Source organism: Rhodococcus sp. SJ-2, from assembly GCF_053750035.1.
Genome location: NZ_CM132340.1, coordinates 5,265,202 through 5,322,021 on the forward strand (window position 1 = coordinate 5,265,202; position 56,820 = coordinate 5,322,021).

Sequence of the window (56,820 nt, forward strand, 5' to 3'; positions counted from 1 at the left end):
AGGCCTGATGCGTTCGCGGTGTGCAAGCACCATCGCACCGACCGTTGCGGTGATCAGGAGCGCGCCGGTGAGTTCGAAGGCCCACACGTAGTCGAGGAAGAGCAGTTCGGCGAGCGCTTCGACGTTGCCCGCCCCGTTCGCGTCGTCGAGACCGACCATTGCTGTGGTCGCAGCGTTACCGAGACCGCCGATGAGCAGGATCCCGAATCCGAGTCCGACCACGATGGCGAGTACGCGTTGCGCCCGCAGGGTTTCCACGAGTGAGTCGGATGAGTCGATACCGACCAGCATGAGTACGAACAGGAACAGCATCATGACGGCACCGGTGTAGACGACCACCTGGACTACGCCGAGGAACAACGCGCCCTGGGCGATGTAGAAGATCGCGAGCACGATCATGGTCATGGCGAGGAAGATCGCGGAGTAGACCGCTTTCGCTGCGCCGACCACACCGAGCGCCCCAATCACAGCGACCGTGCCGAGGATCCAGAACTGCACCGCCTCCCCGGTCGACGTCGCGTCGGCCGCGAGCGCAGCGGCGGTCACGATGCCTGCTCCACGTCACCGTCGGCTCTGCTTCGGGAGGCGTCGGGCGCAGGCACGGTGCCGCGGTAGTAGTCGTCGTGGGTTGCTCCCTGCGCCATCGGGTGCGGTAGGGCCTGCATTCCGGGTTCGAGGGGCGCGAGCAACCTGTCTTTGGTGTAGATGAGGTCGGTGCGGTTGTCATCGACCATCTCGTAGTCGTTGGTCATGGTCAATGCACGGGTGGGGCACGCTTCGATGCACAGTCCGCAGCCGATGCAGCGGAGGTAGTTGATCTGGTAGTCGAGCCCGTATCGTTCGCCCGGCGAGTAGCGTTCGGTCTCGGTGTTGTCGGCGCCTTCGACGAAAATCGCGTCGGCGGGACAGGCCCATGCGCACAACTCACAGCCGATGCACTTCTCCAGTCCGTCGGCGTAGCGGTTGAGTTGGTGCCTGCCGTGGAAGCGGGGCGCGGTGGGTGTCTTGACCTCGGGATAGAACTCGGTGTTGGGCTTTTTGAACATCGTCGACAGGGTCACGCCGAAACCCGCCAGCGGGCCCAGGAATTCAGACATCGCTCGACTCCTTGGATGTGGATGGTGCAGCGCGGACCGGGATCGGCGGCACCGGGAATCCTCCGGCCATCGGGTCGAAAGCGGACCCGGCCGGTGGGGCGGTGGTGTGCCGTGTTCTGTCGCGGCGGCGGGAACGGATCGTCAAGTAGACGAACAGCGCTACGGTGAGGAGCGCACCTGCGACGACGAGGGTGGCCGATTCCGGTACGACATCGTCGGCGGCGAGTTGCCGCACGACGGCGACGACCATCACCCAGATCACGGCGACGGGGATGAGCAGTTTCCATCCCAGCGCCATGAATTGGTCGTATCGCAAGCGTGGGAGGGTACTGCGCAACCACACGAAGACGAACAGCACACCCCACACCTTGAGGACGAACCACAGCACCGGCCACCAGCCGGAATTCGCCCATGCGCCCATGTTGAACGGCCACGGTGCGTGCCAACCGCCCAGGAACATCGTGGTCGCCAGCGCCGAGACGGTGATCATGTTCACGTACTCCGCGAGCATGAACATCGCGAAGCGCAGCGATGAGTATTCGGTGTGGAAACCTCCGACGAGTTCGCCTTCGGCCTCGGGGAGATCGAACGGTGCACGGTTGGTTTCGCCGACCATCGACACCGAATAGATCAGGAACGACGGAATCAGCAGCACGATGTACCACAGACCGTCCTGTGCGGCGACGATACCCGAGGTCGACATCGTGCCGGACAGCAGAAACACAGCCGCGAAGGTCAGGCCCATCGCAATCTCGTAGGAGATCACCTGCGCCGTCGAACGCAGCCCACCGAGGAGCGGGTATGTGGACCCGGACGCCCAGCCTGCGAGGACGATGCCGTAGACCCCGATCGAGGTGACAGCCAGGATGTAGAGGACGGCGACCGGAAGATCGGTCAACTGCAACGGTGTGAGGTGTCCGAACACCGACACCGAGGGACCGAACGGGATCACTGCGAAGGCCATGAACGCGGGTGCGGTCGCGATGACCGGTGCCAGCAAGTAGATCGGCTTGTCGACGCCGGTGGGTGTGATGCCTTCCTTGAGGCCGAGTTTGATGCCGTCCGCGACGGTTTGGAGCAGACCTTTCGGGCCGACCCGGTCGGGCCCCACCCTCATCTGCATCCAGGCCATGACTTTGCGTTCGGCGAGGATCAGCACGAGCGTTGTGAGAACGAGGAACGCGAAGATCGCGATCGCCTTGGCGATCACGAGCCACCACGGATCGATGCCGAACATCGACAGGTCGACATCGTGCGCGCTGATGGTCGGGGATGCTCCGACGGTCATTGTCGTGCCCCCTCACCGACGGCTGCTGCGGCGCGGATCCGCACGATCGCTCCCGCGTCGACGGCGAGTCGTTCGTGTACTTCCGACCCGGCAGTGCGGAGGGGAATCCACACGACGCGGTCAGGGAGGGCCTCGATCACCAACGGAAGGGTGATCTCGCCGCGCTCCGTCGACACCGTCAGTGGGTCGCCCTCACGCACACCCACCTCGGCAGCGGTCGCGGCGGACATGCGCGCGACGGGTGGCCGCGCGGTCCCGGCAAGGTGCGGTTCGCCGTCCTGCATGCGTCCGGCGTCGAGGAGCATCCGCCACGTCGACAGAACCGCCTCACCCAGAACAGGTTTCGGTTCCTCTACCGGCGTTGCCGGAGAGAGTTCGATGTGGGCACTGCGCCGTTGCCCCAATTCGACGAGTTCGGCTCGGGCCGATGCCTCATCGCGAATGCCGAGCGGGACGCCCATCGCCTCGGCAAGTGCGTCGAGGATGCGGAGGTCGGAGAGTGCCCCGGTGTCGGGTAGCGCGACCGGGAACAGCCGCTCACGTCCTTCCCAGTCGAGGAAGGTTCCGGCTTTCTCGACGACGGGGGCGACGGGGAAAACGACGTCGGCCCGGTCAGTGATGTCGCTGCGCCGGATGTCGAGGCTCACCACGAACGCCGCGGAGTCGAGTGCGGTGCGGACAGCGTGCGGATCGGGTAGGTCGGTGACGTCGACACCTGCGACCACCAACGCGGAGAGGTCCCCGGCTGCCGCGGCGGCGAGGATGCCCGCAGTGTCGCGACCGGGCACCTCGGGTATCGGGTGTGTGTCGGGGCCTGTGCCCCAAACCGATTCGACTTCGCGCCGCGCTTCGGCATCGGTGACTGCGCGCCCCCCGGGAAGGAGCGTCGGGAAAGCGCCTGCTTCGAGCGCGCCTCGGTCGCCCGCGCGACGGGGTACCCACGCCAGCCGCGCCCCGGTGACGTCGGCGAGGCGCACGATCTCGCTCAGTGCGCCGGGCGCTGCGGCGAGCCGCTCCCCTACCAGAATGATCGCGCCATCCTCCCGCAGCTGCCCGTCGAGTTCCGGACGCCCACCGGAGCGCAGGTCGTCGAACACTCGGGCCTCGTCGCCGGGGACACATGCGAGAAGGGTGCCGGACATCTTCTCCAGCCCTCGGCTCGCATACGACGCCACCGACCACACCGCCGTGCCCCGCTTGCGGACGGCCTTGCGCAGCCGCAGGAAGATCAGGGGTGATTCCTCTTCCGGTTCGAGGCCGGCGAGGAGCACGACCGGGGCCTTCTCGAGGTCGCTGTAGGTCACGGACATTCGTGTTCCTGCGATCCTGCTCCCGAGGAATGCGGTCTCCTCTCCGGTGTGTGCGCGTGCCCGGAAGTCGATGTCGTTGGTCCCGAGCGCAGTGCGTGCGAACTTGGCGTATGCGTAGGACTCTTCCCAGGTGAGGCGTCCGCCGGTCAGCACGCCCGCATTGCCACGGGCGGCAGTAAGCCCCCTGGCCGCAACGGTGAGCGCGGCAGGCCACGACGCCGGAACCAGCACCCCTGCGGAGTCGCGGATCATCGGACCGGTGAGACGGTCCGGTTCGGTGGCGTAGGTGAACGCCCACCGACCCTTGTCGCAGTTCCATTCCTCGTTGACCTCCGGGTCGTCGCCGGCGAGACGGCGCATCACGGATCCGCGACGGTGGTCGGTGCGTTGCGCGCAGCCTCCGGCGCAGTGTTCGCACACGCTCGGGGTCGAGACGAGATCGAACGGCCGGGCCCGGAATCGGTACGCACTGCCGGTGAGCGCTCCGACGGGGCAGACCTGCACGGTGTTGCCGGAGAAGTACGATTCGAATGGTTCCTCGGTGTAGATGCCGACTTGCTGCAGGGCACCTCGCTCGAGCATGTCGATGAAGCGGTCGCCGGCGATCTGATCGGAGAACCGGGTGCACCGGGCGCAGAGCACACATCGTTCCCGGTCGAGGAGAACCTGCGACGAGATGGCGATCGGTTTGGGATAGGTGCGTTTGACGTCGTCGAAGCGGGTCTGAGGTCGGCCGTTGGACATCGCCTGGTTCTGGAGCGGGCATTCACCACCCTTGTCGCAAACCGGGCAGTCTAGAGGGTGGTTGATCAGCAGGAGTTCCATCACCCCCTGCTGCGCTTTGTCGGCCACGGGCGATGTGGCCTGAGTCCGCACGATCATCCCGTCGGTGACGACGGTGGTGCACGAGGCGAGCGGCTTGCGCTGTCCTTCGACTTCGACGAGACACTGTCGGCACGCCCCGACCGGGTCGAGAAGCGGGTGGTCGCAGAACCGGGGTATCTGGATACCGATGAGCTCGGCGGCCCTGATGACCAGAGTCCCCTTGGGGACTGTGATCTCGCTTCCGTCGATGGTGGCGGTGACGAGGTCGACGGGGGTCGTGCCGTCGGCTCCCGTCTCGGCTGCGGCGGTCATCGGCCTTCTCCTCCGATCGCGTGCACACCGGGCAGCGTTGCCAGGTGGGGGTCGAACGGGCATCCTCCGTGTTCGAAATGTGCGACGTATTCGTCGCGGAAGTAGGCGAGGGAGGACGTGATCGGGCTGGTGGCGCCGTCACCGAGCGCACAGAAGGCCCGGCCGAGGATGTTGTCGGCGATGTCGAGTAGTTTCTCGAGGTCGGCTTCGGTGCCGCGTCCGTGTTCGAGCCGGTGCAGGATCTGTTCGAGCCAGTACGTCCCCTCGCGGCACGGGGTGCACTTGCCACACGACTCGTGCGCGTAGAACTCCGTCCACCTCAACACGGTGCGTACGACGCACGTGGTGTCGTCGAAAATCTGCAGTGCGCGGGTGCCGAGCATCGACCCGGCAGCCCCCACACTCTCGTAATCGAGTGGGACGTCGAGGTGTTCGTCGGTGAAAATCGGGGTGGACGAGCCCCCGGGTGTCCAGAACTTGAGACGGTGCCCGTGACGCACGCCGCCGGCGAGGTCGAGTAGTTCGCGCAGGGTGATACCGAGCGGGGCCTCGTACTGGCCGGGGTTGTCGACGTGGCCCGACAGCGAGAACATGGCGAAGCCAGGGGATTTCTCGGTACCCATCGAGCGATACCACTCGACGCCGTTGCGGATGATCGGTGGCACGTTCGCGATGGATTCGACATTGTTGACCACGGTCGGGCATGCGTACAGACCCGCGACGGCGGGGAACGGCGGTCGCAGACGTGGCTGTCCGCGGCGGCCTTCGAGGGAGTCGAGCAGGGCGGTTTCCTCCCCGCAGATGTACGCGCCGGCACCCGCATGTACAACCAGTTCGAGGTCGAATCCGGATCCGAGAATGTCGCGGCCGATATATCCGGCGTCGTAGGCTTCGGCGACGGCGGCCTGCAGTCGGCGCAGCACCGGTACCGCCTCACCGCGTAGATAGATGAAGGCGTGCTCAGCGCGGATCGCGTACGCCGAGATGATGACACCTTCGATGAGCGCGTGCGGGGTCGCGAGCATCAGGGGTATGTCCTTGCAGGTGCCCGGTTCCGATTCGTCCGCGTTGACGACGAGGTAGTGCGGCTTTCCGTCGCCCTGAGGAATGAACGACCACTTGGTGCCGGTCGAGAATCCGGCCCCACCGCGTCCACGCAGACCGGATTGTTTGACGTCGTCGATGATCTCGTCGGGATCCTTGTGCAGCGCGATCTGCAGTGCCTCGTACCCGCTGTGGCGCCGGTACGTCTCGAGAGTCCAGGACCGGTCCTCGTCCCAGTATTCGGTGAGCACGGGAGTCAGGGTGGAGTCGAGTGGCTCATCGTGCACGACGGGGTCGTCGGTGACGGGGGGCGCCTTCATGTTCTTGTCTCGAGCGACGCGCAGACCGACGACCGACGGCTTACCAGCACTCCCTCCGGCTTCGAGCGCCCCTGGGCGAGTATCCGGGAACCCTGCAAGGAGACGCGCCGTGTCGCGGAAGGTCCGCAACGGCGCGCCGCGCGTGGGCTCGGGGGGCGCCCCGGCCAGCAGATCGTCGACGAGCGCCGTTGCGGAGTCGACGGTGCGATTGTCGAACAGTTCCCAGTTGACGGTCATCACCGGCGCGTAGTCGCATGCGGCATTGCATTCGATGTGTTCGAGCGTGATCGCGCCGTCGGATGTGGTGCCGCCGTGGTCCACACCGAGGCGATCGCAGAGCGTGGCGTAGATGTCGTCGCCGCCCATGGTCGCGCACAACGCGTTGGTGCACACACCGACGTGGTAGGTACCGGTCGGAGATCGGCGGTACATCGTGTAGAACGTGGCGACGGCGGCTACCTCGGCCCCGGTCAATCCGAGATGTCCGGCACAGAACTCGATACCCGCCGGGGAGACGTAACCGTCTTCGGACTGCACGAGGTGCAGCAGCGGCAGCAGCGCCGACCTGCTCTGCGGGTATCGGGCGATGATCTGCAGGGCGTCGCTGTCGAGGCGGACGCGGACATCGTCGGGATAGCTACGGCGATCTCCGGGCCGTACGAGCAGGACGTCTTCCTCCGGGCGCGGGCCGAGCGGAACGAACACCGGTTCGGCCGCCGCCGGCACGATGTGCTCAGTGCTGCTCATCTGTCCACTCCCCCCATCACCGGGTCGATGCTGGCGACCGCTGCAATCACGTCGGAGATCATGCCGCCCTCGCACATCGCGGCGACCGCCTGCAGATTCGTGAACGACGGGTCGCGGTAGTGCACTCGATAGGGGCGGGTACCGCCGTCGCTGACCATGTGCACTCCGAGTTCGCCACGGGGCGACTCGACCGCAACGTAGACCTGACCGGCGGGCACCCGGATGCCTTCGGTGACGAGTTTGAAATGATGGATGAGATCTTCCATCGAGGTGCCCATGATGGTGCGGATGTATTCGAGCGAGTTGCCGAGACCGTCGGGGCCGAGCGCCAGTTGCGCCGGCCACGCGATCTTCCTGTCCTGGACCATCACCGGCCCTGGCCGCAGCCGATCGAGACACTGTTCGACGATCTTGAGGGACTCCCACATCTCCCCTACCCGGATCAGGTAGCGACCGTAGCAGTCGTTTCCGGTGTGGGTGACGACATCGAATTCGTAATTCTCGTATCCGCAGTACGGTTGTGCCCGGCGCAGATCGTGCGGGAGTCCTGTGGCGCGCAGAACGGGGCCGGTGACCCCGAGCGCCATGCACCCGGTGAGGTCGAGGTATCCGATCCCCTCGGTCCGCGCCTTCCAGATCGGATTGTCGTTGAGTAGTAGCTCCATGTCGCGCAATCGGATCGGCATGAGTTTCAGCAGGTCGCGGATTTTGGGTACGGCCTCGGAGGGGAGGTCCTGCACGAGACCACCGGGCCTGATGTAGGCGTGGTTCATGCGAAGGCCGGTGACGATCTCGAACACTTCGAGGACGAGTTCGCGTTCACGGAACCCGAACAACATCGGTGTGGTGGCACCGAGTTCCATGCCACCGGTGGCGAGGGCTACCAGGTGAGACGAGATGCGGTTGAGTTCCATGAGCATCACACGGATGATCGACGCGCGTTCGGGGATCAGGTCGGTGATGCCGAGGAGCTTCTCGACACCGAGGCAGTAGGCGCTCTCGTTGAAGAACGGCGACAGGTAATCCATGCGGGTCACGAACGTGACGCCTTGCGTCCAGTTGCGGAACTCGAGATTCTTCTCGATTCCGGTGTGGAGATAGCCGATTCCGCATCTGGCTTCGGTCACCATCTCGCCGTCGATCTCGAGTATCAGACGCAGTACGCCGTGGGTGGACGGGTGCTGCGGGCCCATGTTGACCACGATGTGGTCTTCTCCTGCGGCGCGTGCTGCAGCACTGATCTCGTCCCAGTCCTGGCCCACCGCGTCGTAGACGGTTGTTCCCGTATCCGACTCCATCGCAGCGTCGTTCGTCAACTGTAGGCCCTCCGCTCGTCCGGTGGCGGGATCTGTGCGCCCTTGTACTCGACGGGGATTCCGCCGAGGGGATAGTCCTTGCGTTGCGGGTGTCCGTTCCAGTCGTCGGGCATCTGGATCCGGGTGAGGGCCGGATGACCGTCGAAGACCAGACCGAAGAAGTCGTAGGCCTCACGTTCGTGCCAGTCAGTTGTCGGGTAGACGGCGTGGAGGGACGGAATGTGAGGATCGGTGTCGGGCGCGGTGACCTCGACGAGGATGCGACGGTTGTGGGTGATCGACATCAGGGGATACACCGCGTGTAGCTCACGGCCGGTGTCCTCGGGGTAGTGCACGCCGCTGACGCCGAGGCACAGTTCGAAGCGTAGTGCGGGATGGTCGCGTAGGGTGCGCGCGACCGGTGGGAGGTGCTCGCGGCGCACGTGCACGGTCATCTCTCCCCGGAACACGACGATCTTCTCCACGGCGGCCACGAATCCGTCGGGCTCCACGTCGTCGAGGGCATCCTCGATGGTGTCGGCGAGATCGTCGAGGTAACCGCCGAACGGCCTCGGGCTGCTGCCCGGCAGAGAGATACGGCGCACGAGCCGGCCGTATCCGCTGGTATCCCCGCTCCCGCGGATACCGAACATCCCGCGGCGCTGCGCGATGACCTCCGGCGCAGCCGAATCCGGTGGGTTGAGGTCGGTCATCGGCGCGGCACCTTCAGCTCGATGAGCGGACGCTGCGCGAGCACGGCCTGTTCTGCCGCGCGCACCGCTTCTTCACGGTTGACTCCGAGCGGCATGTGCTGGATCTTGTCGTGCAGCGCGAGAATCGCGTTGATCAGCATCTCGGGGCGCGGTGGACATCCCGGCAGGTAGATGTCGACCGGCACCACATGGTCGACGCCCTGCACAATCGCGTAGTTGTTGAACATGCCTCCTGATGATGCGCACACGCCCATCGACAGAACCCATTTCGGTTCGACCATCTGGTCGTAGACCTGGCGGAGAGCCGGTGCCATCTTCTGGCTGACACGTCCGGCGACGATCATCACGTCGGCCTGACGCGGTGATGCACGGAAGGCCTCCATACCGAATCGGGCGATGTCGAAGCGTCCCCCCGCGGTCGACATCATCTCGATGGCGCAGCATGCGAGACCGAACGAGGCGGGCCACAACGACCCTTTACGGGCGAAGCCGGCGAGGACTTCGACCGTGCTGAGCAGAAATCCGCTCGGGACCTTCTCTTCGAGACCCATATCCGACTCGTACCACCTTCGACAAGATTGTGGATCTTATTCGGGCGCAATCGATTTACGGAGTGATTCTTCGGAGGTCGTCCGTCAATCCCATGTCAGGCCACCCCGCCTCCACTCGTAGGCATATGCAACGAACACGTTGAACATGAACAGGGCCATGGCGAGCAGGCCGAACATCCCGAGTGCATCGAAGTGGATCGCCCAGGGGTACAGGAACACGATTTCGATGTCGAAGATGATGAACAGCATGGCCGTCAGGTAGTACTTGACCGGAAATCGGCCGCCTCCGGTGGGCTGCGGTGTCGGATCGATGCCGCATTCGTAGGCGTCGAGCTTCGCCCGGTTGTAGCGACTCGGACCGGCGATGCTCGCTACCACCACGGAGAAGAGCGCGAATGCGAGCGCAACTGCGCCGAGCACCAGAATCGGCACGTAGACGTTCATCGGCACCTCCGGTTCCGAACGTCGAACCCCGGTCGTGTGGCCGTCGGACATTCGGACATCCTGTGAGCCACGGCACACACACTAGTGCTGATGACGCGGGACTTGTCCAGGATTCGACACGCATTCTTCGGCGCGGCGTGTCCGCCTGTTCGAGCCCCTCATGAGGAGTAGTCTCTGCGCCCCGACAAGGGCGGATCGGATCAGCGTGCGGGTGCCGGATCGGCGCCGGGTAGCAGGAGCCTGACGACCTCGCGGCCGAGCTTCATCGGGTCGATCGGGTGCGCCACGACGGCCTCGGCCCGCGACCACGATGCGAGCCAGGTGTCGTCGGGACGCCCGATGATCACAACGACCGGCGGGCACGGGTCGATTTCGTCCTTGAGTTGCTTCGCAATTCCCAGACCACCGGCGGGCGCGGTCTCACCGTCCAGAATCACCAGATCGATCCCGCCCGCGTCGAGGTGCGAGAGGACGACGGGGGCGGTGGCGACTTCGATGTACTCGAGGGGTGGAAGGTCCGGGTGCAGCATCGTGCCCAATGCGGCCTGTACGCGGCTGCGCACAGTGGCGTCGTCGCTGTACACGAGGATCTTCAGAGTTGCGGGACGGCTCTCGGCATCACTCACGGGCCCGATGCTAGATCGTCACCGACGTCACCGGACCGTTCGGTCGGACCCGTACGGCGTGTCGTGCCGAACCGGTCGGTCTGCTCAGTTGTATACCGACCAGAATTCGAGCATGGGTTCTCGCGCCAGTTCCGTTCCGCCTTCGGTGATGAGCAGGACCCTGTCGTCGAACCGGTAGGTCACTCCGGCGTTGGTGACTTCGAATCCGTCCGCGACCACGATCGGGTCGTCGATCTCGATGCCGGATCCGTCCTCGACCCTGATCCCCTTGTAGTAGAGGCGGTCGACGCCGGTCCTGCACACGACGATGAGCGAGTCCGCGGTGCGTGCGATACCGAGCGCCTCGTTGTCCGCGTTGCACCGCGGACCCACCTCGTCGACGAATCCCTGCGCGTCCGCGTCGGCCACCGTGACGGCTCCCCGCGGGGATCTCGCGCTGGTGGTCCGTGCCGTGGTGACGTATGCGGTCGTGAGTGGGGTGCTGGTGGTCGACACAAGTGTCGTCGTGGGGGCGCGCGTTGTCGTGGGTTCCTGGGCAACCGTCACTGTGCTGACGCCCGTCGATGGACCGGCAATCGTCTGCGGATCGTCCGAATCGCTTCGCGTACCGACCCACGCGATCACGACACCGACGGCGACGAGCGCGGCGACCGCGCCCGCGATCAGTCCTCGACGACGGTTGCGCGCGGAAGCAATGGACGACCGCTCGGGAACGTTCGGACCCGCCCCTGGGTTCGTGGACTGTCGGGCGCCGACACGACTCGCGACTACACCCGGGTCCCGGTCCGTTGCAGCGTCATGATCCGACGCGAACATGTGCCGCGCAGCGATCAGAGCACCCTGCGCCACCACGATCTTGGGATCGTCGAGGGTCGCGACCCGAGCTATCCGCGACAGTTCCTGGTGCACAAGCGGAATCCGCGACGATCCGCCGGTCAGGTAGAGGGCGTGCAGGGAACCGGGCGCGATACCGGCATCGGCGAGCGTGTCTCGGACGAGGTCCACCGCCGACTCGACCTGCGGCGTGATCAGCGAATCGAACTCCGGCCGGGTCAGCGACAGAGTCGTCCGGGCTCTGGATCCGACGACCGCTATCGTAGCCGAGGGTGTCTCGGAGAGCACTTCCTTGGCGCCGCGAGCGGCCTCGTCGAGAGCACGGATCGCCTCGATGCTTCCGGGCGCCCCGTCGGCGAATTCGGCGCGTGTTGTGGCGTCGCGGTCGGCCACGTGGTCGAGAGCCCAGCGTCGGATGAGTGCGTCGAAGTTCTTGCCTCCTAGAGCGTTGTCGCCCCGCGCGGCCACGACGTCGAACGCCCCGGAGTCTGCGATCCGCAGTACCGCGACGTCAGCGGTTCCCCCGCCGAAGTCGAACACGGCGATCGAAGTACCAGGCGGCAGCCGAGCGGTGCGGGTGTAGTAGTAGGCCGCCGCGCGGGGTTCCGACACGGTGGTGATCGTGGACGGTTCGATTCCCCCACGCGAGGCCGCGTCGACCAGCACCGCGACGGTGGCATGCGACCACGCTTCGGGGTGGGTGAGTACGACACGCTCGGGCGGCACGTCGTTGTGCAGTACCGCCGCCCGACGCATCACGCTGCGCAACACTGCCGCGATCATCTGTGGCGGCGTCAGGTCCACATGGCCGGTCCGGATGAACGGCTGCAAGATCAGGCGTTTGGGCGCGGGCACGAAACCCTCCGGGTGGACAGCTGCCGCATTCTGGGCGGCGTCGCCGGTGAGAATCTCGCTGTCCGCGCGTACGAACACCGCCGAGGGCAACAGGTTGGACCGATGGGTGAGCGACACCGGATGGATCGAACCGTCGCCTGTCCGGGTGTGTGCGGCGGCTGTGTTCGACGTCCCGAAATCGATCGCGAGCCACCATCGTTCATCACTCATGATTCAGGAGACTAGTACTACACCCCGCACGGAACTTTCCTCCCGTTGCCCGGGTTGCCGTGGGTCGTGAGGCAACGGTGACCCGCGCGATCGGGGGAAAGCCTCGAAGCGTCGGTAGCAGTGGCCCGGTACTTCACGTGGTCAGACAGGGACCCGCACCGGTACCGCACTCGCCGTCGTCGATTCGTTGCCGAGCTCCCCGTTTCCGTTCTCTCCCCAGCAGAACACCTGCTCGTCCACGGTGGTCGCGCAGGTGTGAACAGCCCCGGTGGTGAGGGTCGTTGCCGCCGCGGGCAGTGTCACCGAGGTCGCTTCGGTCGACACACTGCCGGGCGCGCTGGTGTGCTGACCCCAGTCCGTCGTACCCCAGCACGAGACGGCACCGTCGTCAGTCACCGCGCAGGTGTGCCGCAGGGAAGCCGCGAGCGCGACGGCCCCGGACAGCGAAGCCTGCACGGGTTCGGATCGCGAGTCGGTGGTGCCGTCCCCGAGCTGGCCCCAGCCGTTCTCACCCCAGCAGTACGTCCGGTCGTCCTCGAGGGCAGCGCAGGTATGCCCGCGCCCTGCCACGACGAAGGTTGCCGCGGCGGGAAGCTTCACCTGCAGTGGATCAGCGATCGCGACGTCGGAATCGTTGGTGTATCCGCGTCCCAGCTGGCCGGAGGTGTTCGCGCCCCAACAGAAGACATCTCCGACGACAGTGGAGGCGCAGGTGTGGTTTCCTCCGGCAGCCAGCGACGTCATCGTGGGCAGGTCGATACGCCGAGGCGATTCGATCAGCTCGGTTCCCTCCTCACCGGCCTGTCCGTTGGTGTTGCGTCCCCAGCAATAGCCTTCACCGCCGTCCGTCAGGGCGCACGTGTGGTCCTCGCCGGCGCTCAGCGCGGTCACAGAGGCAGGCATGTCGATCCGCACCGGCTCGGTGCTGGGGTCGGTGGTACCCACGCCGAGCTGACCGAAAGTGTTGTAGCCCCAACAGTAGGTCGTGCCGTCGTCGAGGGCAGCGCAGGCATGCTCACGGCCCGTTCCGAGCGCGGATGCGGGAGAGGGAAGCTCGACCGGCACCGGTGAATATCGCGAATCGGTGGTTCCGTCTCCGAGTTGACCGGAGGCGTTGAGTCCCCAGCAACTGACATCACCACGAGAATCTGCGCACGTGAACCACCCGCCTGCGGAGACCGTGAACACGTCGTTCTGCGCAGGCGTGGACGCAGACCCTCCGCTCGCCACGGCGCCTTCACCGTCGTCGGAATCAGGCCAATAGACCGCGACACCGACGGCGGCCGCGATCACCGCCACCACCGCACCGAGCGCCGTGAGAGCTCGGCCTGAGATGCGGTTACGGTTCGATGTTTCCGCCCGCCGGGGCGCACGCACCGGCACGGTGGGGGCAGCCGCAGGCCTGCCGGAGCGGCCGGTGGCGGCGAGCGCTCCACGCGCGACCACGGTTTTCGGGTCGTCGAGGGTCGCAACGGGGCCGACCTGCCCGAGTAGGCTGTGCACCAACGGGATCCGCGAGGAACCACCAGTGAGATAGATCGCCTGCAACTGATCATGCGGGACGCGCCCCTGGGTCAGTGCGGCGCGGACGAGCGCGGTAGCCTGCTCGATCTGGGGGGCGATCAGGTCTTCGAACTCCCCACGGGTCAGGAGCAGGTTCTCGCGCCACGGTCCGCCTGCGGCCGACACCGTCGCGGACGGTGCGTCGGAAAGCACTTCCTTGGCGCGGCGCGCGGACTCCTCCAGGGCCCTTCGCGCCTGCAACTGATCGGGGCCGGAGCCGCGCAGGTACTCGGCGAGTTCAGGGTTGAGATCAGCGAGCTGGGACTCTGCCCAGTTGCGGACGAGTGCGTCGAAGTTCTTACCGCCGAGTCCATTGTCGCCGATGGCGGTGACGACCTCGAATTCGGCATCCGGGGTACTTCGCAGGATCGCTACGTCGACGGTGCCGCCGCCGAAGTCGAACACGGCGATCGCGGATCCTGCCGGGACGGGAGTGCTGCGGGAGTAGAAGTGCGCGGCGGCGCGTGGTTCGGACACCGTCACCACCGTCGATGGATCGATGCCTGCCTGCGCGGCGGCGTCGGTGAGCACAGCAACCACGTCCGCCGACCATCCTTCGGGGTGCGTGAGTACGACGCGGGAGGGCGGGACGCTGTTGCTGTGACGCAGTGCGCGGTGGTAGACAGTGCCGATCACTGCTGCGAACAGCGCTGCGCGGGGAACGGGCGTGCCACGAACCGAGACGGCAGGCAGACTCACGAGTCGTTTCGGTGACGGAACGAACGCTCCCGGGTCCGAATCAGCAGCATTGACCGCGGCATCGCCGACGAGGATGTCGCCGAGCGACCGCACCGGCACCGACCGGACGAAGACGGACGACACCATGAGATTGCTTTGATGCGTCAACGAGAGCGTGTGGATGCCGGTTCGCGCATCGGTCACGGCCGCAGCTGTGTTGGACGTACCGAAATCGATCGCCAGCGACCATTGTCCGATGCTCATGGCTCACGAGAGTAGGCGAGGGCACGCGACCATACGACCCAGCGGCGCCCGGGCGCGAAACACTGACCGAGCGTTGCTGCGTCACGGCGACTCTCCCCGGCCGCTGCGGTGTGGCTAGGCGACGGAGTGTTTGCCACGCTCCCGTACTGCGACGGCTCCCCGCGGGTGCGTTCGGCGCAGGTTCCGGACTCGCTCGCCAGCGGTGTGCAGCCGACCTGCTGCCGGCCCCGGCGTGATCATCAGGTGCGCCACGATGACGCACACACCCGTGAGCGCACCGTAGAGAACACCGGCCACAACCGATCCGGTGACCATGACCACCGTTGTTCCGACAATGAGTGCTGCGGACAGAACGAGAATGGCCAACGCTCTGCCCTGTGACGACCGGTCCCCCGACTCGGCGCGATGTTCGCCCATGATTTCCTCCCGTTTCCCACCCCGGAGCGGACTCGATCGCATCTCGTCGACAGAACCGAGCCTGACCGACGCGCGACCGCGGTATCCGAATGGACCGAAAGTTCCGCTCTTCACCCGCTACGCCCGGGCCGGCATCGTAGCGGGTAACAAAACACTACCAAATGTGATGAAAATCTCGCAACTGGCCTGTGGTGCGTCACCAAGCTGTTGCATCGGGGGGAAGACCGACCCTATTCGTCGCCGTCCGCGGACGTCCCGCCCTCCGGCGCATCGTTGCCCGACCAGGTGGCCCACAGCCGCGCATATTGCCCTCCTGCCGCAATCAATTCTTCGTGGGTTCCCGACTCGCAGACGAGACCGTGCTCGAGCACGACGACCCGGTCCGCGGTGACCGCCTGGGTGAGCCGGTGCGCCACCACCAACGAGGTCCGGCCGAGCACCGTGACGGCCGCCGAACTCTCGAGATCCCTGGCCCCGGCACTTCCGGCTTCGGCGGTCGCCTCGTCGAGAATCACGATCGCGGGGTCGGCAAGAAGGACGCGGGCGAGCGCGAGTTGCTGAGCTTGTGCGGCAGTGAGCCGATGACCGCCCTCGCCCACCACCGTGTCGATGCCGCCGGGCAGTGCGCGGACCCAGCCGGACGCACCCACCTCGGCGAGCGCAGCCTCGACCGCCCGATCGTCGGCGTGCGGCACGGCAAGTCGCAGGTCGTCGCGCAGTGTGCCTGCGAAGGTGTGTACCTCCTGGGTCACGATCACGAGACGATCGCGGAGCGTTGCTGCGAACTCGGCGAGCGGCACGCCGCCCAGCAACACCTCACCGGAGTCCGGGGTCATGCTGCCTGCCGCAATCGCCGCGAGCGTGCTCTTGCCCGACCCGGTCGGGCCGACCAGCGCGATCCGCTCACCAGGGGCAATCGTCAGGTCGATGCCGTGAAGTACCTCGTGTCCGTCGTAACCGTGGCGGATACCGCTCAGTCGCAGGCCCGAATCGGAGGGTACGCGAGGGTCGGCCACCGGAGGCGTGTCCTGGATCGAGACGACGCCGACCAGCCGCGCCAGACTCGCACCGGCCGACTGCACTTCGTCGAAGGTGAACAGGATCGCACCGAGAGGATTGAACAACTGGTGGAAAAGGAGCGCCGCGGCGGTGACCTGGCCGACCGAGACCGAGCCGTCGTCGACGAGGACGAAGCCCGCGGCCAGGATGCACGCCAGGCTCACGTACTCGGCGCGATTTCCGCGGCTCGCAAAGCGCGCGAAGATCGAGAACACATCGATGCCGAGCAGCCGCGCGCGGTCGGATGCCTGGTCCACGAGGTCTCGGTGTACAGCTTCGGCCCCGTAAGCTCGAACGGTGCGCTGACCCTGGATACTGCTGATCAGAGCCTGGGATCGCGCTCCCATCGCGACACGCTGCGCGGCGTATCGAGGAGCGGACCGGGGCAGGTACCACCGCAGCGCCAACGTGTACATCGGGACTGCGATCGCGCCGGCCAGTCCCAGGCGCCAGTCGATTCCGACCATCGTCGTCAGGCTCACCACGACGAGGAACAGCGCGGAGATCACCGGCGGAACGGCCTCGGAGACCGCCTTGTCGATCACGGCGACGTCGTCGCCGACACGCGCGAGTACGTCGCCCTTGCCTGCCTGCTCGACTGTGCGCATCGGTAGCCCCAGTGCGCGTATCACCGCCGCTTCGCGCAGGCGCGCAAGCACAGTGGATCCCAGCACCGCGACGAAATATCCGGCAAGGCCGGTGAATACGCCCGCTGCGATCGCCGCAACCGCGATGATCGCGACGATCCCGCCGAGTGCGGACATCGGCGCCGACTCTCGAACGCGGTCGACGAGTACCCCGAACATGTAGACGGGTAGCACGGTGGCTGCGGCGCCCAGCGCGGCCGTGACGACCGCCGCTGCAGCGACGGCTGATTTCCGGCGAACCGCCCGGCCGAGCCAGGCCCACGATTCGCGGGCGGTAGCGACCGGAAGTAGGCGGCGGTCGGCGTCGGGGATCATCTCGGTCATCGAATCACCGCCGCCTGGTAGACCGCGTCGGTTTCGGCGAGTCGGTGATGAGTCTCGGTGACAACGGCGCGACCGTCGTCGATCACGACGACACGGTCGGCGGCGGCGAGAAGCGCGGGGCTCGAGGTGAGGACGATCGTGGTACGCGGGTCGGTTCCGTGCCGGAGTTGGAGGAGGCCCTCCGCGATGTTCAGTTCGGTGACCGAGTCCACCGCGGTGGTGGGGTCGTGCAGGACAAGCACCGGCGGGTCGGCGACGAGCGCCCGCGCCAGTGCGATGCGCTGCCGCTGACCGCCGGACAGCGTCGTGCCGTCGTCGCCGACCGGGTGATCGAGACCAGCGGGATGCAGGTCCACGACGTCGCGGGCAGCGGATGCGTCGAGCGCGCGTTCGAGGTCGATCGACGCGGAAGGACCGCGTCCCGCGGTGATGTTGGACCCCAGGGTGCCCGCGAACAGGAAGGTATCGTGCGGTTCGGCAAGGATCAGGGTGCGGGCGAGCTCGATCGGAAGATCGCGGGCGAGCACCGATCCGACAGTGAACGTGCCGGTGTAGTCGTCAGCAGGGACCTGCGAGGACAGCAGCGCGAACACTGCGTCGGCGTCCTCCGGCCGGTATGCCACGATTCCGACGAACTCGCCGCGTTCGACGGTGAGGTCGAGTCCCTCTAGCGTCCGGTACCGGAGATCGGTGAGTTCGAGCACCGGGCCCCGCTCACTGTGGGTCACGTCGTTGTTGCCGGGGTGCAGCAGCGGCACGCTGTCGAGCACGCGCGCCACGCGGTCGGCCGACCCTCGTGACGCTGCGACGATCGCTGGGACCCGAGCCAAGGTGGTGAGCGGCTCTATCAGGAATTGAGCAAGACCCACGACCGTGATCACCTCGGCGAGGCCGATCCGGCCGCTGAGTGCCAGCCACCCCGCCCAGCCTGCGACCGCTACTGCGAGCAATGCGCTCGAGGTGGTAGAGACACCCGCGAACAGCGAGCGGACCTTCGCCGCGCTGAGCGTGGCGGTCAGAGCGTCGGCGCTGACAGCACGGAACCGCTCCCCCGCTACGGTCTCACCACCGATGCCGCGTAGCGGACGCAGTCCGGTGACGAGGTCTGTCGCGACGGCCGACGCGGTTCCGATGCGGGCCTGCTGCTCGGCCGTGCGGTGTGCGATGACAGGTGCGGCGAAGTGCAGTGCAGCCAGGAGCGCGGCCGTGCCGACCAGAACGCCGAGCCCGAGCGGCACATCGATCACGAACAGGATCACTGCCGTCGCGATCACCGCGACCGCGCTCGCAACAGCCCGGGCGACGAGGTCGAGGATCCATGTTGTGCGATCGGCGTCCGAGGTGGCGACGGAAAGCAGTTCTCCCGCGCGCATCTCGGTGCGGACACCGCGCGGGCGCAGGAGTGTGTCGGTGACCTCGACGCGGAGCCGGTGGCCTTCACCTTCCATCGCTGCAACGACGAGGCGCGCACCGAGCCGCCACGAGTAGGTGAGGGCAGTGAACAGCAGTGCGAGTGCGACCAACCAGGCCACCATCGCGGTCCGGTCGCCCGGGGCAATGGCGTTCGCGACGATCGCGCCGATGGCGACCGGGACGAGTGCCTCGAACAACTGGTGCAGTCCGCACAGCACCACGGCAACGGTCATGCGTGCGCGGTGTCGACGCAGTATCCGCCACATCAGCGCGTTTCCGCGCAACATCTGGTGCCGCTTGTCCACCGAATCTCCTGTCTGTGCCGGGTTCACCCTAGGTGAGGACGTTGCCGAGGACTCGTCCGCCACCTGAAGTTTCAGAATTTTTGAAAGTCATAGCTAGGTAAGGCTAGGCTGACCCGACAGTTCGGTGGGACGTCCCCTCGCCCCGCCCCGTCGAAAGGTATCCATGCACAACAGACTCGGCCGTGCCCTGCGCCGGCCCCAGCTCATCGCGATGGTCGCGGCCGGTGCACTCCTGCTCGGGGCATGCTCGAGCGACGACAGCGGATCCGACACCGCCGCGTCCGGCGAACCCGATACCGCCGCGTCCGGCGACTTCGAACCGGTGACCATCGAACACGCTCTCGGCACAGCCGAGATCACCGAGGCCCCCGAACGCATCGTTACCCTCGGTATGGGATCGGCGGAGACCGTGCTCGCACTCGGCACAGTTCCTGTGGCGATCGAGGAGTATCCGTGGGGCAGCGACGAGACCGGCTACCTGCCGTGGATCCACGAAGAGATCACCGAGCGCGGCGAAGAACTGCCTGTCCAGTTCACCGGTGGAACCGAGGTCGACATCGAAGCGATCGCCGCTGCGGAACCCGATCTGATTCTCGCTCCGTGGTCCGGGGTCACCCAGGATCAGTACGACATGCTCGACGGTATCGCGCCGACCGTCGCCTACCCGGAACTGCCGTGGACCATCACGTGGCAAGAGCAGATCGAGACGATCGGCACCGCAATGGGCAAGCACGATGAGGCCCTCGATCTCATCGCCGAGATCGACGACACTTTCGCGAAGGCACGCGCCGAGCATCCCGAATACCAGGACGTGAGCTTCTCCTACATCTACAACACCGGCCCCGCCACCCTCGGCGTCTTCCTCGCGAACGAGCAGCGTGTCGCGATGGTCCGCGGACTCGGGCTCACCGTCGACCCGGTTGTCGACACACTCGAGGAGACCGAGGGCACCGACTCATCGGTCATCGGCCTCGAGAACGCGCATCTGCTCGCCGACTCGGACCTGATCTTCACCTTCTACAGCGACCCGGACAACCGCGCAGAGATCGAGGCGCAGCCCGTTTACCAGCAGATCCCGGCGATCTCGCGAGGGTCGATCGTGGCACCCGAAGAACAACCGTTCGTCACCGGGTCGTCGATCATCAACCCGCTCACGGTGCCGTGGGCCCTCGACCGTTACGTCCCACTCGTCGACGAGGCGATCTCGAACCTCGACCGGTAACAGGCGGACATACCGAAAGGGTGAGGGCGGACAATGGTCCGCCCTCACCCTCTTCCGTCGTCGCGCGCGGCTTTGAACCGCTTCCACTCCGCGCCGAGTTTCCGGTTGTCGAGCAACCATCCCATGTAGTCGCGCATGTTCTCGACCCGGATGTGCGCCGCTGAATCCGGGTCCACCCGCGCGAGTGCCTCTTCCGCGAGGGACCGTTGGCTGCGCAGATATTCTTCCTCGATGTCGAGGAAGCCGCCCCACACGTCGTCGGCCATGACGAAATAGTGGGCGCGCTCCCCCGCACGCCGGACCCGTTGCACGAACCCGCGCGCGACGAGACGCCGTGTGTACGTCGATACCGAGCCTCGACTGGTTCCCAGAGCGCGGGCGAGTTCGTCGGCGCTGACCCCACCGGATTCGTCGACGAGGAGGTATCCCGCGATGCGCCCTTCAATTCTCGATGCTCCACCTGTCTGCCAATAGTCGGCGAATCGTTCGACGAACCACGACCTGACGTCGGTGCCGTCCGCCCCGCGGGAACTGCTCATGGCAGCCATTGTCGCAACCCACTTCTCGTCCGTTGTGCGGGTGGGTACGTCTGTGGGCCATCGACGGAAAGCGCTAGTGTGCGTGCATGGCAGGCAACGTGGCCCTTCGGATCATGCGTCTGCGGACACTGATAGACCACCCCGGCACCGGTGACGGTGAACGCGCCGCAGCACAGCGCATGCTCGACAGGACCCTGACCGTGTCACGCAGCCCTCGGCGCTCCGGAGACCGGACGTACGGTGCCCGGTACCACCGTGTCGGCCGACACTCGAACCTGTCGCGCATCGCGGAGATGATCCGCGAGGACATCGCTTTCGCGCGAGTCGTATTCGCACCGTCGACACAGCCGTCCCGACCCGCCGTGCACGACCCGATTGCAGATGCGCCTGCCGACGTCACCTATACCGTGCGGACACCCCATGATTCCGAGGTCGTGATCACTCTGGAGAATGTCCCGCAGGATTGGGGGTGGGTGTCGGAATTCGGAATCGACACCCCGAGTTCGGCGCTCCGAGCACTCGTCGACGACCTCGCCGACCTCATGAACGGATACAACCACGACGGCTCCGACATAGGCACACGCTTCTTCGGCAGAGTGCGCGTGGGCGACGAGACCCTGATGTGGTGATCAGCGGACGTTGACGTCCTCCCGGCCGTGAACGACCGAGATTCCTACCAGCGCCCGCTGGGCGCTTTCGGTGGGTTCCTGTTTCATCGAGCCGCGCTCCCCGCTAAGCAGGAAGACCTACCATCTCTCCACAGGCGTTTCGCCCCTCCGCCCGTCCAGCGGCGAGGATATTTCGTGCTGCATTGACATCGCGATCGTGGACCACACCACACCCCCGACAGGTCCACTCCCGCACCGACAACGGCTTCGATCCGTCGACCCGCCCGCACGCCGAGCACAGCTGCGACGACGGAAACCACCGATCCACCTTCACCAACACCCGCCCATACCGGGCGGCCTTCTCCTCCAACAACCGGGTGAACATGCCCCACCCGGCATCGTGCACCGACTTCGCCAACCGCGTCCGTGCCACACCCTTCACGCACAGATCCTCGACGAACACCACTTGATTCTCGCGGACGATCATCGTGGAGTGTTTGTGCGCCCACCCGCTGCGGGCATCGGCCACCCTCGCGTGAGCTCTGACGACCTCGAGGCGGGCCTTTGCCCGGTTCTTGCTGCCCTTGTCCTTGCGAGACAGATTCTGCTGCGCCCTGCGGAGTCTGCGTTCGGCGCGTCGGAAGAACCTCGGGGACTCGATGACCTTCCCGTCCGAGAGCACCGCGACCGTGGCGAGCCCGAGGTCGATCCCCACCTCGGTGTCGCACTCCGAGAGCGGCTCGTCGGTGGTCTCCACCACGAACGACACGAAATAGCGGCCCGCCGCATCCTTGATGATCGACACACTCGACGGTTCCGACGGCAACTCCCGTGACCAGGCGACTTTCAGCTCGCCCACCTTCGCGATATACAGCCTCTGGTTGCCTCGGACACTGAACCCGTTCCGGGTCAGCCGGATCGACTGCCGAGTGCCCTTGCGAGACCGGAACCGCGGAGCCCCCACCCTGCGACCCTTGCGCTTCCCGGACAGCGACTCGAACCAATTCCGATACGCGCGACGCGCGTCCTGACAGGCTTGGACCAACACCACCGACGCCACCTCGGACAGCCACACCCGCTGCGGAGTCTTCTTCGCCTCGGTGACCACCCGTTTCTGCACGGCGGTGTCCGAGATCTTCACCCCGGCCGCATACGCGTCCTGCCGGGAGCGCAACGCATCGTTGAACACCACCCGCGCGCATCCGAACGACCGGGCCAGCATGTCCTGCTGGCCGGGCGTCGGGTAGACGCGGTAGCGGTATCTGAGTTGCACGCCCGCACCGTACAAGCGACCACCGACACACACCGCTCGAGGGATCGGCTGTCCCGGCCATGAACGACCGGGCTTGCGCCGAAGATAGTGCGGTCACGAGCCGTCCGCGAAAGAAGGCGAGTCGGCGTCGACGAACCGGTGATCGATAAGGACCGGAACGCAGTCGCTGCTCCGCACCTCGGACGCGATCTCCACGTCGCGGGCGAATCCGATCTGGGCAAGCTCGCGACCCGACGCACAGTCCCGCAGAGCACCGGCGACCCGATCGGCGACCGCGACCCATGCGCAGCGTGCTTGATCGGCTTCGGGCGACAACGACTCCGGTCCGAATGTCTCCACCAACTCGGCGATCACCGCGCCCGCGCCCCACAGATCTTCCACTGCCGGCCGCAGAGAGCCGTCCGGCCACTTCTCGCCCGCCGCGACGACGGCGACCACCGCGGTCGGATGATGCCGAGCGATCCACTCGGCCACGGCATGGGAGTTCCGCAGCGACGCACCGAGGCACGTCGAGGCCCGCGAATCCAGGTCATATGCGATCGACGACCCGTTCGGTGAGGGCAGCACCATCCGCTCCACGTTGCGCACGGACCTGATCGTGCCGGGCGACAGGCTCACTTCGCCGGGGGTCGCGTCCCGCCGCCCCACCGCGAGCACCGCGTCGTGTGCGGCCGCATGGGCCGCTGCAGTCTCGTCGCGCCACCGATAGGGCAGGACGTCGATGCCGGCGTCGAGCGCGACAGAAAGTGTGGTGGTGAACGACAGGACATCCACTACGACCGCTACATCCGCGCCCTCGGCGATTGCCGCGGCGCCCCGCAGCCCCCAGTCGAATCGGATCCGGGAATCACGCTGACGGTGTGCAGTGTTCATCCGACTGTCGTTCATCCGACCGTCAACGTCGGTGCGCCATCCGTTTGATGATCGTGTCGCCGATCGACTGCATGATCTGCACCATCACGATCAGCACGACCACGGCAACGAGCAGTACCGGCGTGTTGAAGCGCTGGTAGCCGTAGACGAGCGCAAAGTCGCCGAGGCCACCGGCCCCGATCACACCGGCCATGGCGGAGTAACCGACGAGAAGCACGAGCGTCAGCGTCGCACCGGCCACGAGTGCGGTCGTCGCTTCGGGCAACAGCACCTTACGCACGATCTGGATGTTCGTTGCGCCCATTGCCTCCGCGGCGTCCACACGCCCGCGTGGCACTTCGCGTAAAGCGGATTCGACAATGCGTGCGAAGAACGGGATCGCGCCGATGGTGAGCGGCACGATCGCGGCGGTGGGGCCGATTGCCGTGCCGACGATGAACCGCGTCACGCCGATCAGCGCGATGAGCAGGATGAGAAAGGGCAGCGAACGAAACAGGTTGACGATCACTCCGAGTACACCGTTGATCAGACGCTGGGGCCACAGGCCGCTCGGCCCGGTGATCTGCAGGATGATCCCGACGAGTATTCCCCCGATCACGGTGAGCACGAACGAGACCCCGACCATGTAGAGAGTCTCGAGTGTGGCGACCCAGACTTCGGGAAAGACCTCGTACCAGGCGGTCTTGTTCATTCGGACAACCCCTCGAGGTCGGTGTCGGTTCCCCACGACAGGGTCAGGTGTTCACGCTCGTCGACGAACCGAGCGATGCGGTCACGATCGGCGCCGGCATCGAAGCGCAGCCGGAGGCGGCCGACCGTCACGTCGCCGACCTTCTCGACACGACCGCCGACGACAGCGATGTCGGTGCCGAGCTCGCGGATCATCTCCGAGAGCCATGGCCCGTGTGCGTAGTCGCCGATCGCGGTGACGAGCGCAGTGTCGCTGATCGCCCCGGCCGACGGATCGTCGCCCACAGGTACGATCGCGGCGCCGAGCGCCGAGCCGGGGTCTGCGACGAGGTCGGAGATGCGGCCGGTTTCGACGATGCGGCCGGCTTCGAGCCTTGCCGCGGAGGTACATACACGCCGGAGTACACCGAGTTCGTGGGTGATGATGACGACGGTGACCCCGAGACGGCGGTTGATCTCCGCGACGAGATCGAGGATCTGGTCGGTGGTGTCGGGGTCGAGCGCGCTGGTCGCTTCGTCGCACAACAACACATCGGGTTCGGCGGCGAGCGCGCGCGCGATGCCCACGCGTTGCTGCTGTCCACCGGACAGTTGCGAGGGGTACGACTTCTCTTTGCCTGTGAGGCCCACGAGATCGATGAGCGCCTTGGCACGTGCCCGTCGGTCGGCTTTGCCGACTCCGGCGACTTCGAGCGGGAACTCGATGTTGCCGACCACGGTGCGCGAGTGCAGCAGGTTGAACTGCTGGAAGACCGTCCCGATGCGGCGTCGCGCCGACCGCAACTCGCTTCCCGACAATGTCGACAGGTCGTCGCCGCCGAGAAGGATCCGCCCCGAGGTGGGGTTCTCCAGAAGGTTGAGGCATCGCAGCAGCGTGGATTTGCCTGACCCCGACGGTCCGACGACCCCGAAGATCTCGCCGTCGCTGATCTCTAGGTCGATGCCGCGTAGTGCCGCGACCTCCTCGGCGCCACCCGCGCCGGGGAAGGTCTTGACGAGGGAGTCGACGACGATCATCAGTTGGCCGGGTGCACGGGGACCACGGAACCCGAGTAGGTTTCGTTGATCCATGCGGCGGTCTCGGGGGATTCGAGTGCGTCGGCGAGCGCAACCACGATCGGGTCGTTCTCGTTCTCGGCGCGGACCACGAGGAGGTTGGAGAACGGGTTGCCCTCGACCTCTTCGGTGTAGATGGAATCGTCGGCCGGGGTGAGCCCTGCTTCGAGCGCGTAGTTGGAGTTGATCACCGCGGCGGTGACCTGCGGGTCGTCGAGCTGGCGCGCGAGCTGGGGGCGCTCGATCGGGATGAACTGCAGGTTCTTCGGGTTCTCGGTGATGTTCGCCTCGGTGACGACGGACAGGTCGGCCTCGGTGAAGGGCACGTCCATCTTGATCAGGCCTGCGGATTCGAGAAGGTACAGCGCGCGAGCGTAGTTCGTGGTGTCGCGCGGGACCGCGATCGAGTCGCCGTCGGCGAGCTCGTCGAGCGAGGTGACCTTGTTCGAGTAGAGGCTGATCGGTTCGAGGTGCACGTCGGCAACGGCGACGAGGTTGTCGACTCCGTTCTGCTTCTGCCAGTCCACGAGGTACGGCTCGTGCTGGAAGAAGTTCGCGTCGACATCGCCGGCGGAGAGCAGCTCGTTGGGATCGATCTCACCGGTGACCTCGCGGATGTCGAGCGAATAATCGCCGAGGGCACCGCTGCTCACGACTTGCTCGAGGATTTCGACATGCGGCGTGGAGGACGCGGAGATGACCAGGGTGTTCTCGTCACCACCCGACGAACCACAGGCTGCCAGGCCCAGACCGAGGACAACAGCTGCCGAAGCGGCGGCGGTGCGGCGCAGGAACATCGTTTCTACCTTCCATGGGTGGAGACCGGCCCGCGGCGCGGTACCGGGTGGAGCCGGCTGTGGATCACCTGTCGAACGAGCGTGCCAATTCTGCGTGGAACCGCTCGGTGACGTTGGGGTGTGCCCGCAGCCTCGACTTCAGGGCGTTGAGTCCGTACACAGAATGCAAAGTACCGCCGTGGGCGTCGGTGCCCACACCTTTTGCGGCGGCGGCGAGGTCTGTGGGCAGGTCGACGATGGGCAGCGCCTTGTCGAGACCCGGATTGAGAAAGAACGGCAGCGAGACGCGGTCGGATCCGGCGGCCGGTGGTAAGACCCGGTGCACCGTTGCTTTGAGGTACCCGCCGGTGGCGACTTCGAGGAGTTCGCCGATGTTGACGATGAAGTGTCCTGGAATCGGATCGATGTCGACCCATTCGCCGTCGCGTTCGACCTGGAATCCGGTGCTGCCGTGTTCGGGATACAGCAGGGTCAGCGCACCGACGTCCTTGTGACTGCCGACGCCCTGGCCGGTGACGGTCAGGTCGTGGCCGGGGTATCGAGCGATCTTGAGGAGCGGATCCGACTCGGCGAACGCATCGTCGAAGAAATCGGCTGGGGCTCCTAGTGATTCGGCCCAGGCACGAAGCAGGCGCATCCCGACGTTGCTGCAGCGGGTGATCCAGGCGAGGGACTCTTCGCGAAGGTGCGGTACCTGGGTGGGCCACTGGTTGGGTCCGTGCAGCACCTCCCATGGTCGCGCCGGATCGATGTCGGTGACGGCGTCGCGCTCAGGGCCGATGTCGAGTTGTTCGCGCCAGTCGATGTATCCCTGGGTGTGTTCGCCGCCGATACGGGTGTAACCGCGGAAATGGGGCGAACGCGAGTTCTCGATCTCGAGTTTGTCCGCTTCGGGCAACGCGAAGAATTCTCGCGACGAGGTGATCAGGCGGCGCGCGCTCGACTCGTCGATGTCGTGTCCGGCGAGGTGGAAGAAACCGATCTCGTGGGTGACAGTTCGCAGCCGGTCGAGGAGCGCAGTGCGCGTGTCGCCGTCTCGGTCGAGGTCTGCGAGGTCGATGATGGGCAATGTTGCCGAGTCGGGCATGAGATGGATCCTTTCTGGACGCGACGCGCCGTCGCATGCAGGAACGGGTTCGGCAGCGGGTTCATTCCGTGGACGAATACGGGGCACGGATGACTGCGGGCGGAACCGGAACGTCGAGGAGATCCTGGAATCGCCCCGGGAGGCACCATCAGAGACTGCGACAACAACACGCGGGGGCATGGACGCCTACCCTGCGTGCGCTCACCAACTGCGCGAGATCATTGCCGAACATGGTGGTCAAGGCTAATCCGAGGAACAACTCGAGGGCAAATTGTCGCGTTCACCTCACTCCAGATTGACAGCATGCTGCTTTTTTGACAGACTGCTGTCATGACTGATGGCGACGCACCACGGACAGTTCACCTTGCCCTGTACGACACTCTCGCCGACTGGGAATACGGATACGCCGTCGCGGGAATCAACGATCCCGAATTCCAGAAGCGACCGGGACACTTCACGGTGGCCACGGTCGGCGCGACACGCGCTCCGATCACGACGAAAGGCGGCCTGCGGATCGTTCCGGACCTGACGCTCGACGAGATCCGACCGAGCGACAGCGCCATGCTGATCCTCCCGGGCAACGAAATCTGGAACACCGATAGCTTCACCTCGTTCACCGACAAGGCACGCGACTTCCTCGACGCCGAAGTCCCGGTCGCTGCGATCTGCGGCGCCACCGGCGCCCTTGCCGCCGCCGGACTTCTCGACGAGCGCGCTCACACCAGCAACGCTGCGGAGTTCCTCGACGACGTCGGCTACGCGGGCAGCCACCTCTACCGCAACGAGCCGGCAGTGACGGACGGTACTCTGATCACCGCGACCGGGATTGCACCGATCCATTTCGCGCGAGCCATCTTCGAGCAACTCGACCTCTACGAACCGGAGGTACTCGACGCATGGTTCGCCCTGTACGCAGACCGCAATCCCGCAGGCTTCTACACGCTGATGGAACGGCAGCAGTGACCGCCCGCATCCGTACCGACCAAGACCTGCTCAGCGGTGTCGCACTCACATCCTTCCGCCTCAACGGTCAGTTCCTGGCACTCGCTGAAACGCTGGCGCGACCCGTCGGCCTGACCGCGGCCTGGTGGCAGGTCCTCGGAGCGATCCTGCGCGAGCCGTTGCCCGTTGCCTCGATCGCACGCGAGATGGGTATCACCAGGCAGAGCGTGCAGCGTATCGCCGATCTACTCGTCGACCGCGGCATGGCCGAGTACCGGCCGAATCCCGCGCACCGACGCGCAAAGCTCGTGGCACCGACCCAGACCGGGCTCGACGCCGTCACCGCGCTGGACCCCGCTCACGCGGCCGCCGCCGCGCGACTCGCCGAGCTGATGGGAAGGGACGAACTGGACGCGGCGCTCGACTCGATGCGGCGACTCAGCTCGGCCCTCGACTCGATCGCCGAGGACTGATCCGGATCAGCGACAGCGATCATGAACGACGTGGGAAGTGCCGCACGAGCCCTTCCTGCACGACGGTCGCCACCAGCTCGCCGTCGAGGGTGAAGTAGCGGCCCGTCGCCATACCTCGCGAACCTGCGGCCACCGGAGACTCCGTGGCGTACAGATGCCAGTTCTCGAAACATAGTGGGCGGTGAAACCAGATCGAATGATTGACCGTGGCGGCAACGATGCGGTCCAGGCCCCACGACAGCCCGTGCGTCGTCAGAATCGAATCGAGCACCGTGGTGTCGGACCCGTAGGCGAGCGTTGCGACATGGAGCATCGGATCGTCGGGGAGGTCGCCGTCGGAGCGCATCCACACCCGGTTGTGGTTCAAGCGTTCGCCGGTGCCCCGAAGCACCCACGCCGGGTCGTTGGCGTAGCGCATGTCGATGGGCTTGAGCGCGCCGACAAAGTGCGGCAGCTGCTCTTCGTAGCCGCGAAGCCGGTCGCCGATCGGCGGAAGAGCTTCCGGCATAGGCACTTCGGGTACCTCGACCGAATGCTCGAGACCTTTGCCCCAGCGCTGGAACGCCACGAGCATCACACACAGCTCACGGTCGTCCTGCACGGCGGTGACCATACGGTTGGCGAAATCGCGGCCGTCACGATGCGAGGTGACGTGGTATTCGATCGGTGCTTTGACATCGCCACCCCGGATGAAATGGGCGTTGAGCGCATGCACCGGCCGATCGCCGACTGTGCGCCCCGCGGCGATGAGCCCCTGCGCGACGAGTTGACCCCCGAACGTACGGGCCCCGGTCTGCTTCGGGTGCTGCCCCACGAAGATGTGCTCCTCGGTCTGCTCGAGATCGAGCAGACCGAGGAGCACATCGAGGTCACGGGAGGCGTTCCCGTTGGACTCCTGGTCCGTCACCGAGTGTCCTTCTCCCCCAGTCGGTGCACGTGGATGAGGTTCGTCGACCCGGATCGCCCGGGGGGCGCACCGGCGACGATCACGACGAGGTCGCCGCGTTGGTACCGACCGAGCGACAGCAACGCGAGGTCGACCTGTTCGACCATCTGATCGGTGGTGTCCACCGGTTCGACCGAGAACGTCTCGGTGCCCCACGTCAGCGCGAGCTGATTGCGGATGTGCGGTACGGGCGTGAACGCAAGCAGAGGCAGCCGGGTGTGCAAGCGCGCGAGGCGGCGAACGGTGTCGCCCGACTGCGTGAACGCCACAAGAGCCTTCGCGTCGAGGCGCTCACCGATGTCGCGCGCCGCGTAGGAGATCACGCCGCGTTTGGTGCGCGGCACGTGGGTCAGCGCAGGCACGTCCGTCGAGTCCGACTCGACCGCGGAGACGATCCGAGCCATGGTCTTGACCGTCTCGATCGGAAACTTGCCGACAGAGGTCTCACCGGAGAGCATGACTGCGTCGGCACCGTCGAGCACCGCGTTGGCGACATCCGATGCCTCGGCGCGGGTCGGCCGAGAATTCTCGATCATCGACTCGAGCATCTGTGTCGCGACGATGACCGGCTTGGCGTTCTCGCGCGCGATCTGGATGGCGCGCTTCTGCACCAGCGGCACCTCCTCGAGGGGAAGCTCCACACCGAGGTCACCGCGCGCCACCATCACCGCATCGAAGGCAAGAACCACGGCCTCGAGGTTCTCGATCGCTTCGGGCTTCTCGAGCTTGGCGATGACCGGGAGGCGAAGCCCGACCCGGTCCATGACCTCGTGCACGAGTTCGATATCCGCCGGGGAGCGGACGAACGAGAGGGCAATGAAGTCGACTCCGAGCCGGAGCGCGAACTCGAGATCGGCAATGTCCTTCTCCGACAACGCCGGAACTGACACGTTCATCCCGGGAAGGGACACGCCCTTGTTGTTGCTGACCGGTCCGCCCTCGGTGACGCGGCAGATCACGTCGTTGCCCTCGACGGACTCGACGACGAGACCGACCTTGCCGTCGTCGACGAGGAGCCGGTCACCCGCGACAGCGTCCGCCGCGAGTTGCTTGTAGGTGGTCGACACCCGATCGTGCGTGCCCTCGACATCGTCGACGGTGATGCGCACGATCTCGCCGTTCTCCCACACGGTGCGCCCCTCGGCGAAGCGTCCGAGGCGGATCTTCGGGCCCTGCAGGTCGGCGAGGACACCCACTGCGTTCCCGGTGGCCTCGGCGGCCGCGCGGACGCGGTTGAAGTGGCCCTCGTGTTCTGAATGTTCTCCGTGGCTGAAGTTGAGTCGGGCCACGTTCATGCCGGCATCTACGAGTTCTCGGAGAACATCGGGATCGGCAGTCGCGGGCCCCATGGTGCAAACAATCTTGGTGCGTCGGGTCACGACACGAGCCTAGTCCCCTCTATCCTGCGCCACCATTTCGCATCGGTTACCGGCTGGTAGCCACTTCACTAAGGTTGCAGCGGACGTCCATGGTTGTCGCGTACCTTGCCGGTGAGCATCATGATGCCGTCGATCAGCGGCCAGATGCCGCCGATACCGCAGGTCAGCCACGTGACAGCGATCTGGGCGATCGCCATCCCGGGCTGGTCGAGGTAGAAGCGGCCGGCACCGAATGCGCCGAGCAGAATCTCGAGAAGACCCGCTGTGACCTTCGATTTGTCGGAGAACGGCTCACCTGTGTAGGGATCGCGGCCGTAGGGGGCAGATGGATCGACGAATCCGGCCGGTCCGCCGGGGTAGGCGGGCGGTGGCCCGTACGCACCGTATGGTTGCGGGTTGCCGTAGGGATCCTGCGGGACACCGAGCGGGTTCGGCGGCGAAAACCCGGGGACGCCGCCGATCGGGTACTGCGGATCGGGGGTGCCGTAGACCGGACCCGGCGTGCCGTACTGGGGCGTGAACCCCTGCTGCGGACCGTTCGAGTACGAGTGTGGTGCAGCAGCACCGAACTCTGCGCTTCCGGGCGCAGGATAGTCGGATTGCGGGTTCTCCGACGGCGGCGGGTAGCTCGGCGTAGTGCCCCACCCCGGCCCGTTGCCCATTCCCGAGTAGGTATCCCACCCCGGCCCCGGCGTACCGACTGATCCACCGAGTGATTCCGGGGTGGGCGGCTGCTCGGACAGTGATGCCTGCGCGGTCGCGTCGTAGTCGAAGGTCCGGCCGAACTCGTGGGTGACCTCGGCAGAGTTCTCCGAAGGCGACTGCGAGGCGGAATCACTCTTCTTATGCAGATCCGGCCTGTCGACGGAATCGCGCTCCGACGAGTCGCCGTGCTTGTCCGAGTTACCGGGATCGGGTGTGGTCACTGAGTCTCCCCCTTGCTGGTGCCGGGCGTGCCGTTCCCGACCTTACCGGCGGAATCGGACTTGTCCGGATCCGGTGTCTCGGCCCTCGTGTTCGAGTGCTGCTGCCCGCGATCGGTCTTCTCGGTATCGGTGTCGTCCCTACCTGCGTCCCCGTCTTCGCCGGCGCGCCCGTCCCCGGTCGCCGTGCTGCTCACTGCGGCATCGTCGGACTTCGATGCAGAGGGGTCGAGAGTCTCGGGTGCTTCCCTGCCCTTGCGTGCGAAGACCACATACGCGACGGCAAGGACGAACACGATGCCGGAGGTGAAGGTGTTGATACGGATACCTGCGATCTCGGTCGCGGTGTCGGCGCGCATGAGTTCGATCCAGAATCGTCCGGCGCAGTACCCCGCAACGTACAACGCGAAGAGACGACCGTGACCGATCGCGAACTTGCGATCGACGAGGACGAGCAGGACGACGATCGCCACGTTCCACAGTAGTTCGTAGAGGAACGTGGGGTGCACCACGAATGCGACCTCACCGGTCGAGGTGCCGTCGATCAGCCCCGGTGCGCTCCGGCCGGCATCGTCGGTGCGCTCGTAGATTTCGAGACCCCACCACACCGTGGTCTCACGACCGTAGAGCTCCTGATTGAACCAGTTTCCGAGCCGTCCGATGGCCTGCGCAAGGAGGATCGCGGGGGCGAGGGCGTCGCCGAAGGCAGGCAACGGAATTCCCCGTCGACGGCAGCCGATCCAGGCGCCGACCGCGCCGAACGCCACCGCACCCCAGATCCCGAGGCCACCTTCCCAGATCTTCAAGGCATCGATGGGCTCGCCGTCCTCACCGAAGTACTTCTGCCAGTCGGTCGCGACGTGGTAGAGGCGACCGCCGATCAGACCGAAGGGCACCGCCCACACAGCGATGTCGAGGACGGTTCCTGCCCGGCCGCCTCGGGCGACCCAACGGCGATCACCCCACCAGATCGCGACGATGATGCCGACGATGATGCAGAGCGCGTAGGCACGGAGGGCCAACGGCCCCACGTACCAGACGCCTTGCGGTGGGCTGGGCAGGTAGGCCAGGACTGTTGCGGTCGAAGTCACGACGCCACGGTAGCGGAGCGCACGCCCTTCGCGAGATCCTGCGTCAGGGCCAGCAGCGCGTCGGGCCCCTGAGCAACAGCGGTGACGAGCGCCGATCCGACGATGACACCGTCTGCGTAGGCGGCGATCTCGGCGGCCTGAGCACCGTTGCGGACACCGAGTCCGACCCCGACCGGGATGTCGGAGTGCGCACGAACCCGGGCGACGAGCTCGGGCGCACGATTGTCGACGGCGTCGCGGGCACCCGTGACCCCCATCGTGGAGGTGGCATAGACGAATCCGCGGCACTGCTCGAGGGTGCTCACCAGACGCTCGGTCGTCGACGACGGCGCCACGAGGAAGGTGCGTCCGAGTCCGTACTTGTCGGAGGCCGCGATCCAGTCGGCGGCCTCGTCCGGGATCAGGTCCGGGGTGATGATGCCGAGTCCGCCGGCCGCGGCCAGGTCGCGGGCGAACTTCTCCACCCCGTATCTGACCACCAGGTTCCAGTAGGTCATGACGACGGCTGCGCCGCCGGCTGCACTGATGGCCTCGACTGCGGTGAATACGTCACGGACCCGCACACCGTTGGCGATCGCCTCGAACGCGGCGTCCTGAATGGTGGTGCCGTCCATCACCGGATCGCTGTAGGGGATGCCGACCTCGATGAGGTCGCACCCGCCCTCGACGAGGGTGCCCATGGCCTCGATCGACTTGCCGACCGTGGGGTATCCGACGGGCAGGTATCCGACGAGTGCAGCACGCTTCTCGGCGCGGCAGGTCGCGAAGATCTCGCTGAGGCGTTCGTGCGGGGCGCTCACTGCGCTGCTCCTTCGGTGCTGGTGTCGTTGCCGGCGGGCAGGTACCCGAACCACTTGGCTGCGGTGTCGACGTCCTTGTCGCCGCGACCGGACAGGTTCACGAGGACGATCGCTCCCGCGCCCAGTTCGGGGCCCAACTTCAGCGCACCGGCGACGGCGTGTGCGGACTCGATCGCGGGGATGATCCCCTCGGTGCGGCACAGCAGTCCGAATGCGTTCATTGCTTCCGCGTCGGTGATCGCTCGGTATTCCGCACGACCGGTGTCGTTGAGCCACGAATGTTCGGGCCCGACGCCGGGGTAGTCGAGCCCCGCCGAGATCGAGTGCGATTCGATGGTCTGGCCGTCCTCGTCCTGCAGCAGATACGAGTACGCACCGTGGAGCGCCCCGTGGGTACCACCGCCGATGGTCGCGGCGTGACGGCCGGTCTCGACTCCGTCGCCACCTGCTTCGAATCCGACCAGCTTGACCGACGGGTCGTCGATGAAGGGGTGGAAGATTCCGATTGCGTTGGAGCCGCCGCCTACGCATGCCACAACAGCGTCGGGCAGGCGGCCGGTCTGCTCGCGGACCTGCGCGCGCGCCTCGAGGCCGATGATGCGCTGGAAATCTCGGACCATCGCGGGGAACGGGTGGGGTCCCGCGGCTGTACCGAAGCAGTAGTAGGTGTTGTCGGCGTTGGTGACCCAGTCGCGCATCGCCTCGTTGATCGCATCCTTGAGGGTGCGCGAACCGGTCTTTGCGGCGATGACCTCGGCGCCGAGCAGACGCATACGGGCGACGTTGAGTGCCTGGCGTTCGGTGTCGACCTCACCCATGTACACGAGGCAATCGAGCCCGAGCAACGCACACGCAGTCGCAGTTGCGACACCGTGCTGACCCGCTCCCGTCTCGGCGATGACGCGGGTCTTGCCCATGCGTTTGGCGAGCAGCACCTGGCCAAGCACGTTATTGATCTTGTGCGAGCCGGTGTGGTTGAGATCTTCACGCTTGAGGAAGATCCGGGCTCCCCCGGCGTGCTCGCTCAGACGAGTGGCTTCGTAGAGCGGTGAGGGGCGTCCGGTGTAGTCGCGCTGGAGGCGGTCGAGCTCCGCGAGGAACCCCGGGTCGGTGCGCTCCTTCTCGAACGCTGCGGTGACCTCCTCGATGACCGCCATGAGCGCTTCTGGGACGTAGCGTCCGCCGAATACACCGAAATGCCCACCGGCATCGGGTTCATGCGCGGTCGAAGTCGAGACGGCTTCGCTCATGAGGGGGAGTCCGCGACCTTCGGCGGACAGGGCGGGATCGTCTGCAGTCACACATCCAGTCTGCCCCACCGGCGGTGCATGTTCACCGCCGGGTTGCGCCGGTCCGTTCCGGCGAGTTGTCCGGGCCTGGCCTGCGCTCAGCGCGCCGGCTTCGGGCACGACGGATGGGTGCCCACCGTGACGAGTTCCGCAACGGCCTGACGAGGATCCCCGCTGGTGACGAGACCTTCACCTACGAGCACTGCGTCCGCCCCCGCACCCGCGTACGCGAGCAGGTCGGCCGGCCCTCGAACGCCGGACTCGGCGATCTTGAGGACATCGGAGGGTAATCCGGGCGCGATGCGGCCGAAGGTGTTCTTGTCGACCTCGAGGGTCTTGAGATTGCGGGCATTGATGCCGATGACACTGGCACCGGCTTCGAGGGCGCGGTCGGCCTCCTCCTCGGTGTGCGCTTCGACCAGGGCGGTCATCCCGAGTGATTCGACGCGCTCGATGAGCGAGTGCAGCACGGTCTGTTCGAGCGCGGCGACAATCAGCAACACGATGTCGGCACCGTGGGCGCGGGCCTCGTGAATCTGGTAAGGACCAACCACGAAATCCTTGCGCAGCACCGGAATACGCACAGCGCGACGCACCGCGTCGAGGTCGGCGAGACTACCGCGGAAGCGACGCTCCTCCGTCAGCACGCTGATCGCGCGTGCACCACCGGCCTCGTACGCCTTCGCCAGCTCGGCCGGATCGCCGATATCGGCGAGCGCACCCTTCGACGGGCTCGCACGTTTCACCTCGGCAATAACCGCGATGCCCGGTTCGAGCAACGCTGCCTTGGCGTCGATCGGCGAGGGCGCGGCGGCTGCGGCGGCTTTGACGGAAGCGAAATCGACGGCCGCCTCCCGAGCTGCGACGTCTGCGCGCACTCCTTCGAGAATCGAGTCGAGAACTGTCATCGTGGCTCGAGTCCTTTCGCCCCATGTCAATCCCGATGTGATCAACTTCATCGGAAGTACTGCCCAGCCTAGTCCGTCTCGCGACAGGACTCAGCGGCGGGTCCCCGATTCGCCCGAATCCTCATCGGCGCCGTTATCGGCGTCGGTATCCTCGTCGCCGACAGTCGGATCGTGCCCCGCATCGATGCTGTCCCACAGGGTTCGCTCGGTCATCGGCTCGTCCGCCGCGGCGCCGCGTGCGGCGGCTTCACGGCGTGCGGCCGGAGCGTCGTACTTCGAGGACAGGCCGGTCCGAGCGCTCGGGGTGCGCCACAGTGCGACAGCCGCCGCGAGTGCCACGCACGCACCGAGGCACGCGAGGATGGCGGGCAGCGGGAAGATCTCGGTGGCGACCACCGTGGCCCGGTCGGGGAGGCCGGCAACCCGCGCGGCAGCGTCCGGATCCACCCCCGAGCCGAGCAACTGCACCACCGGAATCGCCGCCGCCACCGCCACCAGCGCCACTGCGCCCGCCACGATACGAACCGCGCGACCACGCACCGCGAATGCCGCGGCCACCGCGGCGAGCAGCGCCAGAGCCAGCGGAGTGGTCGCGGCCGCCCAGGTGCCGCCGTCCAGGTCGGTGACCCGGTCGGCTCCGAGGCCATCGGCCGAGTCCACCTGCACCCAGGTCATACGACTCGACGCCCACAATGCCGCGGCCGCTACGACGAGGAGCAGCGCTGCCAGCGCGGGTGAACGGCGCCTCACCGGCCGACCGGCGCCTGCGGTGGGTGCCGGTTCCGGCTGCGTAGGTTCCCGGTCCATCACTCGGCGTCGCCTCCGAACGGGGCCACTGTGGCCGCTGCGGCCACCGCGGCGAGCGCGGACATCGCCTTGTTCCGCGCTTCGGTGTCCTCCGCCCCCGGTACGGAATCGGCCACCACACCGGCGCCGGCTTGCACATAGGCGACGCCGTTCTTGACGAGGGCCGAGCGGATCGCGATGGCGGTGTCGGCATCACCTGCGAAGTCGAGGTATCCGACGATCCCGCCGTAGATGCCGCGGCGGGTCGGTTCGAGTTCCTCGATCAGTTCCATAGCGCGCACCTTGGGCGCGCCCGACAACGTTCCGGCGGGGAAACACGCGGTCACCGCGTCGAGGGCGTGTCTGCCCTCGGCAAGATGTCCTGTCACGGTCGACACGAGATGCATGACGTGGCTGTAGCGCTCGATGTGCCGATAATCGTGCACTTTGACGGTGCCGGGCTCACACACGCGCCCCAGGTCGTTGCGGCCGAGATCGACGAGCATGAGGTGCTCGGCGTTCTCCTTCTCGTCAGCGATGAGGTCCTTCTCGAGAAGGATGTCTTCCTCTTCGTCCTTACCGCGCCAGCGAGTGCCTGCGATGGGATGGGTGGTGGCAACGCCGTCGGTAACGGTCACGAGCGCCTCGGGGCTCGATCCGACGATCGAGAACGCCGTTCGGCCATCGGCGTCGGGGATGTGCATCAGGAACATGTACGGACTCGGGTTCGAGGCACGCAACATTCGGTACACGTCGAACGGTTCTGCTTCACAATCGATTTCGAATCTCTGCGAGAGTACGACTTGAAATGCCTCACCCGCTTCGATATCTCCGATGAGCTTGCGCACGTCCGTACAGAACGACTCGGTGGTGCGCTGACGCCGGTAGTCGGGTTCCGGCTTCGAGAAGGTCGCAACGGTCGAGCGCGCGGGTGCCGCCAGGTCGGCGGTCATGCGGTCGAGTCGCGCGAGCGCATCGTCGTAGGCCTCGTCCACGCGCTCGTCGGAGCCGTCCCAGTTGACCGCGTTCGCAATCAGCCAGATCGTGCCCTCGTGGTGGTCGACCGCCGCGAGATCGGTCGCCAGCAGCATGACCATCTCGGGGATTCGAAGATCGTCGACCGCGAGCGTGGGCAGCTTCTCGAGATGACGGACGATGTCGTAGCCGAGATAGCCGACCATGCCGCCGGTGAGCGGCGGCAGGCCGTGCAGGCGGTCCGTGTGCAGCAACGAGAGGGTTTCCTGGAGCACCTCGATCGGATTCCCACCCGATGGCGCACCACTGGGTACGTGACCGAACCATGCAGCCTGACCGTCGACGACGGTCAGCGCAGCCGGACTCCCCGCGCCGATGAACGACCAGCGAGACCAGGACCGGCCGTTTTCGGCGGACTCGAGCAGGAAGGTGCCGGGCCGGTCGGCCGCGAGTTTCCGGTAGGCCGACAGCGGAGTCTCCGCGTCGGCGAGCACCTTGCGGGTCACCGGGACCACGCGGTGCTCGGCTGCGAGGGCCCTGAACTGCGCACGGGAGGTCGTCGTATCGGACCGCCCCCCGGCGGACGCGGTCGTGGTGGCTGAGGGAATGGTGGTGGGCTCGCCGGACATGCGCCCATCATCCCAGGCACCGAGCAGAGGGGCTGCGCCGCGGGGTGGCTGCGGCGCGTCGACAGGCCTATCCGACCTGGAACGAGCGTTTCGCCAGACCGAGCCAGAAACCGTCGATGACCTGGTCGGGTCGCTGCCCGGGGTCACTGGACGCACCGAGGGTCACGAACAGCGGCGCGAAATGCTCGGTGGACGGGTGGGCATACGGCATCCCCGGTGCCCGGCGCTGGAAGTCGAGCAGTGAATCGATGTCTCCGGCGGCAAGACTTTCGGCAGTCCAGTGGTCGAATTCGGCCGACCAGCCCGGTGCGGGCGCCTCCGGACGCATATCCCTCAGGAACGGTAACCCGTGGGTGGTAAAACCCGACCCGATGATCAAGACTCCCTCGTCGCGCAGAGGACGCAGCCGCTCCCCCAGTGCCAGCAGCCGCTTCGGATCGAGGCTGGGCAGCGAGATCTGCAGCACGGGGATATCGGCGGCCGGATACATCACGGTGAGGGGGACGTATGCGCCGTGGTCGAGTCCGCGACGGGGTTGCTGCACTACCGGCTCGTCATCGGGCATGAGGGCCGCCACCTTGCGGGCCAGGTCTGGTGCACCGGGCGAGTCGTAGGTGACTTCGTAGAACCGACGCGGGAAGCCACCGAAGTCGTACACCAAAGGAGTGCCCGTGGTGGTCGCGCCGATGGTGAGCGGCGCCGATTCCCAGTGCGCAGAGACCACCAGGATCGCGGTGGGACGCGGCAGATTCGACGACCACGTCTGCAATTGGGATACCCACAGCGCGCTGTCGACGAGAGGCGGGGCGCCGTGGCTGACGAACAGGGCGGGCGTCGCGGTCACATATTCTCCTCATATTGAAGCTTCAAGTATCATACAGGGAACACTGCGCCGAACCGATTTCATTCCCCACCGCGAGATACGGCGCTCCCGTTTGGCAAGGTGGACGAATCACGATGACTCGGAGAGAGGCCTGTTGAGCATGAGCGGCGACGAACCCCGGTGGCTCGACCACCGGCAACAGAAAGCCTGGCGCTCGCTCGTGGCAGTGATCACCCGGTTGCCCGCAGCACTGGACACCCAGATGCAGCGCGACGCCGACCTCACCCACTTCGAGTACTTCGTCCTCGCCGTCCTGTCGGAGGCCCCGGGCCGCCGACTACAACTATCCACCCTGGCAGAAGAAGCCAACGCATCGTTGTCACGGCTCTCGCACGTGATCACCCGGCTCACCAAACGCGGCTGGGTCTGCCGGGAGGCGATCCCACACAGCCGCGGCTCATATGCCGTCCTCACCGACGCCGGCTACACCAAGGTCGTCGAGACCGCGCCCGCACATGTCGACACGGTCCAGCGACTCGTCTTCGACGGTCTCGACGACGGACAGGTGAGCACCCTCGAAGCAATCGGAACCGCCCTGCTGACGCAACTCGACAAAGGCATCGCCGAAGGCACCGGCAAGGCCTGAGCGTTGCGGTAGCTTCTCCGAATGCGAATTCGGACATTCACCGACAACGATCGCGCCGCCCTGCGCACGTTGTTCGAACGCGCGGGGCAAGGGTCCCCCACCGAAACACTGTGGGGTCAAACCGATTCCGAAGCAGCGGTCTACCTCGATCCGTACATGGACCTCGAACCCGCCTCCCTGTTCGTCGCCGAGCAGAAAGGAGCGCTCGTCGGCTACCTCGCCGGATGCGTCGACACCGAGGCATTCCCGAGCGAGGACACACTCATCGCCGACGCGATCCGTCGATTCAGGCCGTTTCGGAGCAGGCAGGCCGTGGCCTTCTTCGGCCGCAGCATGATCGACGCGGCCGCAGCAGCGATCCTCCGCACACCGACGGCAGGCCAGATCCGCGACCCCCGGTGGCCCGCACACCTGCACGTCAACGTTGCGCCGGAAGCACGCGGCACCGGAGCAGCATCAGGACTGATGGATGCTTGGTTCGAACGCCTACGCTCCGAACAGATTCCCGGATGCCACCTGCAGACGCTGGTCGAAAATACAAGGGCAGCAAGGTTCTTCGAACGGATGGGATTCACACCGCACGGCGGCACCCTCCCGGTTCCCGGACTTCGTTACAGAGGTGCCCGGGTGCACCAACTCACCATGGTGCGATCGTTGTGACCGTTACCCGCCCTCACCCCAGCGGCGCCCCGACCCGATCACCCCAGCGGCGTCCCGCCGACACCCCAGTTCTCGCGCGGCACCTCGGTGATGGTCACCCACACCGACGACTCGCTCTTGCCTGCAGTCTCCGCATAGGCGCGGGTCACCGCGGCGATCACCTCGGCCTTCTGCTCACTCGTGAGGCCGGGAGTCTGACTGATCCGAATCAGAGGCATGAACGCACTCTAACCACGCGCAGACGACTCGGTGACACTCGAGTGACGACTACGGCGCGAGCAGGACGTGCAAGCCCCGCTCGAAATCTGCGATTCGACGGGTGAGGGCATGGTGACCGCCGTTGACGACCTCCGATACCCGCACGATCCCCGCAGTGTCCGCAACCTGGTTGAGATTGCGCGACGTCCAGTACCAGGCGGCACTGACGAAAGCGTTCTCCGGCGCGGCGAGCAACTCGGGGTTCGTGACGAAATCCACCCCTGTGTGCCGACTCAGCTCCTCGTAGTTGTGACGACCGGTGACCTGGATCGCTCCCCTGCCCTTGTACCGCTCACCGTCTCCGGGATGAACGTTGCCGAGATCGGCCCTGCCCTCATAGGCACGACCGGACGCATACTCCTCGAAGGTCCGGAAGGAGTCGGACTCGACCGCGAGTTGTGCGATGAACGCCGCCTGGCGGACCGGTGTGTCGATACCGTTGCGTATCATCGCCTCATTCAACGGAGCGATGTACTGGTCGATCCTCTCGGCTGAGATTTCCGGCACGATCATCCTCAGGTCGTCGGTGGTGACAGCCGGTGGTGCGGGGGCAGGAGCCTCCGGCGGGGCAGCCTCCGACGCGCCGGCAGAGGCATCCGAGGCCTCGGCCGGAACCGGGGCCGAAGAGTCGTCGGCGACGGACCACCCGCTCTCGGCAAGGGTGGAAAGCTCCAGCACCTCGAGCACGTTGCTCGACGCTTCGTACCGAGTGTGCGCCGAAGCCATCGGAGTAGCGTGGGCATCGGACGCGCCGAAACCGAGAACAGCAGAGGTTGCCGTACCGATCAGCGCCGCCGCCGCGATCGCGACACGGGCATGCCGCAAGCATGTAAGTGACATGGGTCGTGCTCCAAAATTCGACCGAATTCGGTTCGGCCTCCGGGGATGGGGGCCGCGCACGTTCACCGAAGGAAGTCGTCCATCCACGGCGGATCACAATTCGGCGGCCTTGAGGTCACAACCAGGTAACGCCGCAGATGGCAAGACCTTCAAGCAATCGTGCCCGAGCCCACTTCGACGCCACGAAAGTGCTCCACCCCACACGCCCGACCCATCATTCACATCAGCGACATCCGATGCACCGTCCGGACGCTGCGCGTCACAGCACCCCGCACGCCCGCTCCGGACGCGCTCCCGAGCGACCGAGGTGGAATCATCGATTGTGCCGCAAAGCAATTCAGCCAAACATCGAACGACGTCGACGACTGGGCCGCATTCCCCGACCGACAGCGGTGCCAGCACGTGCCGTCCCGGCCCACCCCCATCGGATCCGGATCCCGCATGGACGAGCGGAGACACCGATCAGCACTGCTCTGTGTCACATCACACAGATCAAATCCCCTCGCCCATGACGCGTCATCACAGAACAATGACAAGGTTTCGCCCGCGAACGGCGCACGACGAAGGTGCCCGACCCCGCATCGCGGGCAATCGGGCACCGTCTTCGGAGAAGTACTCTTCTCGGGCTAGAGCAGCACGTCGGTGTCGAAACACGTGTGCGTACCGGTATGGCATGCCGCACCCACCTGGTCGACGACGAGCAATACGGTGTCACCATCGCAGTCGAGCCGGACCTCGTGCACGTATTGGGTGTGTCCCGATGTCTCACCCTTGACCCAGTACTGGTTGCGCGATCTCGAGTAATAAGTGGCCTTGCGTGTGGCGAGCGTGCGCGCGAGCGCCTCGTCGTCCATCCACGCCATCATCAGGACCGCCCCGGTGGATTTCTCCTGCACGACCGCGGCGAACAGACCGTCCTCGTTACGCTTGAGCCTGGCCGCGATCTCCGGGTTCAGGATGTTGCTCATCGGACCACAATTCCTTCCGCGCGCATCGCGTCCTTGACCTGCCCGATCGTGAGTTCGCGGAAGTGGAACACGCTCGCCGCGAGCACCGCGTCCGCACCCGCCTGTACGGCCGGTGCGAAGTGCTCTACCGCACCGGCGCCGCCGGATGCGATGACGGGGACGTGCACCGCCGCACGAACGGATTCGATGATCTTCAGATCGAACCCGGCCTTGGTCCCATCGGCGTCCATCGAGTTGAGCAGGATCTCCCCCACCCCCAGTTCTTCACCGCGCCGAGCCCACTGGACCGCGTCGATACCCGTCCCGCGGCGACCACCGTGGGTGGTGACCTCCCAGCCCGACGGGGTGGGTTCCTGACCGTCCGGAACAGTGCGGGCGTCGACCGACAGCACGATGCACTGGGAGCCGAATCGCTCGGACATCTCGCGCAGCACTTCCGGGCGCGCGATCGCCGCAGTATTCACCGAGACCTTGTCGGCACCCGCCCGCAACAGGCGGTCGACGTCGTCGACCGTGCGGACACCGCCGCCGACTGTGAGCGGAATGAAGACCTGCTCGGCGGTACGGGTGACGACGTCGAGCATCGTGCCGCGATCACCGCTCGAGGCGGTGACATCGAGGAAGGTCAGTTCGTCCGCGCCCTGGGCGTCGTAGAGGGCGGCAAGTTCGACGGGGTCGCCGGCATCGCGCAGGTTCTCGAAGTTGACTCCCTTGACGACCCGTCCGGCGTCGACATCGAGGCAGGGGATCACTCGCACGGCGAGCGTCATTGGGATTCTCCTTCTGAACGAGACTCCGTCCTCACGGATCTCAGAATGTCCGATATTTCGTCGTGGATTCCGGGAGCTGCTGCCAGTACCGATCCGCTTCCGATGCGCCAGGGCTTGCCCTCGAAGTCGGTGGCGATCCCGCCTGCCGCGCGGACGAGGGCCACCCCGGCCGCGTTGTCCCACGGATGGTGACCGAACACGACCGCTCCGCCGAGCGCCCCCGCCGCCGTGTAGGCGAGATCGATACCTGTCGAGCCGTGCATCCGCAGCCGCGCGACCCGGCGACTCAGTTCGGTGATGACGGACAGCCGGGTGCGTCCGGGAACACGACCGCGACTGTCGACGTCGAAACTGCCTACGGCGATCATGTGATCCTCGAGCCGCTGAGGTTCGAGGCGCTTGCGAGGCTCACCGTTGAACAGCAGCGGACCGTCGACCACCGCGGAGAACCTGTGGCCGATCAGCGGCATCCATGTCAAGCCCAGCACCGGTTCGCCGTCCTCGACGAGCGACAGCAGGATTCCCGCGGTGGGGAGTCCGGCCGAATAGTTGACGGTGCCGTCGATGGGATCGAGCAGCCACACTGTCCCGCTGCTCGCCGATGGCCCCCCGAACTCCTCGCCGTGCACAGCGATACCCGTGCGCTCGGCGAGCTCACCACTGATGCGGCGTTCGAGTTCGAGATCGAGGTCGGTCGCGAAGTCGTTGCGCCCCTTGTCCACCGACCGCGGTGCTCCATGGCCGGTGACGAACCGCCCGGACACACCGTCGAGCACCTCGCTCGCAACAGCGAGGAGGTGATCGCGGTCCGTGTTCGCGGCCATCGACGTCAGCGTGAAACCGCGTCGAGTGCTTCGGGCAGAGTGAAGCGGCCTGCGTAGAGCGCTTTGCCGATGATCGCGCCCTCGATGCCTTCGTCGACGAGCGTGGCGATCGCGCGCAGATCGTCGACGGTCGAGACGCCGCCGGAGGCAACGACGGGAGCGTCGGTGGCGTTGCACACCGAGCCGAGCAGATCGAGGTTGGGCCCGCTGAGGGTGCCGTCCTTGGTCACGTCCGTGACGACGTACCGGGAACAACCCTCGCTGTTGAGCCGCTCGAGCGTCTCCCACAGGTCGCCGCCGTCGGACACCCACCCGCGCCCACGCAGACGCCATTCGCCGTCCATGAGCTTGACGTCCAGGCCGACGGCGATGCGGTCGCCGTGCTCACCGATGACCCGTGCACACCACTCGGGATTCTCGATGGCGGCGGTGCCGAGGTTCACCCGCGCGCAGCCGGTCGCAAGGGCCGCTGCGAGGGTCGCGTCGTCACGGATACCACCGGACAGTTCGACCTTCACATCGAGTTCGCCGACGACCTGCGCGATCAGTTGACGGTTGTCGCCGCGGCCGAACGCCGCGTCGAGGTCGACCATGTGCACCCATTCGGCACCGGCGTTCTGCCATTCGAAGGCGGCGTCGCGCGGAGAACCGTAGCCGGTTTCGCTGCCCGCCTCTCCCTGGACGAGGCGAACTGCTTCACCGTTGGCTACGTCGACTGCAGGCAAAAGGACCAGGCTCACTGCGCCTACAGTAGTGCCTGTCGTGTCGAACCTCGAAAGCGACTCGGCGGGGATCGAACCACCGGAGACCGCCACCGGGCCCGACGTCACCGACGCGTGCGCGCCGGGGCTCATTCGAGTGCGTCCGTCAGTGCACGACACGTGGGCGTGTCGTATCCCGTGTAGTCGGCCACGTGTCCCTGGAACAGGACGGTCCCGCCGTGTCGGCCGGGCCCGGGGCCGAGGTCGATCAGCCAGTCGGCGCGGCGGACGACGTCGAGGTTGTGCTCGATAACCACCACATCGTTCCCCAGCTCGACGAGCGTGTCGAGAACGTGCAGCAAGGCGTCGATGTCGCTCATGTGCAGCCCGGTGGTCGGTTCGTCGAGGACATAGGTGGTGGTCTGTTCCACCTGCCGCAGTTCCTTGGCGATCTTGACTCGCTGGCATTCGCCTCCCGAGAGCGTGCTCAACGACTGCCCCAGACGCAGATAGCCCAGGCCGACCGCCGCGAGCTGTTCCAGCGCGCGAGCGATGCCCTTGTCGGGCAACCGGGCAACGGCCTGCTCGACGGTCAGATCCTCGACGTCCGCGATGGACAGCCCGTCGACAGTGTGCGCGAGGACCTCGGGTGTGAATCGACGTCCGTGGCACGTCTCGCACACGACTTCCTGTCCCTCCATGAACGCGAGATCGGTGTAGATGACACCGGTGCCCTTGCAATCCGGGCACCCGCCGTCGGAGTTGGCACTGAACAGAGCCGAGGGCACGTCGTTGCGGCGCGCGAACAGTCTCCGGATTGCGGGTGCGATGCCGGTGTAGGTGATCGGGGTGGAGCGCCGGTTGGTGCTCACGGGCTTCTGGTCGATCACGATTGCCTCGTGTTGGTCGACGAGTTCCGTAGCCAGACTGGACTTCCCGGATCCCGCAACGCCGGTGAGCACGGTCATCACGCCCCTGGGGATCTGCACGGTGAGATGCTGCAGATTGTTGCGTCGTGCGTCGGCGACGGTGAGGCACCCGGCCGCGAGCCGTGGCGCACGCTCGGGCAGTGCTCGTCGACGCAGGGCACGTCCGGTCGGAGTATCGGCGCGGCGCAGGTCGTCGAATGCCCCTTGGAACACAAGTCGGCCGCCGGCCGCGCCGGCGCCCGGGCCGATCTCGATCACCTCGTCCGCCCGGGCCATCACCGCGGGATCGTGTTCGACGACCAGCACGCTGTTACCACTGCTGCAGAGGTGTTCGAGCAGTTCGACCATCGACTCGACATCGCTCGGGTGCAGCCCCACTGTCGGTTCGTCGACCACGTAGGTCATCTCGGTCAGGCTCGATCCGAGATGTCGGACCGTCTTGATGCGCTGGGATTCGCCGCCGGACAGGCTTGTGGTCGGGCGGGCGAGTGTCAGGTACCCGAGTCCGATCTTCACCATGGCGTCGAGCCGTTCCGTCAGCGCGGCGACGACCGGCGCGACATGGGCTGAATCGATAGTGCGGACGAGGTCGAGGAGTTCGGCAATCTCGAGACGGGACATCTCGCCGGGGGTACGGCCGAGCACGACCGCGGTGCGGGCGGCTTTGTTCAGCCGGTCGCCGTCGCACTCGGGACAGGTCTGCGATCTCGTGAAGCGGCGGATGGTGTCCTGCTTGCGTTCGGACAGATTGTCGGAGGTGTGCAGGTAGATGCGTTCGAATCGCGGGACGACGCCCTCGTACTCCTTCGGCGTCCTGCGGCCCAGTTTCGCCGCGGCCTCACCGCCGTACAAGAGTGCGTCGCGTTCGGCCTCGCTCCACTGCCGCAGCGGGGTATGGGCGTCGAACGTGCCGATGTCGGCGTACAACGAGTACCAGTACCCGCCGTGGCCGAAACCCGGGAGCACGATGGCGCCGTCGGCGAGCGACTTGTCGACCTCGAGGAAGCGTTCGACCGCACTGGCGACGACTTCCCCCAGGCCCGAGCAGGTGGGGCACATTCCCGCGGGGTCGTTGAACGAGAAGCGATTCGATTCGCCCACGTGAGGTGTCCCGATGCGCGAGTACAGCAATCGCAGGTAGGTCCACGTGTCGGTGATGGTGCCGACGGTCGAGCGGGCGTTTCCGCCGATCCTGCGCTGATCGATGACGATCACCGGGGTCAGGCCTGCGATGTGTTCGGCGGCGGGCCGGGCCCATTTCGGCAGTCGGTTCCTGGTGAACGGCGGGAACGTCTCGCCCAGCTGATATCCCGCTTCGGCGGCGATCGTGTCGAACACCAGGGAGGATTTACCCGAGCCGGACACCCCGACGACGACGACCAGCCGGTGGCGCGGGATGTCGAGGTCGAGGTCGGCCAGGTTGTTGGTGTGTGCCCTGCGAACGGTGATGTGTCGCGTTGCTGCCATACCTCGACGGTACGACCGGATGCGGTCGGATCCTGACCGCATTTTCGGGGAGAATCGGGACATGGCCGACGTGACGGAACGGATGCTCGAGTTGCTGTCCCTCCTGCAGACCGGTCGCGCGATCGGTGGCAACGAACTCGCACGCCGGCTCGAAGTCAGTCCGCGGACGCTGCGCCGCGACGTCGACCGCCTCCGCGGGTACGGGTACCCGGTCGAGACGCAGCCCGGTCCCGGCGGTTTCTACCGACTCGCCGCCGGGCGAACGATGCCACCGCTCGTTCTCGACGACGACGAGGCCGTCGCCACACTGCTGGCACTCGCCGCACTGGCCGCTGTGGGGCCCGAGGAAGGTGGCATCGACGATGCGGCGACAGACGGCATCGACGATGCGGCAACCCGCGCGTACGGCAAACTCGACCAGTTCCTTCCCACTCGACTCCGACCGCTGCTCACCGCCATCCGTGCCGGACTGGAGACCAGTCCCCAGCAGGCACCGACGGTGACCGCACAGCACCTGAGCACCATCGCCGAGGCCATCACGCGCCGGGAGACGATCACCTTCCGTTATGTCGACGCAGCGAGTAACACCACCGAGCGACGCGTCGACCCGTACCGCCAGATCCACCACCTCCTGCGCTGGTACCTGTTGGCATGGGACACCCGCCGCAAGGACTGGCGCGTCTTCCGGGTCGACCGCCTGCACGAACCGGTCCGTACCGGCCACCGCTACCCGATACGGGATCTGCCTGCCGACTCTGCGTCGGAATACCTTCGCCATAGCCTTCGCCGAGGCAAGGAACCGGTGGATCTGCTGGTCGACGCGCCGGTCGAGCACGTCGCCGACACACTGAAGTTCCAGGAAGCCCGGGTCCGCTCCGCGAACGACGATTGCACCGCTGTCGGCCTCGATGTGGACTCGTGGCAGTGGCTCGTCCTCATCCTCGCCTTCGTCGATGCCGACTTCAGGATCGATGGCAGCGAGGCTCTTCTACGCTCGTGCCGGCTGTTCGCGCAGCGATTGTCTGCCGCAACGGACGATTCCCGCACCGACCCGGCCTTGCTGCCCGATAAGCTCGGCGGATGGCACCACTGAACCCTGATCTCGCAGGTCGGGTATTCCCACCGACGAACTATCTCGTCGGCCGCGAGAAGATCCGTGAATTCGCCCGCGCCGTGCGCTCGACGAACCCGCTCCATCACGACGTCGAGACATCCCGCGCAGCCGGGTTCGCCGATGTGGTCGCACCACCGACCTTCAGCACCGTGGTGCTGGGTCCGGCCGTGACCCAGCTGATGGAGTCCCCCGGCACCGGCATCGAGCTGCATCGGGTCGTCCACGGTTCGGAGAAGATCGAATACCGCCGTCCCATCGTCGCAGGCGACGAGCTGTCGACGACGTTGACCATCGTCGACGTGTCCGAGCGCGCGGGTAATTCCTTCCTCTCGACGATCTGCGAGGTCTGCGACGAGACCGGCGCGCTGGTCGCAACGGTGACCTCGAGTTTCCTGCATCGAGGCGACGCATGAGCCTGCCCACCCGCCGCGCGTTCGGCGACCTCGAGGTCGGTGCCGTCGTCGCCAAGGCCGAACCGAGGATCACTCGCGACGACCTGGTTCGCTATGCGGGCGCATCGGTCGATTTGAATCCGATCCACTACAACGAGGTCACAGCTGTCGAGGTCGGTCTTCCGGGGGTGCTCGCGCACGGGATGCTCACTGCGGGCCTTGCGCTGCAGGCGGTGGTGGACTGGATCGGCGATCCCACCGCGGTGATCTCGTACGAGACGAGGTTCACACGTCCCGTTGTCGTCGATCCGGTCGACGGCGCCACCCTGTCGATCTCCGCCAAGGTCGCCCGACTCGACCCCGACGAACACACGGCGCGGATCGACATCACGGTGAGCTGCGAGGGCCGCACCGTCCTCGGAAAGACGCAGGCCCAGGTCCGGCTCCCGGCCTGACCCGAGGCTCGGTCGAAGTTCATTGTGTGAGCGGGGCGCGGTCCATGAGACCGGACAGGATCTCTGGCAACGGTGCGCGGTGCAGGACCCCGAGACGCTGGGTGGCACGGGTCAGCGCAACATACAAGTCCGCTGCCCCGCGCGGTCCGTCGGCGAGGATCCGTTCGGGTTCGACGATGAGGACCGCGTCGAATTCGAGGCCCTTGGTCTCCGAGGGCAGGACCGCGCCGGGGACGTCCGACGGTCCGATCACGACGCTCGTTCCTTCTTCGAGGGCTTCGACACGCACGAATTCCTCTACGGCGCCGCCTAGTTCGTCGCTACTCACCAGCCTGGACCAGGGTGCCACCCCCGCCTCACGGACCGACTCCGGCGGTGCGATACCAGGCGCGAACTCGGCGAGCACACCGGCGGCAACGGTCATGATTTCGGCGGGTGTCCGGTAGTTCACGGTCAACGATCGGTACACCCACCGTCCAGGGACGTACGGCTCGAGCATCTCGCTCCACGACGTCGCTCCCGCCGCCGATCGGCACTGAGCGAGATCACCGACGATTGTGAACGAGCGTCCCGGACAGCGACGCATCAGCACCCGCCAATCCATCTCGGACAGTTCCTGCGCTTCGTCGACGACGACGTGCCGGTAGGTCCATTCCCGATCCGCTGCCGCGCGTTCGGCAAGGTCGCGGGTGTCGCGCTCGGTGAAGCGCCCCGCCAGATCGGAGCCGTAGAGCATGTCCTGCGCGAACAGGTGGTCTTCGTCGTCCATGTGGTCTTCACGGTTCACCAGGACGTCCAGCACTCCCGCTGCGTAGTCGGCCTCGGCCGCGAGTTCGCGTTCCGCGGTGTCATCGACGGGGCCGGCGCGTCCGAGGAGATCGACGAGTTCGTCGAGCAGCGGCACGTCGGAGACCGTCCACGCGTGGCCGTCGGCGCGCCACAGCGCCTGATCGGCACCGGCTGCGCGGAGCCGTGCCTCCGACGTGTAGAGCTGCGCCAACAACTCCTCCGGCGTGACGATCGGCCAGAGTTCGTCCAACGCGGCCGTAAACCGTTCGTGCTCTTCGAGTTCGACGCTCAGATCCGAGCGCATGTCCTCCCATGCCTGCTTGTCAGACCGGTCCAGCCATCCGCGGCCGATCCGTGCGATGGCCCGTTCGGTGAGTACCCACGTGATGATCTCGGTGAAGACCGCGCGTGCCTCGTTGTGCGGCAGGCCGCTCGCCCGCGCTTCGTCGATCGCCCATTCGGTGGTGTCGGCGTCGATCCGCACCGTGACGTCGGTCAACTCGATCATGATCGGGTCGTGCGGTTGCCGTTGTATGTCGGTGATCGCTGCGGCGAGCACGTCGAGAATTGTCGACGATCCCTTGAGCCGCGCCACGTCCGGCGCGTCCTCTGCGGTGACGTGCAGTCCGGGAACCAGGTCTCCCGTGGTCGCGAACACCACGTCGGTCTCACCGAGCGACGGCAGCACGTGCCCGATGTGCCGCAGGAACTCCGGGTTGGGTCCGACGACGAGCACGCCGTGGCGTTCCATCCGTTCGCGCTGGGTGTAGAGCAAGTAGGCCACACGATGCAGCGCCACCACCGTCTTGCCGGTGCCCGGCCCTCCCTCGATGACGAGTACGCCCGGGTGGTCGAGTCGGATGATCGCGTCCTGTTCGGCCTGGATCGTCGCCACGATGTCGCGCATTCCCTCGCCGCGCGGCGCGGTCACCGCGGCAAGCAGCGCCGAGTCCCCGGTGTCGTCGTCCGACGGACGCCCGAGCGATTCATCGGTGAAGTCGACGATCTCCCGTCCACGGGTGTGGAACTGGCGGCGTCGACGCATGCCCTCGGAATTCGCCGCGGTTGCCACGTAGAACGGACGTGCAGCCGGCGCCCGCCAGTCGAGCAGCAACGACTCGTAGTCGTTTGCCTCGTCGAGGAGCCCGATCCTGCCGATGTACGAGCGCTCGCCTGACGCTGCGTCCAACCGGCCGAAGCACAGTCCGGCGTCTGCCACGTCCAATCGTGCGATCGCCCGGGCCTGCGAGCGTACCTCGACGTCGCGTTCCATCGGTGAGTACCCGCTGTCACGCAGCGCCGCCTCGTATCGTGCCGATGCGTCGGCCCGTTCCGAATCCAGCTGTGCGTGGAGCCGTGCCACGTACCGCCGTTCGGAGTTCAGCTCCTTCTCGTGCCTCTCCTGCTGTTCGTGTCGAGTCGTGTGTATGTCGTCGAGCGTCATGACGATGTTTCCCCTCTCCCGGCCGGGCACAACCGTGACGTGCACGGATCCGGCCAGGAGGATGATTCTGGGGTACACCGGGGGTCTTGCCGCAAGCCCCCGAGTGAGATATATCTTGGAGAGGGAAGGACGTAGCAGTGGGAATTGCCCCGTGCAACGTCCTATTTCTTTTCCGGACCGAACGCTTTCCGCGTCATCCGCTTCGACACGATCCCCATCACAGCAATCGCGCCGACCACTCCGACGAGGGCCACCATCAGACCGATCACCGGTTCCGGCTTCAGCAACACGATGACAAGGGCAGCGACGAGCAGCACCGCTGCGGCCGCGCCGAGCGAGGACATCGCGAGCTTGCCGAGCGAAAGGTCTCCGGTCGGCTCGTCCGGCCGCTCCCCCTCGTCGGGCGTGGTCACAAGGAGCCCACCCAGTTGCGCAGCAGCACGGCGCCCGCGTCACCGGACTTCTCCGGGTGGAACTGCGTCGCCGAGAGCGGACCGTTCTCGACCGCGGCGAGGAACCTGCTGCCGTGCTCGGCCCAGGTCAGGCGGGGCGGTGCGAGTCGTTCGGGTTCGGGCAGTTCCCACGTCTGCGCCGCGTAGGTGTGGACGAAGTAGAAACGCGTGTCGGCGTCCATTCCAGCGAACAAGACGGAGTCCTTCGCCCCCTCGACGGTGTTCCAGCCCATGTGGGGCAGAACGGGAGCGTCGAGACGCTCGACGGTACCGGGCCATTCGCCGCAGCCTTCGGTCTCGATGCCGTGTTCGACGCCTTTCTCGAACAGGATCTGCATGCCGACGCAGATGCCGAGTACCGGGCGTCCCCCGGCCAGCCGGGTACCGATGATCTTCTCGCCGCCTACGCTGCGCAGGCCCCGCATGCAGGCGTCGAATGCGCCGACGCCGGGGACGACGAGACCGTCCGCGGCGAGCGCGACCTTGGGATCGGAAGTGACCTCGACGTGCGCGCCGGTGCGGGCCAGAGCCCGGGTCGCGGAGTGGAGATTTCCCGAGCCGTAGTCGAGGACGGCCACCGTGGTTGCGCTCATGTTGTCGATTCTATGTGGAGGGACGGGGACGTTCGGACGGGCCGGCGAGCCTCGCGAGCAACGGGAGCGTGGGGACCAGCAGCGCGGCGACCGCGAAGGCCGCCGGGTATCCGGATGCGGCGGCCACTGCGCCGAGCGCGAAGGATCCGGCGCCGGTGCCCGCGTCGAAGCCGATGTTCCATGCGGCACTCGCGGATCCGATGTGCTCGGAGCCGGCGCGCCGGAACGCGACGAGCAGTGCCTCGTTCTGCACGATGCCGAAGCCGAGCCCGAAGCACACCGAGGCTCCGATCAGGGCGCCTGCGCCCGCTCGGTCGTCGGCGATGAGAGCGAACGGCACCATCGCCACGGCGGCGAGACCGAGGCCGACGGGCAGCATCCTGCCCGCACCGAAGCGGTCGGCGAGGGCACCCGCGCCGAAACGTCCGACGAGCGTGGACGCGCTGAGCACGGCCAGCGCGGTCGGGACGGGGAGATCGGCGACGGCAATGCGCAGGAGTGAGGTCAGTCCGCCGTAGGCGATGGCCCCCGCTCCGACCGCAACCATGGGAAACAGCAGCACCCGCAGCGGGATGCGGCCGCTCGGCGTGGCAGCGCGCTTCGGTGTCTGCGGTAGCCGGAACGCCGCGATGAGAGCGGCCGAAGTGACGATCGCCCCGAGGAGGAACACCGGTGTGGTGGAGTAACGTTCGGCGATCGCCAGGCCGGCGGGCAGGCCGATCATCTGCGACGCAGCGATCCCGACACCGAGCGCCCCCGTCGCCCGGCCGAGCAGGCGTGGAGGGGCGAGTTCGCCCACGAGTGCGGACGCCGCGACGGTGATCATGCCGAATCCGATCCCGCGCACCGCGGAGATCCCGAGGACAGCGGCCGGAGCCACCGACAGGAGAAACAGCAACGACGGCGGACCGAGCAGCAGGCAGCCGGCGATGAGCGTGGCACGGTGACCGTACGTCCGCATCAGTCGCGGCATGGCGATCTGAGTGAGAACCGTGGTGAGCATGAACACCGCCGTCACCGACCCGGCGAGCGTGTCGGATCCGCCGGCTTCGGCGATGGCCCAGGGGACGACGGGCAGCAGCAGGGAGAATCCGCCGAACGCTGCGGCAGCCAGTATCCACGCCGCAGGGAGCCCGCGCACGCGAAGCAGTGCCGGACCGTCCTGCGTCACGTCAGACCAACCTGAGCACACCCGCGATCACGGCAAGCACCGTGATTGCGAGGAGAACCCCGGCGAACAGGAGATTCCGGGACTTCCACATCGACCAGGTGCCGCCGGCCGTGATCCCCGCGGCGAGGAAACAGGCGTAGGTGAGGACAACATCCATCGCTTACAGACTGCCCTTGGTCGACGGCACACCGGTTACGCGGGGATCCGGTTCGACGGCCTCACGCAGTGCGCGTGCAACAGCCTTGAACTCGGCCTCGGTGATGTGATGCGGATCGCGGCCGTAGAGCACGCGCACGTGTAATGCGATGCGCGCGTGGAATGCGAAGGATTCGAACACGTGCCGGTTGATGACGGTCGAGTAGGGCACGCCCGGGTAGCCGCCGATCACCGAATGCACCATGTAGTCGGGTTCGCCGGTGAACACGCAGTACGGTCGTCCGGAGACGTCGACGGACGCGTGCGCAAGGGTCTCGTCCATCGGAATGAAGCAGTCGCCGAACCGACGGATACCACGCTTCTCGCCGAGAGCCTCGTTGAAGGCCTGGCCCAGCACGATCGCGGTGTCCTCGACGGTGTGATGCGCTTCGATCTCGACGTCGCCCTTGGCGTGCACGGTCAGGTCGAACGAGCCGTGCTGACCGAGCGCGGTGAGCATGTGGTCGTAGAACGGAATTCCCGTCGCGATGTCGGTGCGTCCGCTGCCGTCGAGGTTCACCTCGACGGTGATGCTCGATTCTCTCGTGGTGCGTTCGACCTTGGCGATGCGGTCGCTCATCGGGTTACCTCGATTTCGGTTGCGGCGAGTATCTCACTGACCCGCAGAAGTTCGTCGTTCTCGTGTGCGAGTCCGATTGTGGTGCGCAAGTACCCCGGGATGCCGACGTCCCGGATCAGGACGCCGTGGTCGAGGTACCGCTGCCATGTGGTGGCGGCGTCTGCGAAACGGCCGAACAGGATGAAGTTGGAATCGGACGGGATCACGTCGTATCCGAACCGGGCGAGTTCGGCTGCGACGCGGTCACGTTGCGCAGCCAGTTCGGCGACGGACCCGAGCGTGGCGTCGGCGTGCCGTAATGCCGCCCGGGCGGCGGCCTGTGTGATCACCGAAAGGTGGTACGGCAGGCGAACCAGCAGCAACGCGTCGATCACCGCCGGGGCCGCCGCGAGGTAGCCGAGCCGACCACCGGCGAAGGCAAAGGCCTTGCTCATGGTTCGCGAGACGATGATCTTCGCCGGGTACTCGTCGATCAGCGCCAGCGCACTCGGCACGGCGGAGAACTCGGCATATGCCTCGTCGACGATCACGATGCCCGGGGCGGCGTCGAGGATCGGGCGCAGCTCGTCGAGCGGGATGCTGTGGCCCGTCGGATTGTTGGGGCTCGTGACGAACACGACGTCGGGCTGCCGGTCGCGGATCGCGGTGACGGAGGCCTCGATGTCGAGGGTGAAGTCGTCGCGCCGGTAGGTGGGCAGCCATTCGGTTTGTGTTCCGTCAGCGATGATCGGGTGCATCGAATACGACGGCACGAACCCCATTGCGCTGCGGCCCGGTCCGCCGAACGCCTGCAGGATCTGCTGCAGCACCTCGTTGGATCCGTTTGCCGCCCAGACATTCTCGAGACCCACCGTGATACCGGTCTGCCGAGTGAGGTACGCGGCGAGATCGGTGCGCAGGGCGACGGCGTCGCGGTCGGGATAGCGGTGCAGTTGTGTCGCTGCCTCACGAACCGATTCTGCGACGTCGTCGACGAGTGCCTTCGTCGGCGGGTGCGGGTTCTCGTTCGTGTTGAGCTGGACCGGCACCGTCAGCTGCGGAGCACCGTACGGCGATTTACCACGCAGGTTCTCGCGCAGCGGCAGATCGTCGAGTGTGATTGCGCCGCCCGGGATCGCCGCGCTCACTTGAGAGCCTCGAAGCGCAGTCGCACGGCCTCGCCGTGTGCGGGCAGGTCCTCGGCGTTCGCGAGGGTGATCACGTGGCCGGACACGTCTTTCAGAGCCGCCTCGTCGTACTCGACGACGTGGATTCCGCGTAGGAACGTCTGCACGCTCAGCCCGGACTGGTGCCGCGCGCACCCGGCCGTGGGCAGTACATGGTTCGAGCCGGCGCAGTAGTCGCCGAGTGAGACCGGGGCCCACGGGCCGACGAAGATCGCTCCGGCGGCCCGGACCTGCGCGGCGACGTCCGACGCGTTCTCCGTCTGGATCTCGAGGTGTTCGGCCGCGTAGGCGTTGACCACGTTCAGGCCCTGCGCGATGTCGTCGACCAGCACGATGCCGGACTGGCTTCCGGACAGTGCGGTGGCGACACGTTCGCGGTGCTTCGTGAGTTCGAGCTGTGCGGCGAGCGCAACGTCTACGGCGTCAGCGAGCTCGGGGCTCGTGGTCACCAGCACGGACGCGGCCATGACGTCGTGCTCGGCCTGGCTGATCATGTCGGCTGCGACGTGCACGGCGTCGGCCGTGTGGTCGGCGAGGATCGCGATCTCGGTGGGGCCCGCCTCGGCATCGATGCCGACCACGGAGCGGCATAGTCGCTTGGCGGCGGTGACGTAGATGTTGCCGGGGCCGGTGATCATGTCGACGGGCGCGAGTTCGGCGCCGTCGGTGTCGGTGCCGCCGTAGGACAGCAATGCGATGCCCTGACCGCCGCCGACGGCCCAGACCTCGTCGACGCCGAGCAGTGCGGCCGCCGCGAGGATGGTCGGGTGGGGCAGGCCGCCGAAGTTCTTCTGCGGCGGCGACGCGATCACGAGCGATTCGACGCCCGCAGCCTGCGCGGGGACGACGTTCATAACGACGGACGACGGGTACACGGCGTTTCCGCCGGGTACGTACAGCCCGACCCGGTCGACCGGCACCCAGCGTTCAGTGACGGTGCCACCCGGCACCACCTCGGTGACGGTGTCGGCGCGTCGCTGGTCGGCGTGCACCTTACGGGTGCGTTCGATGGCAACCTCGAGGGCCGCGCGTACCGCGGGATCGATCTCGGCGAGGGCCCGTTCCAGCTCGGCCTCGGGTACGCGGACGCTGTCGGGGCGCACTCCGTCGAACTTCTCGCAGTAGTCGAGTGCGGCGTCGGCGCCGCGGTCGCGGA

At 66.4% G+C, this 56,820-nt stretch carries 56 protein-coding genes (2 of these 56 cut by a window edge); 9 read left to right on the plus strand and 47 right to left on the minus strand.

Annotated features, from left to right (window positions below; genetic code table 11):
• The 15 genes from ACSYG9_RS24585 to ACSYG9_RS24655 all read right to left on the minus strand — a co-directional run.
• Positions 1–546: the 5' portion of an NADH-quinone oxidoreductase subunit J gene (locus ACSYG9_RS24585; protein ID WP_454840315.1), read on the minus strand. 288 nt of this gene lie to the left of the window's left edge; only the first 546 of its 834 coding nucleotides appear in the window; the start codon lies at positions 544–546; its stop codon lies off the left edge, out of view.
• Positions 543–1,097 (minus strand): NADH-quinone oxidoreductase subunit NuoI, encoded by a 555-nt coding sequence (gene nuoI, locus ACSYG9_RS24590; protein ID WP_454840317.1) that lies wholly within the window; start codon positions 1,095–1,097, stop codon positions 543–545. Before nuoI ends, ACSYG9_RS24585 begins: the two co-directional genes overlap by 4 nt.
• The gene (gene nuoH / locus ACSYG9_RS24595; protein ID WP_440124912.1) at positions 1,090–2,385 is read right to left on the minus strand and encodes an NADH-quinone oxidoreductase subunit NuoH; all 1,296 of its coding nucleotides are present in this window, start codon (positions 2,383–2,385) and stop codon (positions 1,090–1,092) included. The genes nuoI and nuoH overlap by 8 nt, the downstream gene beginning before the upstream one ends.
• Positions 2,382–4,832, minus strand: a complete 2,451-nt coding sequence (locus ACSYG9_RS24600; RefSeq protein WP_454840319.1) for an NADH-quinone oxidoreductase subunit G — start codon at positions 4,830–4,832, stop codon at positions 2,382–2,384. Before ACSYG9_RS24600 ends, nuoH begins: the two co-directional genes overlap by 4 nt.
• Positions 4,829–6,943, minus strand: a complete 2,115-nt coding sequence (nuoF, locus tag ACSYG9_RS24605) for an NADH-quinone oxidoreductase subunit NuoF (RefSeq protein ID WP_454840321.1) — start codon at positions 6,941–6,943, stop codon at positions 4,829–4,831. The genes ACSYG9_RS24600 and nuoF overlap by 4 nt, the downstream gene beginning before the upstream one ends.
• Positions 6,940–8,241, minus strand: coding sequence for an NADH dehydrogenase (quinone) subunit D (gene nuoD / locus ACSYG9_RS24610; protein ID WP_440127798.1), 1,302 nt, complete (start codon positions 8,239–8,241; stop codon positions 6,940–6,942). Before nuoD ends, nuoF begins: the two co-directional genes overlap by 4 nt.
• A gap of 14 nt (positions 8,242–8,255) precedes the next feature.
• Entirely contained in the window at positions 8,256–8,951 is a 696-nt protein-coding gene (locus ACSYG9_RS24615) for an NADH-quinone oxidoreductase subunit C (RefSeq protein WP_440124915.1), read from the minus strand.
• Positions 8,948–9,502: an NADH-quinone oxidoreductase subunit NuoB gene (locus ACSYG9_RS24620; protein WP_440124916.1), complete on the minus strand. Its 555-nt coding sequence runs from the start codon at positions 9,500–9,502 to the stop codon at positions 8,948–8,950. The genes ACSYG9_RS24615 and ACSYG9_RS24620 overlap by 4 nt, the downstream gene beginning before the upstream one ends.
• A gap of 84 nt (positions 9,503–9,586) precedes the next feature.
• Positions 9,587–9,946 (minus strand): NADH-quinone oxidoreductase subunit A, encoded by a 360-nt coding sequence (locus tag ACSYG9_RS24625; RefSeq protein WP_440127799.1) that lies wholly within the window; start codon positions 9,944–9,946, stop codon positions 9,587–9,589.
• Between the two features lie 200 nt (positions 9,947–10,146).
• Entirely contained in the window at positions 10,147–10,572 is a 426-nt protein-coding gene (locus ACSYG9_RS24630) for an Rv3143 family two-component system response regulator (protein WP_454840323.1), read from the minus strand.
• A gap of 84 nt (positions 10,573–10,656) precedes the next feature.
• Positions 10,657–12,471: an Hsp70 family protein gene (locus ACSYG9_RS24635; protein WP_454840324.1), complete on the minus strand. Its 1,815-nt coding sequence runs from the start codon at positions 12,469–12,471 to the stop codon at positions 10,657–10,659.
• A gap of 141 nt (positions 12,472–12,612) precedes the next feature.
• Positions 12,613–14,976, minus strand: coding sequence for an Hsp70 family protein (locus ACSYG9_RS24640; RefSeq protein ID WP_454840326.1), 2,364 nt, complete (start codon positions 14,974–14,976; stop codon positions 12,613–12,615).
• Between the two features lie 114 nt (positions 14,977–15,090).
• The gene (locus ACSYG9_RS24645) at positions 15,091–15,393 is read right to left on the minus strand and encodes a hypothetical protein (RefSeq protein ID WP_440124920.1); all 303 of its coding nucleotides are present in this window, start codon (positions 15,391–15,393) and stop codon (positions 15,091–15,093) included.
• Positions 15,394–15,623: 230 nt separating this feature from the next.
• Positions 15,624–17,423: an ABC transporter ATP-binding protein gene (locus ACSYG9_RS24650; RefSeq protein WP_454840327.1), complete on the minus strand. Its 1,800-nt coding sequence runs from the start codon at positions 17,421–17,423 to the stop codon at positions 15,624–15,626.
• Positions 17,420–19,123: an ABC transporter ATP-binding protein gene (locus ACSYG9_RS24655; RefSeq protein ID WP_454843036.1), complete on the minus strand. Its 1,704-nt coding sequence runs from the start codon at positions 19,121–19,123 to the stop codon at positions 17,420–17,422. Before ACSYG9_RS24655 ends, ACSYG9_RS24650 begins: the two co-directional genes overlap by 4 nt.
• A 181-nt stretch (positions 19,124–19,304) precedes the next feature.
• On the opposite strand from ACSYG9_RS24655, the gene ACSYG9_RS24660 reads away from it, so the two are divergent.
• Entirely contained in the window at positions 19,305–20,363 is a 1,059-nt protein-coding gene (locus ACSYG9_RS24660; RefSeq protein ID WP_440124922.1) for an ABC transporter substrate-binding protein, read from the plus strand.
• Positions 20,364–20,407: 44 nt separating this feature from the next.
• Here the strand turns inward: ACSYG9_RS24660 and ACSYG9_RS24665 are convergent, their stop codons facing one another.
• Positions 20,408–20,902 carry a MarR family transcriptional regulator gene (locus ACSYG9_RS24665; protein ID WP_440124923.1) on the minus strand — a complete coding sequence of 165 codons (495 nt, stop codon included), beginning with the start codon at positions 20,900–20,902 and terminating at the stop codon, positions 20,408–20,410.
• Positions 20,903–20,988: 86 nt separating this feature from the next.
• Here ACSYG9_RS24665 and ACSYG9_RS24670 point away from each other — a divergent pair, with 86 nt between their 5' ends.
• Positions 20,989–21,531, plus strand: a complete 543-nt coding sequence (locus ACSYG9_RS24670) for a hypothetical protein (protein ID WP_440124924.1) — start codon at positions 20,989–20,991, stop codon at positions 21,529–21,531.
• A gap of 103 nt (positions 21,532–21,634) precedes the next feature.
• Here the strand turns inward: ACSYG9_RS24670 and ACSYG9_RS24675 are convergent, their stop codons facing one another.
• The 6 genes from ACSYG9_RS24675 to ACSYG9_RS24700 form a co-directional block, all read right to left on the minus strand.
• A complete protein-coding gene (locus tag ACSYG9_RS24675) occupies positions 21,635–22,783 on the minus strand; it encodes an RNA-guided endonuclease InsQ/TnpB family protein (RefSeq protein ID WP_454840328.1) in 1,149 nt (382 codons plus the stop codon).
• 93 nt (positions 22,784–22,876) lie between these two features.
• A complete protein-coding gene (locus ACSYG9_RS24680; protein ID WP_440124927.1) occupies positions 22,877–23,656 on the minus strand; it encodes a 2-phosphosulfolactate phosphatase in 780 nt (259 codons plus the stop codon).
• A 22-nt stretch (positions 23,657–23,678) separates the two neighbouring features.
• Positions 23,679–24,347 (minus strand): ABC transporter permease subunit, encoded by a 669-nt coding sequence (locus ACSYG9_RS24685; protein ID WP_440124928.1) that lies wholly within the window; start codon positions 24,345–24,347, stop codon positions 23,679–23,681.
• Positions 24,344–25,417, minus strand: coding sequence for an ATP-binding cassette domain-containing protein (locus ACSYG9_RS24690; protein WP_440124929.1), 1,074 nt, complete (start codon positions 25,415–25,417; stop codon positions 24,344–24,346). Before ACSYG9_RS24690 ends, ACSYG9_RS24685 begins: the two co-directional genes overlap by 4 nt.
• Positions 25,363–26,199 carry a MetQ/NlpA family ABC transporter substrate-binding protein gene (locus ACSYG9_RS24695; RefSeq protein WP_440124930.1) on the minus strand — a complete coding sequence of 279 codons (837 nt, stop codon included), beginning with the start codon at positions 26,197–26,199 and terminating at the stop codon, positions 25,363–25,365. The genes ACSYG9_RS24690 and ACSYG9_RS24695 overlap by 55 nt, the downstream gene beginning before the upstream one ends.
• 64 nt (positions 26,200–26,263) lie before the next feature.
• Complete coding sequence (locus ACSYG9_RS24700; protein ID WP_440124931.1) at positions 26,264–27,286, minus strand: 2-oxoglutarate and iron-dependent oxygenase domain-containing protein; 1,023 nt, start codon at positions 27,284–27,286, stop codon at positions 26,264–26,266.
• 330 nt (positions 27,287–27,616) lie between these two features.
• Between ACSYG9_RS24700 and ACSYG9_RS24705 the strand changes: the two genes are divergently transcribed.
• Together ACSYG9_RS24705 and ACSYG9_RS24710 are read left to right on the plus strand one after the other, a co-directional pair.
• Positions 27,617–28,249, plus strand: coding sequence for a DJ-1/PfpI family protein (locus ACSYG9_RS24705; RefSeq protein ID WP_440124932.1), 633 nt, complete (start codon positions 27,617–27,619; stop codon positions 28,247–28,249).
• Positions 28,246–28,701, plus strand: coding sequence for a MarR family transcriptional regulator (locus tag ACSYG9_RS24710; RefSeq protein ID WP_440124933.1), 456 nt, complete (start codon positions 28,246–28,248; stop codon positions 28,699–28,701). The genes ACSYG9_RS24705 and ACSYG9_RS24710 overlap by 4 nt, the downstream gene beginning before the upstream one ends.
• Before the next feature lie 19 nt (positions 28,702–28,720).
• Here ACSYG9_RS24710 and ACSYG9_RS24715 read toward each other — a convergent pair whose 3' ends face one another.
• From ACSYG9_RS24715 to ACSYG9_RS24760, 10 genes are all read right to left on the minus strand, one after another.
• Positions 28,721–29,608, minus strand: coding sequence for an acyl-CoA thioesterase domain-containing protein (locus ACSYG9_RS24715; RefSeq protein ID WP_440124934.1), 888 nt, complete (start codon positions 29,606–29,608; stop codon positions 28,721–28,723).
• Positions 29,605–31,026 carry a pyruvate kinase gene (gene pyk, locus ACSYG9_RS24720; RefSeq protein ID WP_169686610.1) on the minus strand — a complete coding sequence of 474 codons (1,422 nt, stop codon included), beginning with the start codon at positions 31,024–31,026 and terminating at the stop codon, positions 29,605–29,607. Before pyk ends, ACSYG9_RS24715 begins: the two co-directional genes overlap by 4 nt.
• A 68-nt stretch (positions 31,027–31,094) precedes the next feature.
• Positions 31,095–31,952, minus strand: coding sequence for an NINE protein (locus ACSYG9_RS24725; protein WP_454840331.1), 858 nt, complete (start codon positions 31,950–31,952; stop codon positions 31,095–31,097).
• Positions 31,949–33,040 (minus strand): prolipoprotein diacylglyceryl transferase, encoded by a 1,092-nt coding sequence (lgt, locus tag ACSYG9_RS24730; RefSeq protein ID WP_440124937.1) that lies wholly within the window; start codon positions 33,038–33,040, stop codon positions 31,949–31,951. Before lgt ends, ACSYG9_RS24725 begins: the two co-directional genes overlap by 4 nt.
• The gene (trpA, locus tag ACSYG9_RS24735; protein WP_440124939.1) at positions 33,037–33,840 is read right to left on the minus strand and encodes a tryptophan synthase subunit alpha; all 804 of its coding nucleotides are present in this window, start codon (positions 33,838–33,840) and stop codon (positions 33,037–33,039) included. The genes lgt and trpA overlap by 4 nt, the downstream gene beginning before the upstream one ends.
• Complete coding sequence (trpB, locus tag ACSYG9_RS24740; RefSeq protein ID WP_440127801.1) at positions 33,837–35,090, minus strand: tryptophan synthase subunit beta; 1,254 nt, start codon at positions 35,088–35,090, stop codon at positions 33,837–33,839. The genes trpA and trpB overlap by 4 nt, the downstream gene beginning before the upstream one ends.
• A 137-nt stretch (positions 35,091–35,227) precedes the next feature.
• Positions 35,228–36,037, minus strand: a complete 810-nt coding sequence (gene trpC / locus ACSYG9_RS24745) for an indole-3-glycerol phosphate synthase TrpC (protein WP_440124940.1) — start codon at positions 36,035–36,037, stop codon at positions 35,228–35,230.
• A gap of 90 nt (positions 36,038–36,127) precedes the next feature.
• Positions 36,128–36,844 carry a TIGR02234 family membrane protein gene (locus ACSYG9_RS24750; RefSeq protein WP_454840333.1) on the minus strand — a complete coding sequence of 239 codons (717 nt, stop codon included), beginning with the start codon at positions 36,842–36,844 and terminating at the stop codon, positions 36,128–36,130.
• Positions 36,844–38,427: an anthranilate synthase component I gene (locus ACSYG9_RS24755; protein WP_440124942.1), complete on the minus strand. Its 1,584-nt coding sequence runs from the start codon at positions 38,425–38,427 to the stop codon at positions 36,844–36,846. Before ACSYG9_RS24755 ends, ACSYG9_RS24750 begins: the two co-directional genes overlap by 1 nt.
• A gap of 67 nt (positions 38,428–38,494) precedes the next feature.
• Entirely contained in the window at positions 38,495–39,271 is a 777-nt protein-coding gene (locus ACSYG9_RS24760; protein WP_454840334.1) for a dioxygenase family protein, read from the minus strand.
• A gap of 139 nt (positions 39,272–39,410) precedes the next feature.
• On the opposite strand from ACSYG9_RS24760, the gene ACSYG9_RS24765 reads away from it, so the two are divergent.
• Both ACSYG9_RS24765 and ACSYG9_RS24770 read left to right on the plus strand, forming a co-directional pair.
• On the plus strand, positions 39,411–39,896 hold the full coding sequence (locus ACSYG9_RS24765) for a MarR family transcriptional regulator (RefSeq protein ID WP_440124944.1): 486 nt from the start codon (positions 39,411–39,413) through the stop codon (positions 39,894–39,896).
• 21 nt (positions 39,897–39,917) lie between these two features.
• Positions 39,918–40,556 carry a GNAT family N-acetyltransferase gene (locus tag ACSYG9_RS24770; protein WP_454840336.1) on the plus strand — a complete coding sequence of 213 codons (639 nt, stop codon included), beginning with the start codon at positions 39,918–39,920 and terminating at the stop codon, positions 40,554–40,556.
• Between the two features lie 38 nt (positions 40,557–40,594).
• On the opposite strand, the gene ACSYG9_RS24775 is transcribed toward ACSYG9_RS24770, so the two are convergent.
• The 7 genes from ACSYG9_RS24775 to ACSYG9_RS24805 all read right to left on the minus strand — a co-directional run bounded on the left by ACSYG9_RS24775 (position 40,595) and on the right by ACSYG9_RS24805 (position 47,313).
• Positions 40,595–40,774: a tautomerase family protein gene (locus tag ACSYG9_RS24775; protein WP_440124946.1), complete on the minus strand. Its 180-nt coding sequence runs from the start codon at positions 40,772–40,774 to the stop codon at positions 40,595–40,597.
• Between the two features lie 49 nt (positions 40,775–40,823).
• A complete protein-coding gene (locus ACSYG9_RS24780) occupies positions 40,824–41,654 on the minus strand; it encodes a glycoside hydrolase family 19 protein (RefSeq protein WP_454840338.1) in 831 nt (276 codons plus the stop codon).
• Between the two features lie 626 nt (positions 41,655–42,280).
• Positions 42,281–42,622 carry a phosphoribosyl-AMP cyclohydrolase gene (hisI, locus tag ACSYG9_RS24785; RefSeq protein WP_440124948.1) on the minus strand — a complete coding sequence of 114 codons (342 nt, stop codon included), beginning with the start codon at positions 42,620–42,622 and terminating at the stop codon, positions 42,281–42,283.
• Positions 42,619–43,392: an imidazole glycerol phosphate synthase subunit HisF gene (gene hisF / locus ACSYG9_RS24790; protein ID WP_454840341.1), complete on the minus strand. Its 774-nt coding sequence runs from the start codon at positions 43,390–43,392 to the stop codon at positions 42,619–42,621. The genes hisI and hisF overlap by 4 nt, the downstream gene beginning before the upstream one ends.
• On the minus strand, positions 43,389–44,216 hold the full coding sequence (locus ACSYG9_RS24795) for an inositol monophosphatase family protein (protein WP_440124950.1): 828 nt from the start codon (positions 44,214–44,216) through the stop codon (positions 43,389–43,391). The genes hisF and ACSYG9_RS24795 overlap by 4 nt, the downstream gene beginning before the upstream one ends.
• Before the next feature lie 5 nt (positions 44,217–44,221).
• The gene (gene priA, locus ACSYG9_RS24800; RefSeq protein ID WP_440124951.1) at positions 44,222–44,956 is read right to left on the minus strand and encodes a bifunctional 1-(5-phosphoribosyl)-5-((5-phosphoribosylamino)methylideneamino)imidazole-4-carboxamide isomerase/phosphoribosylanthranilate isomerase PriA; all 735 of its coding nucleotides are present in this window, start codon (positions 44,954–44,956) and stop codon (positions 44,222–44,224) included.
• 110 nt (positions 44,957–45,066) lie between these two features.
• Positions 45,067–47,313 (minus strand): ATP-binding cassette domain-containing protein, encoded by a 2,247-nt coding sequence (locus tag ACSYG9_RS24805; protein ID WP_440124952.1) that lies wholly within the window; start codon positions 47,311–47,313, stop codon positions 45,067–45,069.
• A 61-nt stretch (positions 47,314–47,374) separates the two neighbouring features.
• Here ACSYG9_RS24805 and ACSYG9_RS24810 point away from each other — a divergent pair, with 61 nt between their 5' ends.
• The 3 genes from ACSYG9_RS24810 to ACSYG9_RS24820 are packed head-to-tail and all read left to right on the plus strand — an operon-like array spanning position 47,375 to position 49,274.
• Complete coding sequence (locus tag ACSYG9_RS24810; RefSeq protein ID WP_440124953.1) at positions 47,375–48,406, plus strand: WYL domain-containing protein; 1,032 nt, start codon at positions 47,375–47,377, stop codon at positions 48,404–48,406.
• Entirely contained in the window at positions 48,394–48,840 is a 447-nt protein-coding gene (locus tag ACSYG9_RS24815) for an FAS1-like dehydratase domain-containing protein (protein ID WP_440124954.1), read from the plus strand. Before ACSYG9_RS24810 ends, ACSYG9_RS24815 begins: the two co-directional genes overlap by 13 nt.
• Positions 48,837–49,274: a MaoC/PaaZ C-terminal domain-containing protein gene (locus tag ACSYG9_RS24820; RefSeq protein ID WP_440124955.1), complete on the plus strand. Its 438-nt coding sequence runs from the start codon at positions 48,837–48,839 to the stop codon at positions 49,272–49,274. Before ACSYG9_RS24815 ends, ACSYG9_RS24820 begins: the two co-directional genes overlap by 4 nt.
• 19 nt (positions 49,275–49,293) lie before the next feature.
• Here the strand turns inward: ACSYG9_RS24820 and helR are convergent, their stop codons facing one another.
• The 8 genes from helR to hisD all read right to left on the minus strand — a co-directional run.
• Positions 49,294–51,507, minus strand: coding sequence for an RNA polymerase recycling motor ATPase HelR (gene helR, locus ACSYG9_RS24825; RefSeq protein WP_454840344.1), 2,214 nt, complete (start codon positions 51,505–51,507; stop codon positions 49,294–49,296).
• A gap of 161 nt (positions 51,508–51,668) precedes the next feature.
• Positions 51,669–51,920: a hypothetical protein gene (locus ACSYG9_RS24830; protein ID WP_440124957.1), complete on the minus strand. Its 252-nt coding sequence runs from the start codon at positions 51,918–51,920 to the stop codon at positions 51,669–51,671.
• Complete coding sequence (hisH, locus tag ACSYG9_RS24835) at positions 51,917–52,552, minus strand: imidazole glycerol phosphate synthase subunit HisH (protein ID WP_440124958.1); 636 nt, start codon at positions 52,550–52,552, stop codon at positions 51,917–51,919. Before hisH ends, ACSYG9_RS24830 begins: the two co-directional genes overlap by 4 nt.
• A gap of 10 nt (positions 52,553–52,562) precedes the next feature.
• A complete protein-coding gene (locus ACSYG9_RS24840) occupies positions 52,563–53,693 on the minus strand; it encodes an MFS transporter (protein WP_440127802.1) in 1,131 nt (376 codons plus the stop codon).
• 31 nt (positions 53,694–53,724) lie between these two features.
• Entirely contained in the window at positions 53,725–53,880 is a 156-nt protein-coding gene (locus ACSYG9_RS24845; protein ID WP_440124959.1) for a hypothetical protein, read from the minus strand.
• Between the two features lie 3 nt (positions 53,881–53,883).
• Entirely contained in the window at positions 53,884–54,498 is a 615-nt protein-coding gene (hisB, locus tag ACSYG9_RS24850; RefSeq protein ID WP_440124960.1) for an imidazoleglycerol-phosphate dehydratase HisB, read from the minus strand.
• Positions 54,495–55,625, minus strand: a complete 1,131-nt coding sequence (locus tag ACSYG9_RS24855; RefSeq protein ID WP_440124961.1) for a histidinol-phosphate transaminase — start codon at positions 55,623–55,625, stop codon at positions 54,495–54,497. The genes hisB and ACSYG9_RS24855 overlap by 4 nt, the downstream gene beginning before the upstream one ends.
• Positions 55,622–56,820 carry the 3' portion of a histidinol dehydrogenase gene (gene hisD / locus ACSYG9_RS24860; protein WP_440124962.1) on the minus strand. 124 nt of this gene lie beyond the right edge of the window, so only the last 1,199 of its 1,323 coding nucleotides appear in the window; the start codon falls outside the window, past its right edge; its stop codon occupies positions 55,622–55,624. Before hisD ends, ACSYG9_RS24855 begins: the two co-directional genes overlap by 4 nt.

Coding starts and splice junctions, on each gene's coding strand:
- nuoI (WP_454840317.1), bottom strand. CDS start 1,097: ATGTCTGAATTCCTGGGCCCGCTGGCGGGTTTCGGCGTGACCCTGTCG.
- nuoH (WP_440124912.1), bottom strand. CDS start 2,385: ATGACCGTCGGAGCATCCCCGACCATCAGCGCGCACGATGTCGACCTG.
- ACSYG9_RS24600 (WP_454840319.1), bottom strand. CDS start 4,832: ATGACCGCCGCAGCCGAGACGGGAGCCGACGGCACGACCCCCGTCGAC.
- nuoF (WP_454840321.1), bottom strand. CDS start 6,943: ATGAGCAGCACTGAGCACATCGTGCCGGCGGCGGCCGAACCGGTGTTC.
- nuoD (WP_440127798.1), bottom strand. CDS start 8,241: ATGGAGTCGGATACGGGAACAACCGTCTACGACGCGGTGGGCCAGGAC.
- ACSYG9_RS24615 (WP_440124915.1), bottom strand. CDS start 8,951: ATGACCGACCTCAACCCACCGGATTCGGCTGCGCCGGAGGTCATCGCG.
- ACSYG9_RS24620 (WP_440124916.1), bottom strand. CDS start 9,502: ATGGGTCTCGAAGAGAAGGTCCCGAGCGGATTTCTGCTCAGCACGGTC.
- ACSYG9_RS24625 (WP_440127799.1), bottom strand. CDS start 9,946: ATGAACGTCTACGTGCCGATTCTGGTGCTCGGCGCAGTTGCGCTCGCA.
- ACSYG9_RS24635 (WP_454840324.1), bottom strand. CDS start 12,471: ATGAGTGATGAACGATGGTGGCTCGCGATCGATTTCGGGACGTCGAAC.
- ACSYG9_RS24640 (WP_454840326.1), bottom strand. CDS start 14,976: ATGAGCATCGGACAATGGTCGCTGGCGATCGATTTCGGTACGTCCAAC.
- ACSYG9_RS24645 (WP_440124920.1), bottom strand. CDS start 15,393: ATGGGCGAACATCGCGCCGAGTCGGGGGACCGGTCGTCACAGGGCAGA.
- ACSYG9_RS24650 (WP_454840327.1), bottom strand. CDS start 17,423: ATGACCGAGATGATCCCCGACGCCGACCGCCGCCTACTTCCGGTCGCT.
- ACSYG9_RS24655 (WP_454843036.1), bottom strand. CDS start 19,123: ATGTTGCGCGGAAACGCGCTGATGTGGCGGATACTGCGTCGACACCGC.
- ACSYG9_RS24660 (WP_440124922.1), top strand. CDS start 19,305: ATGCACAACAGACTCGGCCGTGCCCTGCGCCGGCCCCAGCTCATCGCG.
- ACSYG9_RS24665 (WP_440124923.1), bottom strand. CDS start 20,902: ATGAGCAGTTCCCGCGGGGCGGACGGCACCGACGTCAGGTCGTGGTTC.
- ACSYG9_RS24670 (WP_440124924.1), top strand. CDS start 20,989: ATGGCAGGCAACGTGGCCCTTCGGATCATGCGTCTGCGGACACTGATA.
- ACSYG9_RS24680 (WP_440124927.1), bottom strand. CDS start 23,656: ATGAACACTGCACACCGTCAGCGTGATTCCCGGATCCGATTCGACTGG.
- ACSYG9_RS24685 (WP_440124928.1), bottom strand. CDS start 24,347: ATGAACAAGACCGCCTGGTACGAGGTCTTTCCCGAAGTCTGGGTCGCC.
- ACSYG9_RS24690 (WP_440124929.1), bottom strand. CDS start 25,417: ATGGATCAACGAAACCTACTCGGGTTCCGTGGTCCCCGTGCACCCGGC.
- ACSYG9_RS24695 (WP_440124930.1), bottom strand. CDS start 26,199: ATGTTCCTGCGCCGCACCGCCGCCGCTTCGGCAGCTGTTGTCCTCGGT.
- ACSYG9_RS24700 (WP_440124931.1), bottom strand. CDS start 27,286: ATGCCCGACTCGGCAACATTGCCCATCATCGACCTCGCAGACCTCGAC.
- ACSYG9_RS24705 (WP_440124932.1), top strand. CDS start 27,617: ATGACTGATGGCGACGCACCACGGACAGTTCACCTTGCCCTGTACGAC.
- trpB (WP_440127801.1), bottom strand. CDS start 35,090: ATGAGCGAAGCCGTCTCGACTTCGACCGCGCATGAACCCGATGCCGGT.
- trpC (WP_440124940.1), bottom strand. CDS start 36,037: ATGACAGTTCTCGACTCGATTCTCGAAGGAGTGCGCGCAGACGTCGCA.
- ACSYG9_RS24750 (WP_454840333.1), bottom strand. CDS start 36,844: ATGGACCGGGAACCTACGCAGCCGGAACCGGCACCCACCGCAGGCGCC.
- ACSYG9_RS24755 (WP_440124942.1), bottom strand. CDS start 38,427: ATGTCCGGCGAGCCCACCACCATTCCCTCAGCCACCACGACCGCGTCC.
- ACSYG9_RS24765 (WP_440124944.1), top strand. CDS start 39,411: ATGAGCGGCGACGAACCCCGGTGGCTCGACCACCGGCAACAGAAAGCC.
- ACSYG9_RS24770 (WP_454840336.1), top strand. CDS start 39,918: ATGCGAATTCGGACATTCACCGACAACGATCGCGCCGCCCTGCGCACG.
- ACSYG9_RS24775 (WP_440124946.1), bottom strand. CDS start 40,774: ATGCCTCTGATTCGGATCAGTCAGACTCCCGGCCTCACGAGTGAGCAG.
- ACSYG9_RS24780 (WP_454840338.1), bottom strand. CDS start 41,654: ATGTCACTTACATGCTTGCGGCATGCCCGTGTCGCGATCGCGGCGGCG.
- hisI (WP_440124948.1), bottom strand. CDS start 42,622: ATGAGCAACATCCTGAACCCGGAGATCGCGGCCAGGCTCAAGCGTAAC.
- hisF (WP_454840341.1), bottom strand. CDS start 43,392: ATGACGCTCGCCGTGCGAGTGATCCCCTGCCTCGATGTCGACGCCGGA.
- ACSYG9_RS24795 (WP_440124950.1), bottom strand. CDS start 44,216: ATGGCCGCGAACACGGACCGCGATCACCTCCTCGCTGTTGCGAGCGAG.
- ACSYG9_RS24805 (WP_440124952.1), bottom strand. CDS start 47,313: ATGGCAGCAACGCGACACATCACCGTTCGCAGGGCACACACCAACAAC.
- ACSYG9_RS24810 (WP_440124953.1), top strand. CDS start 47,375: ATGGCCGACGTGACGGAACGGATGCTCGAGTTGCTGTCCCTCCTGCAG.
- ACSYG9_RS24815 (WP_440124954.1), top strand. CDS start 48,394: ATGGCACCACTGAACCCTGATCTCGCAGGTCGGGTATTCCCACCGACG.
- ACSYG9_RS24820 (WP_440124955.1), top strand. CDS start 48,837: ATGAGCCTGCCCACCCGCCGCGCGTTCGGCGACCTCGAGGTCGGTGCC.
- helR (WP_454840344.1), bottom strand. CDS start 51,507: ATGACGCTCGACGACATACACACGACTCGACACGAACAGCAGGAGAGG.
- hisH (WP_440124958.1), bottom strand. CDS start 52,552: ATGAGCGCAACCACGGTGGCCGTCCTCGACTACGGCTCGGGAAATCTC.
- ACSYG9_RS24845 (WP_440124959.1), bottom strand. CDS start 53,880: ATGGATGTTGTCCTCACCTACGCCTGTTTCCTCGCCGCGGGGATCACG.
- hisB (WP_440124960.1), bottom strand. CDS start 54,498: ATGAGCGACCGCATCGCCAAGGTCGAACGCACCACGAGAGAATCGAGC.